The 57,671-nt window shown below is 41.1% G+C and carries 50 protein-coding genes and 1 tRNA gene (1 of these 51 running past the window's edge); 14 read left to right on the top strand and 37 right to left on the bottom strand.

Annotation, left to right across the window (positions count from 1 at the left end; all coding sequences use genetic code 11):
- The 8 genes from rpoB to H5183_RS14660 all read right to left on the bottom strand — a co-directional run.
- On the bottom strand, nt 1–534 hold the 5' portion of the coding sequence (gene rpoB, locus H5183_RS14695; protein ID WP_182732023.1) for a DNA-directed RNA polymerase subunit beta. The gene continues 3,492 nt to the left of window position 1, outside the view; only the first 534 of its 4,026 coding nucleotides appear in the window; its start codon is at nt 532–534; its stop codon lies beyond the left edge, outside the window.
- 271 nt (nt 535–805) lie between these two features.
- A complete protein-coding gene (gene rplL / locus H5183_RS14690; RefSeq protein ID WP_064668694.1) occupies nt 806–1,168 on the bottom strand; it encodes a 50S ribosomal protein L7/L12 in 363 nt (120 codons plus the stop codon).
- Between the two features lie 76 nt (nt 1,169–1,244).
- Nucleotides 1,245–1,739 carry a 50S ribosomal protein L10 gene (rplJ, locus tag H5183_RS14685; protein WP_145238296.1) on the bottom strand — a complete coding sequence of 165 codons (495 nt, stop codon included), beginning with the start codon at nt 1,737–1,739 and terminating at the stop codon, nt 1,245–1,247.
- A 322-nt stretch (nt 1,740–2,061) separates the two neighbouring features.
- Nucleotides 2,062–2,766 (bottom strand): 50S ribosomal protein L1, encoded by a 705-nt coding sequence (gene rplA, locus H5183_RS14680; protein WP_145238292.1) that lies wholly within the window; start codon nt 2,764–2,766, stop codon nt 2,062–2,064.
- Between the two features lie 4 nt (nt 2,767–2,770).
- Nucleotides 2,771–3,199: a 50S ribosomal protein L11 gene (rplK, locus tag H5183_RS14675; protein ID WP_008108462.1), complete on the bottom strand. Its 429-nt coding sequence runs from the start codon at nt 3,197–3,199 to the stop codon at nt 2,771–2,773.
- A 216-nt stretch (nt 3,200–3,415) separates the two neighbouring features.
- Entirely contained in the window at nt 3,416–3,973 is a 558-nt protein-coding gene (nusG, locus tag H5183_RS14670) for a transcription termination/antitermination protein NusG (protein WP_145238289.1), read from the bottom strand.
- A 4-nt stretch (nt 3,974–3,977) separates the two neighbouring features.
- Complete coding sequence (secE, locus tag H5183_RS14665; RefSeq protein WP_182732022.1) at nt 3,978–4,355, bottom strand: preprotein translocase subunit SecE; 378 nt, start codon at nt 4,353–4,355, stop codon at nt 3,978–3,980.
- A gap of 132 nt (nt 4,356–4,487) precedes the next feature.
- Nucleotides 4,488–4,564: transfer RNA gene (locus tag H5183_RS14660), tRNA-Trp, on the bottom strand.
- A gap of 165 nt (nt 4,565–4,729) precedes the next feature.
- Here H5183_RS14660 and H5183_RS14655 point away from each other — a divergent pair.
- Nucleotides 4,730–8,719, top strand: a complete 3,990-nt coding sequence (locus H5183_RS14655; RefSeq protein ID WP_310736586.1) for a two-component regulator propeller domain-containing protein — start codon at nt 4,730–4,732, stop codon at nt 8,717–8,719.
- Nucleotides 8,720–8,839: 120 nt separating this feature from the next.
- Complete coding sequence (locus H5183_RS14650; RefSeq protein WP_182732020.1) at nt 8,840–9,976, top strand: CsgG/HfaB family protein; 1,137 nt, start codon at nt 8,840–8,842, stop codon at nt 9,974–9,976.
- Between the two features lie 58 nt (nt 9,977–10,034).
- On the opposite strand, the gene H5183_RS14645 is transcribed toward H5183_RS14650, so the two are convergent.
- Both H5183_RS14645 and deoC read right to left on the bottom strand, forming a co-directional pair.
- On the bottom strand, nt 10,035–10,535 hold the full coding sequence (locus H5183_RS14645) for a hypothetical protein (RefSeq protein ID WP_145238280.1): 501 nt from the start codon (nt 10,533–10,535) through the stop codon (nt 10,035–10,037).
- Nucleotides 10,522–11,271 (bottom strand): deoxyribose-phosphate aldolase, encoded by a 750-nt coding sequence (gene deoC / locus H5183_RS14640; RefSeq protein WP_182732019.1) that lies wholly within the window; start codon nt 11,269–11,271, stop codon nt 10,522–10,524. The genes H5183_RS14645 and deoC overlap by 14 nt, the downstream gene beginning before the upstream one ends.
- A gap of 276 nt (nt 11,272–11,547) precedes the next feature.
- Between deoC and cysG the strand changes: the two genes are divergently transcribed.
- Genes cysG through cysQ form a run of 6 tightly spaced genes read left to right on the top strand, consistent with a single transcriptional unit; the run spans nt 11,548 to nt 18,519 of the window.
- Nucleotides 11,548–12,969, top strand: a complete 1,422-nt coding sequence (cysG, locus tag H5183_RS14635; RefSeq protein WP_182732018.1) for a siroheme synthase CysG — start codon at nt 11,548–11,550, stop codon at nt 12,967–12,969.
- A 52-nt stretch (nt 12,970–13,021) separates the two neighbouring features.
- Entirely contained in the window at nt 13,022–13,921 is a 900-nt protein-coding gene (cysD, locus tag H5183_RS14630) for a sulfate adenylyltransferase subunit CysD (protein ID WP_145238271.1), read from the top strand.
- Entirely contained in the window at nt 13,921–15,348 is a 1,428-nt protein-coding gene (cysN, locus tag H5183_RS14625) for a sulfate adenylyltransferase subunit CysN (protein WP_182732017.1), read from the top strand. The genes cysD and cysN overlap by 1 nt, the downstream gene beginning before the upstream one ends.
- Nucleotides 15,349–15,378: 30 nt before the next feature.
- On the top strand, nt 15,379–17,103 hold the full coding sequence (locus H5183_RS14620) for an SLC13 family permease (RefSeq protein WP_182719264.1): 1,725 nt from the start codon (nt 15,379–15,381) through the stop codon (nt 17,101–17,103).
- Between the two features lie 30 nt (nt 17,104–17,133).
- Nucleotides 17,134–17,733 (top strand): adenylyl-sulfate kinase, encoded by a 600-nt coding sequence (gene cysC / locus H5183_RS14615; protein WP_145238262.1) that lies wholly within the window; start codon nt 17,134–17,136, stop codon nt 17,731–17,733.
- Between the two features lie 3 nt (nt 17,734–17,736).
- Nucleotides 17,737–18,519: a 3'(2'),5'-bisphosphate nucleotidase CysQ gene (cysQ, locus tag H5183_RS14610; RefSeq protein ID WP_182732016.1), complete on the top strand. Its 783-nt coding sequence runs from the start codon at nt 17,737–17,739 to the stop codon at nt 18,517–18,519.
- 174 nt (nt 18,520–18,693) lie between these two features.
- Here cysQ and H5183_RS14605 read toward each other — a convergent pair whose 3' ends face one another.
- Nucleotides 18,694–19,338 (bottom strand): hypothetical protein, encoded by a 645-nt coding sequence (locus H5183_RS14605; RefSeq protein ID WP_182732015.1) that lies wholly within the window; start codon nt 19,336–19,338, stop codon nt 18,694–18,696.
- Nucleotides 19,339–19,420: 82 nt separating this feature from the next.
- Nucleotides 19,421–22,114, bottom strand: a complete 2,694-nt coding sequence (locus H5183_RS14600; RefSeq protein ID WP_182732014.1) for a P-loop NTPase fold protein — start codon at nt 22,112–22,114, stop codon at nt 19,421–19,423.
- Between the two features lie 382 nt (nt 22,115–22,496).
- On the opposite strand from H5183_RS14600, the gene H5183_RS14595 reads away from it, so the two are divergent.
- Nucleotides 22,497–22,985: a hypothetical protein gene (locus H5183_RS14595; RefSeq protein ID WP_259397322.1), complete on the top strand. Its 489-nt coding sequence runs from the start codon at nt 22,497–22,499 to the stop codon at nt 22,983–22,985.
- 557 nt (nt 22,986–23,542) lie between these two features.
- Here H5183_RS14595 and secF read toward each other — a convergent pair.
- The 5 genes from secF to queA form a co-directional block, all read right to left on the bottom strand.
- Nucleotides 23,543–24,490: a protein translocase subunit SecF gene (secF, locus tag H5183_RS14590; RefSeq protein WP_145238256.1), complete on the bottom strand. Its 948-nt coding sequence runs from the start codon at nt 24,488–24,490 to the stop codon at nt 23,543–23,545.
- Between the two features lie 9 nt (nt 24,491–24,499).
- On the bottom strand, nt 24,500–26,359 hold the full coding sequence (gene secD, locus H5183_RS14585; RefSeq protein ID WP_145238253.1) for a protein translocase subunit SecD: 1,860 nt from the start codon (nt 26,357–26,359) through the stop codon (nt 24,500–24,502).
- A gap of 19 nt (nt 26,360–26,378) precedes the next feature.
- A complete protein-coding gene (yajC, locus tag H5183_RS14580; protein ID WP_182732013.1) occupies nt 26,379–26,717 on the bottom strand; it encodes a preprotein translocase subunit YajC in 339 nt (112 codons plus the stop codon).
- A 25-nt stretch (nt 26,718–26,742) separates the two neighbouring features.
- Nucleotides 26,743–27,870, bottom strand: a complete 1,128-nt coding sequence (tgt, locus tag H5183_RS14575) for a tRNA guanosine(34) transglycosylase Tgt (RefSeq protein ID WP_145238250.1) — start codon at nt 27,868–27,870, stop codon at nt 26,743–26,745.
- A 174-nt stretch (nt 27,871–28,044) separates the two neighbouring features.
- On the bottom strand, nt 28,045–29,076 hold the full coding sequence (gene queA / locus H5183_RS14570; RefSeq protein WP_145238247.1) for a tRNA preQ1(34) S-adenosylmethionine ribosyltransferase-isomerase QueA: 1,032 nt from the start codon (nt 29,074–29,076) through the stop codon (nt 28,045–28,047).
- A 168-nt stretch (nt 29,077–29,244) separates the two neighbouring features.
- Here queA and H5183_RS14565 point away from each other — a divergent pair, with 168 nt between their 5' ends.
- Nucleotides 29,245–31,770, top strand: a complete 2,526-nt coding sequence (locus tag H5183_RS14565; protein ID WP_182732012.1) for an EAL domain-containing protein — start codon at nt 29,245–29,247, stop codon at nt 31,768–31,770.
- 203 nt (nt 31,771–31,973) lie between these two features.
- A complete protein-coding gene (locus H5183_RS14560; protein WP_145238241.1) occupies nt 31,974–32,198 on the top strand; it encodes a hypothetical protein in 225 nt (74 codons plus the stop codon).
- Between the two features lie 63 nt (nt 32,199–32,261).
- On the opposite strand, the gene H5183_RS14555 is transcribed toward H5183_RS14560, so the two are convergent.
- The 10 genes from H5183_RS14555 to H5183_RS14510 form a co-directional block, all read right to left on the bottom strand.
- Nucleotides 32,262–33,173 (bottom strand): hypothetical protein, encoded by a 912-nt coding sequence (locus tag H5183_RS14555; protein WP_182732011.1) that lies wholly within the window; start codon nt 33,171–33,173, stop codon nt 32,262–32,264.
- Between the two features lie 11 nt (nt 33,174–33,184).
- Nucleotides 33,185–33,775: a hypothetical protein gene (locus H5183_RS14550; RefSeq protein WP_145238235.1), complete on the bottom strand. Its 591-nt coding sequence runs from the start codon at nt 33,773–33,775 to the stop codon at nt 33,185–33,187.
- Entirely contained in the window at nt 33,768–34,310 is a 543-nt protein-coding gene (locus H5183_RS14545) for an RNA polymerase sigma factor (protein ID WP_182719203.1), read from the bottom strand. Before H5183_RS14545 ends, H5183_RS14550 begins: the two co-directional genes overlap by 8 nt.
- A gap of 265 nt (nt 34,311–34,575) precedes the next feature.
- Nucleotides 34,576–35,505, bottom strand: coding sequence for a hydrogen peroxide-inducible genes activator (locus H5183_RS14540; protein WP_145238228.1), 930 nt, complete (start codon nt 35,503–35,505; stop codon nt 34,576–34,578).
- A 92-nt stretch (nt 35,506–35,597) separates the two neighbouring features.
- The gene (locus H5183_RS14535; protein WP_145238225.1) at nt 35,598–36,866 is read right to left on the bottom strand and encodes an inorganic phosphate transporter; all 1,269 of its coding nucleotides are present in this window, start codon (nt 36,864–36,866) and stop codon (nt 35,598–35,600) included.
- A 39-nt stretch (nt 36,867–36,905) separates the two neighbouring features.
- Entirely contained in the window at nt 36,906–37,583 is a 678-nt protein-coding gene (locus H5183_RS14530) for a TIGR00153 family protein (protein WP_145238222.1), read from the bottom strand.
- Between the two features lie 171 nt (nt 37,584–37,754).
- On the bottom strand, nt 37,755–38,456 hold the full coding sequence (gene phoU, locus H5183_RS14525; protein WP_064668157.1) for a phosphate signaling complex protein PhoU: 702 nt from the start codon (nt 38,454–38,456) through the stop codon (nt 37,755–37,757).
- A gap of 54 nt (nt 38,457–38,510) precedes the next feature.
- Nucleotides 38,511–39,338 carry a phosphate ABC transporter ATP-binding protein PstB gene (pstB, locus tag H5183_RS14520; RefSeq protein ID WP_145238219.1) on the bottom strand — a complete coding sequence of 276 codons (828 nt, stop codon included), beginning with the start codon at nt 39,336–39,338 and terminating at the stop codon, nt 38,511–38,513.
- A gap of 27 nt (nt 39,339–39,365) precedes the next feature.
- Nucleotides 39,366–41,015 carry a phosphate ABC transporter permease PstA gene (gene pstA / locus H5183_RS14515; protein WP_145238216.1) on the bottom strand — a complete coding sequence of 550 codons (1,650 nt, stop codon included), beginning with the start codon at nt 41,013–41,015 and terminating at the stop codon, nt 39,366–39,368.
- A 14-nt stretch (nt 41,016–41,029) separates the two neighbouring features.
- Nucleotides 41,030–43,264 carry an ABC transporter permease subunit gene (locus H5183_RS14510; protein ID WP_145238213.1) on the bottom strand — a complete coding sequence of 745 codons (2,235 nt, stop codon included), beginning with the start codon at nt 43,262–43,264 and terminating at the stop codon, nt 41,030–41,032.
- A gap of 359 nt (nt 43,265–43,623) precedes the next feature.
- Between H5183_RS14510 and H5183_RS14505 the strand changes: the two genes are divergently transcribed.
- From H5183_RS14505 to H5183_RS14495, 3 genes are all read left to right on the top strand, one after another.
- Complete coding sequence (locus H5183_RS14505) at nt 43,624–44,130, top strand: glycine cleavage system protein R (protein WP_145238210.1); 507 nt, start codon at nt 43,624–43,626, stop codon at nt 44,128–44,130.
- Nucleotides 44,131–44,250: 120 nt separating this feature from the next.
- Nucleotides 44,251–46,338, top strand: a complete 2,088-nt coding sequence (ppk1, locus tag H5183_RS14500; protein ID WP_145238207.1) for a polyphosphate kinase 1 — start codon at nt 44,251–44,253, stop codon at nt 46,336–46,338.
- Entirely contained in the window at nt 46,331–47,818 is a 1,488-nt protein-coding gene (locus H5183_RS14495) for an exopolyphosphatase (protein ID WP_145238204.1), read from the top strand. The genes ppk1 and H5183_RS14495 overlap by 8 nt, the downstream gene beginning before the upstream one ends.
- A 54-nt stretch (nt 47,819–47,872) precedes the next feature.
- On the opposite strand, the gene H5183_RS14490 is transcribed toward H5183_RS14495, so the two are convergent.
- The 10 genes from H5183_RS14490 to H5183_RS14445 all read right to left on the bottom strand — a co-directional run bounded on the left by H5183_RS14490 (nt 47,873) and on the right by H5183_RS14445 (nt 57,605).
- On the bottom strand, nt 47,873–48,328 hold the full coding sequence (locus H5183_RS14490; protein ID WP_145238201.1) for a hypothetical protein: 456 nt from the start codon (nt 48,326–48,328) through the stop codon (nt 47,873–47,875).
- A 218-nt stretch (nt 48,329–48,546) separates the two neighbouring features.
- The gene (locus tag H5183_RS14485) at nt 48,547–48,765 is read right to left on the bottom strand and encodes a hypothetical protein (RefSeq protein WP_145238198.1); all 219 of its coding nucleotides are present in this window, start codon (nt 48,763–48,765) and stop codon (nt 48,547–48,549) included.
- Nucleotides 48,766–49,031: 266 nt separating this feature from the next.
- Nucleotides 49,032–49,490, bottom strand: coding sequence for a hypothetical protein (locus H5183_RS14480; protein ID WP_182732010.1), 459 nt, complete (start codon nt 49,488–49,490; stop codon nt 49,032–49,034).
- The gene (locus H5183_RS14475; protein ID WP_182732009.1) at nt 49,487–49,942 is read right to left on the bottom strand and encodes a hypothetical protein; all 456 of its coding nucleotides are present in this window, start codon (nt 49,940–49,942) and stop codon (nt 49,487–49,489) included. Before H5183_RS14475 ends, H5183_RS14480 begins: the two co-directional genes overlap by 4 nt.
- 59 nt (nt 49,943–50,001) lie before the next feature.
- Complete coding sequence (locus H5183_RS14470; RefSeq protein WP_182732008.1) at nt 50,002–50,451, bottom strand: hypothetical protein; 450 nt, start codon at nt 50,449–50,451, stop codon at nt 50,002–50,004.
- A gap of 152 nt (nt 50,452–50,603) precedes the next feature.
- Nucleotides 50,604–50,831, bottom strand: coding sequence for a hypothetical protein (locus tag H5183_RS14465; protein ID WP_182732007.1), 228 nt, complete (start codon nt 50,829–50,831; stop codon nt 50,604–50,606).
- A 127-nt stretch (nt 50,832–50,958) separates the two neighbouring features.
- Nucleotides 50,959–54,081, bottom strand: a complete 3,123-nt coding sequence (locus tag H5183_RS14460; protein WP_182732006.1) for an efflux RND transporter permease subunit — start codon at nt 54,079–54,081, stop codon at nt 50,959–50,961.
- An 8-nt stretch (nt 54,082–54,089) separates the two neighbouring features.
- On the bottom strand, nt 54,090–55,835 hold the full coding sequence (locus H5183_RS14455) for an efflux RND transporter periplasmic adaptor subunit (RefSeq protein ID WP_182732005.1): 1,746 nt from the start codon (nt 55,833–55,835) through the stop codon (nt 54,090–54,092).
- Nucleotides 55,825–57,150 carry a TolC family protein gene (locus tag H5183_RS14450; protein ID WP_182732004.1) on the bottom strand — a complete coding sequence of 442 codons (1,326 nt, stop codon included), beginning with the start codon at nt 57,148–57,150 and terminating at the stop codon, nt 55,825–55,827. The genes H5183_RS14455 and H5183_RS14450 overlap by 11 nt, the downstream gene beginning before the upstream one ends.
- Nucleotides 57,151–57,236: 86 nt before the next feature.
- Complete coding sequence (locus H5183_RS14445; RefSeq protein WP_182719192.1) at nt 57,237–57,605, bottom strand: hypothetical protein; 369 nt, start codon at nt 57,603–57,605, stop codon at nt 57,237–57,239.
- Between the last annotated feature and the right edge of the window lie 66 nt (nt 57,606–57,671).

The following is a 57,671-nucleotide window of genomic DNA, read 5'->3' as shown; positions in this document are numbered from 1 at the left end:
GTATGGGATAACACGTGCGTTATAAAGCACTTTACCTGATGAGTGAGTTTTACCGCGGTCGTTATCAAAGAATACACCAGGGCTACGGTGTAGCTGAGAAACGATAACACGCTCTGTACCATTGATTACAAAAGTACCGGTATCGGTCATGAGCGGAATTTCGCCCATGTAAACTTCTTGCTCTTTAATGTCTTTAACTGTGCCTGGCGCTTCTTTATCCATCACCACAAGGCGTAGTTTTACGCGAAGTGGAGCAGAATAAGTCACACCGCGAATTTGACATTCTTTTACATCGAAAACTGGCTCACCAATACGATAACTTACGTATTGAAGCTCAGAATTTCCCGAGTAGCTTTTGATTGGGAACACAGAACGGAAGGCAGCTTCCAAACCATGATCGCCATCAGCGTCCGGCACTAAGAATTTTTTAAACGATTCTAACTGCGTTGACAGTAAGAAAGGTATATCCAAAACTTGTGGACGTTTACCAAAATCCTTACGGATACGTTTCTTTTCAGAATAAGAGTAAGCCATGGGGTTCCTCAGCTTGCTGATCTTTGACCCGACCTGTTCTTGTAAGAACAGACTTAACTGGCATCTAAGCCAAGATTGTACAACATTTAATTGTTGTTCCAATTAACTCCCACTTTAACACTAGCAAACTATAAAGCGTTGAAAGTAAAGAGAAAATCAGATTTTATTTGAGCTATAGGAATACATCGCTCTATAGCGCAAAAAGGCCGGTGATTAAATAATCACCAGCCCTTGCCTGATTTCTCAGACAGCGAACTTAGCAAAAGCTAAATTACTTAACCTCAACTTCAGCACCAGCTTCAGTAAGGTCTTTAGCAAGAGCTTCAGCTTCTTCTTTAGATACACCTTCTTTAACAGGTGTAGGAGCAGCTTCAACAAGAGCTTTCGCTTCTTTAAGGCCTAGGCCAGTTGCGCTACGAACAGCTTTGATTGCCGCAACTTTATTAGCGCCAGCGCCAGTAAGGATTACGTCAAATTCTGTTTTCTCTTCAGCAGCTTCAGCAGCAGGACCTGCTACCATAGCAGCTGCAGCAGTTACGCCGAATTTTTCTTCCATTGCTTCAACAAGAGCAACAACGTCCATTACTGACATTTCAGCAATTGCGTCAAGGATTTGGTCTTTAGTTACAGACATTACAAATTTCCTAATAATTAACGGACTCTAGGTCCAAAAAAATTTTACACCGAAAGATTGATTAAACAGCTTAAAATTAAGCAGCTTGCTCTTCTTTCTGTACACGTACTGCTTCAATTGTTTTACACAATTTGCCAGCAGACGCTTCTTTCATAGCGCTCATTAAGCGTGCAACAGCTTCGTCGTATGTAGGTAATGTAGCAAGCATTGCTGCATCAACAACATTTCCTTCAAAAGCGGCCGTTTTAAGCTCAAATTTCTCGTTCTTCTTTGCAAAAGCAGAAAAGATACGCGCAGCAGCACCTGGGTGCTCTGATGAGAAAGCGATTAAGCTTGGACCAACAAATGAATCAGAAAGGCACTCAAACTGTGTTCCTTCAAGAGCACGTTTTGCTAAAGTGTTACGGACAACTTTCATCCAAACACCATTTGCACGAGCTTCTTTACGAAGGGCAGTGATTGCGCCAACTGTTACACCACGAGAATCTGCAACAACTGCAGATAGAGCACCATTGGCTGCTTCGTTGACTTCAGCAACAATTGCTTTTTTGCCTTGAAGATTTAAAGCCATGGGTGTTACTCCTGGTTTAATGGGTTACCGTACATCGGCTTCCCTGTTCTACTCTTCCCTACCAAACAAGATAGAGATGCTTTTTACGGCGAGAGCCAGAAGATTAGGAAAAATCTATCTGGGGATTCACACCGTCTACGTAGGTGAATATTAAGGCCGAAGCCACCTACGGTCTTGGACGGAAGCCCAATTTATCGTTTTGCCCGAAGGCGCACCGAAATTATGGACTTCAACCCGAATTCTTTACTTGTTGAGAAAACAAAATTTCTCAACAAAATGGCGCAAAATTATAGTATAAATTTCACGCCATGTAAACACTCAATTAAACAACAGTTGTTGTTAAAGTGCTTTGGTCAACAGAAACACCTGCGCCCATTGTTGTAGAGATGGTTACTTTCTTAACGTAAACACCTTTTGCTTGTGAAGGCTTAGCCTTCTTAAGCGCAACAATTAGCGACTCAAGGTTTTGTTGAAGTTGCTCAACTGTGAAATCAACCTTACCAATAGTAGTATGGATGATACCATTTTTGTCATTGCGGTAACGCACTTGACCAGCTTTAGCATTTTTAACTGCTTCTGCAACGTTAGGTGTTACAGTACCAGTTTTAGGGTTTGGCATTAGACCACGTGGGCCTAAGATTTGACCTAGTTGACCAACAACACGCATAGCGTCTGGTGATGCAACAACAACGTCAAAGTTCATCTCGCCTTTCTTAACTAGCTCAGCAAGATCTTCCATACCTACTAGTTCAGCACCAGCTTCTTTCGCAGCTTCTGCGTTAGCGCCTTGTGTGAACACTGCAACGCGAACGTCACGACCAGTACCGTTAGGTAGTACAGTTGCACCACGAACGTTTTGGTCAGATTTACGAGCATCGATACCAAGGTTAACAGCAACGTCAACACTTTCTACGAATTTAGCTGTCGCTAACTCTTTTAAAAGAGCAACTGCTTCGGTGATTTCGTAATCTTTAGTCGCTTCCACTTTTTCGCGGATAGTACGCATACGTTTAGTTAATTTAGCCATTATCTTAGTCCTCTACGTTCAAGCCCATCGCACGCGCAGAACCTGCGATAGTGCGAACCGCAGCTTCTAAATCAGAAGCTGTAAGGTCAGGTTTCTTTGTCTCAACGATTTCTTCAAGTTGAGCACGAGTTACTGTGCCTACTTTTTCAGTGTTAGGACGGCCTGAACCAGATTTGATACCTGCAGCTTTCTTAAGTAAGTAAGCAGCCGGTGGCGTTTTCATGTCGAACGTAAATGAACGGTCGCCGTAAACAGAGATCACTACAGGAACTGGAGCGCCTTTTTCGATAGATTCTGTACGTGCGTTGAACGCTTTACAGAATTCCATGATGTTTACACCGTGTTGACCTAGTGCTGGACCTACTGGAGGACTAGGGTTAGCCATACCAGCAGCAACTTGTAGCTTGATTAGAGCTTCAACTTTCTTAGCCATTATAAATACCTCATTAGGTGGGTCTTAGCCTTGTGCGCGCGAGGACGCGTACTCTAGCGGCTTCCCAGTTTAAAAATTGGTTTCTCACTTTTCTGTATACAAACCAAGAAATGCTTACTTTGAATACAAAAAGGCCGCTGATTATAAGTTAATCAGCGGCCTTTTTCAAGCTTTATACCAAACAATATATTTTTTGGTATAAATCAATTAATTTGTTTATCTATCTTGCTCAACTTGACCAAATTCAAGTTCAACAGGAGTAGAACGACCAAAGATAAGTACCGATACTTTTACGCGGCTCTTTTCATAGTCAACAGCTTCAACCACACCACTGAAATCAGCAAATGGGCCGTCAACAACACGTACCACTTCACCTGGTTCAAATAACGTTGCAGGCTTAGGCGCTTCAGCGTTTTCTTGTAAGCGGTTAAGAATGCGATCAGCTTCTTTAGCGCTAATTGGTGCTGGACGATCAGACGTACCACCGATAAAGCCCATAACACGCGCGGTGCTATTTACTAAATGCCAGCTTTTATCGTTCATATCCATTTGGATAAGTACATAACCTGGGAAGAATTTGCGCTCAGATTTACGCTTTTGACCAGCGCGCATCTCAACCACTTCTTCAGTAGGTACTAATACTTCACCAAAGCTATCTTCCAAACCTTCGATCTTGATATGCTCAAGAATAGTTTGTGCAACACGCTTCTCATAACCTGAGAAAGCCTGTACTACGTACCAACGTAGTTTCTTTTCGTTGTTCTCATCCGACATGGGATCAGATCTCCAATCCAGTTAAAAAGCCTACTGCGCGGAATAAAATGCCATCTAATCCCCAAAGGATAAGTGCCATAATCGCAGTTGCAACCATTACAATAAATGTCGTATGGGTAGTTTCTTGGCGCGTAGGCCACACTACTTTACGTACTTCGATGCGTGCTTCTTTTGCAAAAGCAAGGAAGGTACGCCCTTTTTCAGTTTGTGATGCAATCCCCAAACCAGCGGCAACAGCAACAACAACACTAATAGCACGTAATAACACAGACTGATCTGCGTACATATAATTACCAACTACTGCGCCTGCAAGTAGCGCAATTGCCACAAGCCACTTTACTGAATCCATCGCACTTGATGGAGTTTCTACATTCGTGCTCATAATATTATTACCTTAACTACAGACACAACAACCCTACACTATGGCAGGGTTAATCCATTAAAATCCAAACTTAAAAACAGACTTATTTAAACCGATTTTTAACCTCAGACTTTACCCACAAACAGGATAAAATGGCAGGGGCGGAGAGACTCGAACTCCCAACCATCGGTTTTGGAGACCGCTGTTCTACCAATTGGAACTACGCCCCTGCAAAGTGGATGCCTATTATACTTACGCAATTCATTAACACAAGTGTAAAAGATGCCCATAAGTCAAAATCTCATCACTAGATTGAAAAATCCATCTTAACATTGATTAAAAAGCAGTTTATGATTGTTTCAATTCAAGGGATATTACTACGCACGAGGAAGCACGTGCTAACAATAAAAACAACTATCTATGCGGCCATTATTGGTTTTTTATGGCTATTTCATAACGGCGCGCTGGCACTGTCTTTACATTTAGACTCCTTCTCTAATGAACAGGGTTTAACGCAAAACTCTGTCACTTGCAGCATAAATGATCGCCGTGGTTTTCATTGGTTCGCCACCCAAGGTGGGCTCAACCGTTTTGATGGTTATGAATTTAAACGCTTTAAGTCTCATCCAACCCAGCCAAGTCTATCGAGTAATTGGATCACCGACTGTGTTACCACTGACAATAATCTGCTGTGGTTTTCTACAGCTACACAAGGGCTAAACGCCCTAAATACAGACACCGGTACATTCACTCATTTTAACCGTAGCAGTCCATTAGCGATTAAAGATAACCGCATTTGGTCAATGCTTACTGATCAACACAATAATTTATGGTTAGGCCATGAAGATGGTAACTTAACTCGCCTAAATGTAGCCGAGCATGAAACTGCCTACTTTTCCTACTCGCCAAACACCCAAGGTAGTATTATTTTTCAGGATATGGTGATTGATGCTAAGCAAAATTTATGGCTGGCCAGTAATGAAGGATTAATAAAATTTGATACAAAGACAGCTAAATTTAGCCACTTTTCAGCAAGTAAAAAGCAACTATGGCGCCTAAAACTCACGCCACAAGGGCAGCTACTGATTGCCAGTAAAACAGGGCTTAGTGTCTTTGATTTAGAAAGTGAACAGTTTAATGATATAAAACAACTAGATGGTATATGGATAAGCGATATTTTAATCGATAATAACGAGCATCTTTGGCTTAGCAGCTACGGCCAAGGCTTATATTATAATCCCAACTATCAAACAACTCTGACAAGCTTTAGCCAATTTAAACACCTTCCACAGCAACGTCATGGGCTTGTTAATGATTACTTACTGTCTTTATATCAAGACCAGCAAGGTATTCTGTGGATAGGCACTGATGGTTATGGGTTACAACGCTACGATATGCGCCAAAATCAATTTAATCATCAACAACACAGCGATGACCCTAACAGTATTAGCCATGATTTTATCCGGGCCTTACTTAAAGATTCGCAAGGGCAATTATGGGTCGGTACCCGCAACGGGTTAAATAGACAAACAAAAGACGGCTTTGTGCGCTATCACGTCGATACCAGCAACCTTACCAACAACAATATATTCAGCCTTCATGAAGATAGCCAACAGCGTATTTGGATTGGCACCTATGGTGGCGGTTTATTGCGTTATAACCGCGAAAGCGATGACTTTACATCATTCACAGTGCAAAGCCACCAGCTCAGCAGCAATAACATTTATGCGATCACCAGCGATCGGAACGGCAACTTATGGTTGGGAAGCAATCAAGGTTTAAGTCTGTTTAACCCAGATAACTTGACCATTGAGCATTTTAAGCACTCGGAACAACACAATAGTATATCGAACAACACCGTATTTAGCCTCGTTTACGATAACGTTGCTAATGCAATTTGGGCTGGTACTCGAGTTGGCTTAAATAAACTCACACTCAACAACAATGAATTTAGCCATTATCAAGCCGATCAAACAAACCCAAATAGCTTAAGTCATAACATGGTTACCGCCCTTCATCTGCAAGATGACAATACACTGTGGGTGGGTACTTTTGGAGGCTTAAATAAACTGAATAAAACAACGGCAGAGATAACCCGAATCACCGAGCATGATGGCCTGCTAAACGATAATATTTTTGCCATTAAACAGGATGCCAAAGGTTACCTGTGGCTGGCAAGCAACCAAGGTTTAACACGTTATCAGCCCAGCTCTGAAAATATGCAGCATTTTTTACCCCGTGATGGCGTGCAACATAATTCATTTATTCTCGGCGCGGCTTATCAAGCGCAGAACGGTGAACTATTTTTTGGCGGGATCAACGGCTTTAATCAATTTGATCCGCTTAAGCTAAAGCTGGCAGCTACAACTCCAGAGCCTGTGTTAACCGAATTACTAATTAACAATCAAGCGATAGCCACTGCCCCATACACTAAGCACGAGACTCAAGCTGCGAAATTAATTAGCTATATACAAACACTCTCCTTTAACAAAGGTGTCGGCGTGATCGGCTTTAAGTTCTCAGCATTAAATAGCCCGTCGGCACCTCAACAATATCAATATGCATACAAACTCGCTGGTTTTGATAAGCAATTTCTATATACCAACGCACAACAACGACAAATAAACTACCCGCAACTGCCCGCAGGCGACTATCAGCTGCAACTAAAAGTAAAAGATCAGTATGGCCAGTGGAGTAATGCTAAAGCTATGCTCGATTTCACGGTGGTGCCGCCGTGGTGGCAAAGTCGCCTTGCCTATGCCGGTTATGTTCTTCTCACTGGGGTTATTATTTGGCTTATTGCGGCCTCGCTATACCGCGCTAAGCTGGCCGAACAAACAAGTAATCAAGCCCGTGAACTGAATCGCTTAAAAAGTCAATTTTTAGATAATATTAGCCATGAATTAAAAACGCCTCTGAGTTTAATACTCGCGCCACTTGAAAGCTTGCAGCTAAACCATAAAGATCAAGCTAGCCAAAAACAATTATCGATGATCAAACGCAATAGCCTACGTTTGCTGACCTTAATAAATCAACTATTACAGCTAAGCCAACGCCCCAGCTGCGCTATACATTACGTTTCGCCCTATCCTTTAGCACCATTTATAAAGCAGCTGGTTGCTGACTTCACGGTGCTGTTTGAACAAAAAGGTATTCACGTAACAATGACAGATCTCAGCCAAGGCTCTTGCTGCATAGCCCTTGAGCCAGAACATGCAACGTCAATTATTACCAACTTAGTTAGTAATGCCCTCAAATATACCCACTCAGGCGGTCAAGTTGAGATTAGCTTATCAGTGCATAATAACATGGCTCATATCGCGATTGTTGACACCGGTATTGGCATCGAAAAACACCAACAAGGCATTATTTTTGAACGCTTTACGCGTGTTGCAGCACAAAATCAAAACGGCAGTGGAATTGGCCTTGCTTTAGTTAAACAATTGCTAGAGCAATACGGCGGGCAGATTTCACTAACAAGTGAAGTAGGTAAAGGCAGTTGTTTTACTGTATCTCTGCCTTTGACTGAAGCAGAGCATGGCGCAACTTCGCTAGCAGCACCAGTAAATGAAGCAACCCGCCCCAGCAATTCGCAAAAGCTACTGATTGTTGAAGATAACGACGAAATGCGCGAACTACTGCTGACTTTGTTTGCTACTGAGTACCACTGCTTAAGTGCTATTAACGGCGAACAAGGCTTAGCCATCTGCCAAACAGAAATGCCAGATCTAGTGATCAGCGATGTGATGATGCCTTGCATGGACGGTTATCAATTACTTAATGCGCTACGCACAAATAACATTACCAGCCATATACCAGTGTTATTATTGTCAGCAAAAGCCGATACACAAAGCAGACTAAAAGGCCTTGATTTACTAGCAGATGATTTTTTAAGTAAACCATTTGAGCCGCAATTACTGCTCAGTAGAGTACAAGGGTTACTGAGTATTCGTGCAGTCCTTAATCGGCACTTAGCAAAGCAGCTTGCGGCTCATGCTCCGCCGCTGGTACTCGATCAGCAGCTTACACAAAGTAAAGATTACCAATTTACCGAACGCCTGAAAAACATCATCCGTGATAACTATCACAACGAAGCGTTTAGTATTGAAGAATTCGCTGCAGGATTATATTTAAGCCCACGTGCCTTACAACTGAAAATGAAAGCACTCTACAATTTAACTCCCAGTGATTATATTCGTAATACTCGTTTAGAGTATGCTGAAAAGTTACTTAGCGACAGCGATCTGAGCATAGGTTTAATTGCTGAAAAAGTCGGCTTTAGCTCACAAAGTTACTTTGCTCGCTGCTTTAAGGCAAAGCATAACGTTTCGCCCAAACAGTTTAGGGAAAATACCAACCTGAATGCAAAAACTTCGCCTGTGTGACCAAAGTGTTCGCCTCAGTACTATTTTTAACCTTATGATTTCTTTAAATTAACTTTAAAACAATTTGTAGAATAAAAACCTTCACTGTTTCTATTTGGCACATTAATTAAGGAAAATCATATGCTCACAACAACTAAAAAAGTACTGTTGGCAACCCTCGTTGCTAGCAGTCTTAGCGCTTGCCAAAGTACCTCGACCAAGGTCACTTCAAACCAAGATTCACCAAACATTAATGAAATCGCCCAACAACAATATAATGGTCCAAAAGCGCGTATTGCCGTGGCACGCTTTACCGATAAATCGAATGACTCTCATTGGTGGCGAAAAGAAATAGGTGAAGGCATGGCCGACCAACTCACCACAGCTTTGGTAGGCACCAATCGCTTTATCGTACTTGAACGCCAGGCGTTAGATGCAGTGTTATCTGAGCAAGATCTAGCGGCTTCAGGTCGTGTTAGCGCAGCATCAGGGGCAGCTTACGGTGAAATTGAAGGAGCCGAAATAGTTGTGGTAGCAGCGGTAACTGAATTTGATGACGACAGCTCAGGTGCCAGTGTTGGTACTGGCGGTTTTATAGGTGATGTGTTTAGCTCAGTATCGGCAGGTTTTTCAGGCTCGCATATGGCGATTGATTTGCGCCTTATCGATACTCGCACCTCACGTATTTTAGCAGCCACCAGCGTCGAAGGAGGTAGCAAAGATTTTGATTTTACCAGTGCGGCAACTAATTTTGGCGGTGCATTAGTCGGTGGTAATTTAAGTGGCTGGTCAAACACCCCTAAAGAAAAAGCGCTCCGCGAAGTGATAATCAAAGCCGTTGAGTTTTTACAAACTAAAGTCCCAGCCACTTACTATCGCTATAACAGCAATAATACCTTAGCATCAGGATACACAGCACCACCGCCGCTTACTACCACGGCAGCCAAGTCAAAAGCCGTTGCTCCAGTAGCAAAAGTCGATGTTCCTACGCATAGAATGCCGCATTATGAAAAGATGGATTTAGCCATGTCTCGGATGAATCTAGTCTGTTTAGGTTATTTAAAAAACCAACCCAATTATGAAGAATTTGAAACTGAAGATGTTAAATACGACCGTCAAACAGTCATTGCACTGCGTGAATACCAACAAGAGAAACAATTAAAAGTGACTGGACTTGCAGACGAAGCAACCAAAAAGTCACTCGATGAAAGTCAATGTATTGCCAAAACCAATAAGTCAGGGCTTGAGAGCTTAGGTAGTATGTTTAAAATTAACTAACCAAAGATCAGGTTATTTAGCAGCCAGTTTATTCTTGGCTGCTATACCATCTATATACTTAGAACAGCTGTAACAGCTCGCCCTGATAAAAATCACAAAGCAACCAAATTTGTTGAAAAGGATGGGTAAGCGGTATCGTTATATTCTGTAACTCAGCGTCAAAATCCGCTTTATGCCAAATGGTGCTGGCGTTACGAATAAGCAGCCATGTTTGCTCTGATTGATAGTGCTTTTTTCCTTTTTGTTCTAATAACCGCTGCAGTGCACAGTGCAGCCGCTGCTCACTTGGTTGCATTGCCATATCAGCAAGATCGCGTTGCATGCTTATAGATAAAGGCCTGCCGAGTACTGCCATGGCTTCGGTTTCGCTGGCATATAAATGTGCTATTTCAATATCAAGCTTCTGTTCATTACGATAGCAACTGATATCTGGTTTACTCGGCTGATTATGCCAAATATGGCGCATTGGAATACCAAAGCGATGTTCATAGCAACGCAAGAACAACTTGCCTGCATCATGCTCAAGTTGTAATTTTTCTTGCTCACTATGACGCGTCATTAAGTACCGCATATACATTAGCTAACAGGCTTGATGCACCAAATCTAAATGTTGACGGATTCAAATAACTTTCTCCCATAATATCAGTCGCTAGCTGTAAGTAATTACTTGCATCCATAACCGTTTTCACGCCACCTGCAGCTTTAAAACCGACTACACGCGACGACTTTTTAATCGTACTTAACATCACATCGGTTGCTTCAAGAGTGGCATTTGTAGCTACTTTGCCGGTGCTGGTTTTAACAAAGTCAGCACCACCGGCAATTGCTATTTCTGTCGCCAGTGTTATCAACTGCGCTGTTTTTAGTGCGCCGGATTCTATAATTACTTTTAATTGTACGTGTTCAGGACAGCACTCTTTACTGGCACGCACATATTCTAGCGCTGTGGCTTCGTCCCCCGCGATTAAGGCTTGATACGGTAACACCAAATCAATTTCATCTGCGCCACGCTCTATTGCGATTAATGTTTCATTAATTACTTCACTTAGCTCACTGTTGCCTGAGGGAAAGTTAGTTACTGTGGCGACTTTTACATAACTAAGCTCGCGCTCAGCTAAAGCAAGCTTGGCGTCATCAACAAACTCACTATAAACACACACTGCAGCCGGAATACCTAGGTTGGGCTTAATACTAGCCACCAAGGCCTGTATTGTTGCCGCGCTATCATTACTATTTAAACTGGTTAAATCCATTAATTGCACGGCCAATGCCGCATCAGTTAGTTGCGTTGTCATAAATCCACCAAGTAAGTTCATGTATTAGCAATAGTACCAAATTTAACTATTCTCGCTATAGCTAATAACCAAACACTATAAGCTAGATATACACTCACTATTGCCCTTGCAACTCGGCGCAATCCCCTGTTAACTAAGGCTTAAGCCAAATCGAACAACCCTATATAACTTTTAGTTATATTAACTGGGTTTTAATTATTTTTTACTTAGCTTACGCCACTATATTCTGAGTTCCTGAAAAGCATCTTTGCTGTAATTTTTTCCAAGGGTCTACACATGCAATATTTACCTATCTTTACCAAGCTCGACAATAAACCAGTATTGGTTGTTGGCGGTGGAGAGGTTGCGTTACGTAAGTGCCGTGCATTTTTGAAAGCTCGCGCTGATGTCACTTTAGTAGCACCTTGGTTTTGTGATGAATTAAAAGAGCATGCACAAAATAATGATGTCACTCTAATTGATGCTTTTTTTGATGAATCACACCTTGATGGCAAAATGCTGGTCATTGCCGCAACTGACAATGACGGCGTAAATAACAGCGTATTTGAACTCGCAAATGCACGAAATGTATTCGTTAACGTAGTGGATGACCAACCTAAATGCACCTTTATTTTTCCTTCAATTGTTGATCGTGACCCGATCACTATTGCAATTTCAAGTGCTGGAACAGCGCCGGTATTAGCACGGCGCTTACGCGAGAAGTTAGAAACGCTTATTCCACAACACATCGGCCCGCTTGCAAGTTTAGTTGGCAGCTTTCGCGACAAAGTAAAACAGCGCTTTACGAGTTTTGCTGATCGTCGCCAATTTTGGGAAGGCGTATTTGATTCATCTGTCGTCAGCAAAGTACAAACGGGTGATACAGCTGCCGCAAGCGTACAGCTTGAACAATTACTCGATAGCAAACTGGATCCTGAAGGTGAAGTATACGTAATTGGCGCAGGTCCAGGAGATCCAGAGCTATTAACACTGAAAGCACTGCAACTAATGCAACAAGCTGATGTGGTGGTGTATGACTTTCTAGTCTCTGACGAAATTATGGAGCTAGTACGCCGCGATGCTGATTTAATTTGTGTGGGTAAACGCTTAGGCGATCACAGTGTCGTGCAAGAAGATACTAACCAAATGCTAGTTGACCTTGCCAAGCAAGGTAAAAAAGTGTGCCGCATTAAAGGTGGCGACCCGTTTATTTATGGCCGTGGTGGTGAAGAAGTTCAAGTACTGGCAGCTAATAACGTAAATTACCAAATCGTCCCTGGCATAACTGCTGCCGCAGGTTGTAGCGCTTATGCGGGTATTCCGCTAACGCACCGTGACCATGCACAAGCCATACAGTTTGTAACTGGTCACTGTAAAAAAGACGGTCAAGAACTAGATTGGCAATCACTGGCAAAACCAAACCAAACTCTGGCTATTTATATGGGTGTAATTAAGTCTCCCCATATTCAAGCACAATTATTAAAACATGGTCGCGGTGCAGATACACCCGTGGCAATTATTGAAAACGGTACTCGCAAAAATCAACGCGTTGTAACCGGTAAATTAGGTGAGCTGGCCGATTTAATCGAGCGTCACAGCATTATTTCACCGGCATTATTAATTATTGGTGAAGTTGCTTCATTACATGAAGAACTTCATTGGTTTGGCACAAAAGCCCAAACCAGTAGCTTTGCACAACCGCTTACAGACGTGGCATAGCTTTAAACTATTTAGATTTTAACTTTTAATCATTTTAGTAGGACGACTAACAATGGCTTTAACTCACCTTCAGCAATTAGAAGCTGAAAGTATCAAAATCATGCGCGAAGTTGCTGCTGAGTTTGAGAACCCAGTTATGCTTTACTCAATCGGTAAAGATTCATCGGTACTTTTACATTTAGCGCGTAAAGCGTTTTACCCAGGTAAAATTCCGTTTCCACTGCTTCACGTTGATACCAACTGGAAGTTTAAAGAAATGATCGAATTTCGTGATCGCTTAGCAAAAGAGTACGGTTTTGACTTACTCGTCCACAAAAATCCGGAAGGCTTAGCGATTGATATCAGCCCATTTACTCATGGCTCTGGTAAGCATACCGATATCATGAAAACCCAAGGCTTAAAACAGGCGCTTGATAAATACGGTTTTGATGCCGCGTTTGGTGGTGCACGCCGCGACGAAGAAAAATCTCGCGCTAAAGAGCGTGTTTATTCATTCCGTGATAAACACCACAGATGGGATCCAAAAAACCAACGTCCAGAGCTTTGGAATACCTATAACAGTCAAGTTAACCCTGGCGAAAGCATCCGTGTATTCCCACTTTCTAACTGGACTGAACTTGATATTTGGCAATATATCTATCAAGAAAACATCGATATGGTTCCCCTTTACTTAGCCAAAGAGCGCCCTGTTGTAGAGCGTGATGGTACTTTGATCATGGTTGATGATGAGCGTATGCCGCTTAAAGAAGGCGAAGTACCCATGATGAAATCTGTTCGTTTTCGTACTTTAGGTTGTTACCCACTTACCGGTGCAGTGGAATCAACAGCCAGTACACTGACTGAGATTATCGAAGAAATGCTGCTATCTACGTCATCTGAACGTGAAGGTCGGGTAATTGACCACGATTCAGCAGGTTCAATGGAGAAGAAAAAACGTGAGGGCTATTTCTAATGTCTATTAATACTAGCGATACAATTAACGAAGTAAAAGCAATTGGCATCGACGCCTATCTTGCTCGCCAACAAGACAAAAGCCTATTGCGTATGCTGACCTGTGGTAGTGTGGATGACGGTAAATCAACCCTAATTGGCCGCCTACTACACGACAGCCACCAAATTTATGAAGATCAGTTAGCAGCACTGCATAAAGATAACGAAAAAGTCGGTAATGCCGGTGAAGAGCTCGATTTAGCACTACTGGTTGACGGCTTACAAGCTGAGCGTGAGCAAGGCATAACTATTGATGTAGCGTACCGTTATTTTTCAACGGCTAAACGTAAATTCATTATTGCTGATACTCCAGGGCATGAGCAATACACGCGCAACATGGTAACCGGTGCATCAACCAGTGATGTAGCGATTATTCTTGTTGATGCGCGCTACGGTGTGCAAGTACAAACTAAGCGTCACAGCTTTATCTGTGATTCATTGGGTATTAAACAGTTTGTTGTTGCCGTGAATAAAATGGATATTGTTGATTTTGACGAAACCGTTTATGAGCGCATTAAAGCCGATTATTTAAAATTTGCCGAGCAACTTAACGTATCTAACATCAAGTTTGTGCCTATGTCGGCACTTAAAGGCGATAACGTAGTAACACGCTCAGAGCACACACCATATTACACAGACAAACCACTGCTTGAGTTATTAGAAGACTCACCAGCAGCTGAAACAGACACTGGCTTTGAAGCGCGTTTCCCTGTGCAGTATGTAGTACGCCCTAACCTAAACTTCCGTGGTTTCCAAGGTACTTTGACCTCAGGAAAATTACGCGTTGGTGATGCTATTAAAGTATTGCCATCAGGTAAAACCTCAAGCATTAAAGAGATTGTCACCTTTGACGGCAACTTAGACACAGCCGAAGCTGGCCAAGCAATTACTTTAACGCTTAACACTGAAATTGATATTAGCCGAGGGGACGTGATCGTTCCTGCTGATTCAACAGCGACTGTAACTAACCAAGTACAAGCAAAGCTTGTGTGGATGCACGAAGCGCCGCTGGTACTGGGTAAAAGCTATAACTTTAAGCTAGGCAGTAAAAATACTTCGGCTATCGTGAAAAAGATTGATCACACCATTGATGTGAACACCCTTGAACACGGCAGCGCAGACAGCCTGCAGTTAAACGAAATCGCGATTGTTACCCTAGAATTGACCGAAACCATTTTGGCCGATGCTTATCACAACAATCACGAAACCGGTGCGTTTATTTTAATCGATCGTTTATCTAACTTAACTGTTGCGGCGGGTATGATTGAAAACGTGCTTGCTAAGCAAGAACAAACGGGTAACTTTAGTGAGTTTGAAGTTGAATTTAATGCGTTAGTACGCAAGCACTTCCCACATTGGCAAGCGCTTGATATATCAAAGCTTAAATAACCAACTTTGCCTGTTAAGGACATATAAAGCATGTATCAACAGCTAGTATTAACAGGCATTATGCTAACTTTAGTCGGGTGCCTGTTTGGCACGCGGCTAAAGCCAGCATGGCTTTTTGTTGGCGCCATTGGCACCGCATATCTAGGCGGGTTAATCGACCTTGAAGATATGCTGATCAACTACGCCAATCCATCACTGATCACCTTAGTGTTATTAGTACTGGTTTCGATTGCGGTTGAAAAAACTACACTCGTACAAAAGCTTGCCCAGTCATTATCAAAAGGAAGTTTAACCAGCTCAGTCACTAAGCTCGGACTTTCTACAGCGTTTTTATCCTCATTTACCAATAATACAGCGGTTGTCGCATCGCTCATTACTGCCATAAAAGACAATCCAAACCATTCACCTTCAAAGCTACTATTACCGCTGTCGTATACTGCTATTTTAGGTGGCACAATTACCTTAATTGGTACTTCAACAAATTTAATCGTCAATGGTTTTGCCGTTGATGCAGGCATGGCACCGCTAGGCTTTTTCGACTTTACCATAGTCGGGTTAGGCGCATTAAGTGTGGGCCTGATCACTATTTTAGTGATGCTAAAATATTTGCCAGACAACGGCAAAAACGATCAAGAAGTGGTGCCTTTTTATCTCGAAGGTAAAATAGAAGAAGGCTCAAAACTAATTGGTAAAAGCGTAGAAGAAAATGGCCTGCGCGAACTTAAAGACTTATTCCTAGCGGAAATTATTCGCGGCGATAAACGCATTTGTGCAGTGACCCCGCAACAAGTGATTAAAGCGGGCGATGTATTGCTGTTTGTCGGTGACATCAAATCAGTGCCATTGCTAACACGCTTTGACGGGCTAAAAATAGTTCACGATAAACATCAAAAAGATGTTGAGCACCTCGTTGAAGTTGTTGTCAGCCAATCATCTAAATTTATAGGAAAAACAGTTAAAGAAGCGCGTTTTCGTGAACAGTTTCATGCCGCTGTTATCGCTATTCGTCGCGGCCATGACCGCTTGCAAGGTGGCCTTGGTAAAGTGCAGCTGCAAGCGGGAGACTCACTGATCCTCGCACCAGGTAAAGACTTTTATAGTCTGCCTAATTTAAAACGCGAATTTGTGTATATTTCCGGGCTTGATTTACAAACTCACTTAGCGCCCAAGCAATCTAACTTAGTATTAGCGAGCTTTGCAACGGTACTTGGGCTGAGCATTATTGGCTATGTACCACTGGTAAAAGGCTTATTAGTATTGCTGATTGGCTTAATGCTCACGGGAACGATAAAGCTGAGCGAAGTAAAACGCCGTTTTCCTATTGAGTTACTCGCTGTAGTTGGTAGCGCCATTGGCCTTGCAAAACTGATGATAGGCACCGGCCTAGCTGGACAAATATCTGCAGCATTGTTTTATGTACTCGGTGATTTTGGCCCCTATGGTGCGTTTATCGCGATTTTTGTAATGACAGTAATGTTCACCGAACTTATCACCAATAACGCCGCAGCGGCACTATCATTCCCTGTCGCTTATGCATTAGCAATGGGCTTTAATGTTGACCCGCTGCCGTTTATTATGGCGGTCGCCTTTGGTGCATCTGCAAGCTTTATATCACCATTTGGTTATCAAACTAACCTGATGGTTTATAGCGCCGGCAATTATCGTTTAAAAGACTATGTATTAATGGGCTTACCGCTTTCTATTATTTATTCAATAACGGTATTAACCCTGATCCCGCTGGTATTTCCATTTTAAGCCAGCGCTTACTCATAAGAGAGTTTTATAATGGATGAGAACATTGTTTGGCATAACTATGCCATTACTAAAGCACAACGTAGCGAACACAAAAGCCATAAACCGGCTATTTTATGGTTCACTGGTTTTTCCGGCTCAGGTAAAAGCACCGTAGCAAACGCCCTTGAAAGCGCACTCAATCAACAAGGTATTCACACCTACCTGCTTGATGGCGACAACGTACGCCACGGCTTGTGTAAAGATTTAGGCTTTAGCGACGAAGACCGTATCGAAAATATTCGCCGCGTTGGTGAAACCGCCAAACTAATGGTCGATGCTGGATTATTGGTACTCACCGCATTTATTTCCCCATTTCGCGCTGAACGCGATATGGTCAGAAACTTAGTCGATGACGGTGAATTTATCGAAGTGTTTTTAGACACACCTCTGGACGTATGCGAGAGCCGCGATCCAAAAGGCTTATACAAAAAAGCCCGCGCAGGTGAAATAAAACACTTCACAGGTATTGATTCAGACTACCAAATACCCCATTCACCGGAAATAATCTTAGATACCAGTAAAAACACCCTAGACCAATCGGTGCAAGAGCTGATAGCGTATCTAAAACAACAGCAAATTATTAAAGGTTAAGTCATGAACCAAACGGAACTGCTCGAAGAAATACTGATCCTTGCCCGCCAAGCTGGCAGCGCTATTATGGGGATTTACGAAAAGGATTTTAACGTTGAGTACAAAGCTGATGAAAGCCCTGTAACCGACGCCGATCTTGCAGCTCACAAAGTGATTGCCAATGGCCTAGCCCACTTAACCCCAGAGATCCCAGTATTAAGTGAAGAAAGTGCCGATATCAGCTGGGATATCCGTCAAACGTGGACCCGCTATTGGCTGGTTGACCCAATCGACGGCACTAAAGAGTTTATTAAAAAGAACGGTGAGTTTACCGTTAACATCGCCTTGATTGAAAACGGCAAGCCTATCTTAGCGGTAGTAGATGCGCCTGCGCTAGGCGTGTCTTATCTGGCAGCAGAGGCAATCGGCGCATTTAAGGACCGCGGTGATGAGCGCATTGAGCTTAAAGTCACCACCAAAGCAAACAAAGGCCTAATTCGCGTAGTCGGCAGCCGCTCGCATCCATCACCGGATTTAGCCGAGTTTGTAAAACGCTTTGATGAGGTTGAAATGGTCTCAAAAGGCAGTTCACTAAAACTGTGCTTAGTCGCCGAAGGCAGCGCCGATATTTACCCACGCCTAGGCCCAACCTGCGAATGGGACACCGGCGCAGGCCACGCTATAGCCGAAATCGCCGGCGCAAAAGTCACTAAGCTTGATGGCAGCCCGCTTGTTTATAACACCAAAGATGAATACTTAAATCCGTATTTTATTGTAAGTGCGATAGAAGAAGAAACCAAGCTATAAGCTGTAAGTTTTAAGTGGTAAGTTTAAGGCCGACTCTTCACTCGTAGGAGTTGGCTTCAGCCACGAAAAAACTCGCTCGGTGTCTAATTTAAAGAGAATTTCACCACAGAGCTCACCGAGGCGCTTCGCTACACAGAGAAAGTTACAGACACACCTTCGAATTTCTGTAAAGGTTCATCGAACATCGTCTATTCTAAATTGTTTCAAAATACTTTTATAATCTCTAAAACTGGTTCCATCTATTTTATGACCCATCGAGATTGCTTTTGACTGTTGCGCCAATGAATACTTAGCTCCTTTTGAACAAGGCAGAGTGGAGCTATAGTAGCTATATAACCTTTCACTTTCACTTAGCTCTAACTTTTGCACTGTATTTTTAATAATACAATAAACTTTATCACCAAAATCTATAGCTTCTGCTTCTGTAGGTATATACCCTTTATGAATCACCTTATTTCTAAAACCAACAGCATTACTATCAAGTGTTTGGGCCTTCTCATTATATTTTGCTAAAAATAAAAAAGTGAAAGCACCTAGTTGTCTTTCTGATTGATTAGAAACTTCCTTCCATGTATTGAGTAAAATACTTTCATCAATTCCTAATGAATGAATATGATATTTAATAAAGAATTCATAGAAGCGCTCGAGTGATGCTGCAAATGAAGCAACTGCTTCTCTCATATATCCATCACCAATTGCATTAACAGCTATATCAAAAAGCATTTCAAACTTTTGAGCTCTTAATTCAACTGTATATTTATGCCCTCTATCGCAAACAACTTTATGAATACCATCATCAATTAACTGCTGTGACTGCATTATAAAAGCCGTATAAGTACCAGCTTCACTTATACACTGCGGGCAAGTAGTTTGTATCCTCATATATCCCCATATCAACCAACTAAAAATCTCGCCCTGAAAGCTGTTTGGTTTCCAAATTTAAATGGCTTACATTCTTAAACTCTGTCAGGTTGGTAGTATCAATAGTTGGCAGTTTATCTAATGGCCTGATTAAAATTTTATCCAGTGTTTGACTTCCAAATTTAATTTTATTTAACTTTTCTAGAATTTCATCATTTGTAAGCTCGTCAGACATTGACACCCTATGTGATAACAACAATAAACAAAACAAACAATAGGCCGACTTGTTTGAAGGGTTAGCCAAAAACCTAACTGCTCCTTTTATTGAACTAGGGCTAAAGACGCCTGTTTTCCCTGAAGTAACTCCTAGAAAGGTTAAAAAGTCATATAGAAACTCTACTCGCTTCGAGCTTTCATTATTAGCACCTAATGACCCTTTATCCAAAAGGCTACTAAATAAATATTGTAAATTATGTATTGTTAAACTTTCTGCCAGCAATTTTTTAAGTACCTCTTCTACACCACAATTAACTCCATAATCAGCCAAAGGAGGCCGTTTCATAATACTTTTACCAATACTTTCTATAGCGCTAAACTTATCATCGACTACACCAAAGAACCGTTCAAAATTTATAACTTCTTTATCGCTAAAGCCAAGATAACGGTTTATAAATAAAAGTATGCCTTTTGCATCATTTAGCTTTAATTCATAAAGTTCAATTACATTTGCAATGGCATTTTGATCTGATACCTGCTCTTGCGGTATGCGCTCAGCTAAAACTCTTACTAAATAATCCGAGTAACCATTATTAAATCCAACACCTTGATTTTTGAAACTTCCATCTTGCTGCCACTTAGCATCTGGGTTATCTAGTACATGATTTTTCGCTGGATTAAGAACTCTATCAGCTGTTATATCAAGCATTTCGATATAAAAACGAGTTAGATAGTCATCTTCTTTTCCTACACTTGCACACTCTAAAATAAATGGCTTTAGATCATACTCATGATGTGATCTCAGAGCTTTAATATTGTAAGGTTCTAACTTTGTGTATAACTCAAATGATTTGAGATTAACTTCTCGTAAAGTAATAACCATCAATAAGTTAATAAAATTAATTTCTCCCATTAACCTATCTTTTTGCCAAATCTGATTAACTCTACGAAGAATCTTTTTAAGTTGTCGAATTGAATAGATTTGGTTTTCCACTTCAATTAATTTTTGCTCTAAAAAGTACCAATCATGTCCCCCACGCAAAATGCGCATTAATTTGTCAGCGGTTAAAATTTCCCCCTCAAAAATAACAAAGCAGCCTTCTGCAATCGCATAATTGATACTTAATTCAATGAATTTACGTAATACCACTAGAACATTCTGTTTATGAATATCCTCCCTATAATCAGTCGCTTTTGATATTACTTCTGCCGCAACTTCATTTTCATTACCCATAGCGATGATAAAGTTTATGTTACTTAAATCTCTATTCTTTAATCTATCTAAAAGCGCAGCTATATCATTTAAGCGCTTTTCATTTTCATCGCCTGTTCCGCGATCTACATCTTGCAGGGTGATCAGTAATTTATAGTTGGTTACTTTAAGAACATTGTTAAGCTTTTGAAAGCTTTGCTCGATATCAACTGGGCCTGCGAGTAGTGTAGATGCAAATTGAAAAAAGCTGCCGCCTGATTTTAGGGCTTCAGTGTAATGTTTTGGTAGCGCACGAAAGGCGCACATATCAATGTGCTGGCTGATATCATCAATAATATTGCTAAGTATCACATGCGCGACACTGCCACTGGCTGCGCCCCATGTTGATATATCACTGTGTATCCAGACACTATCTTGCTTAGGGCTTTTTGCTAAATCATTTGCAATGCAATCAACTATGCTGCTTTTTCCACATCCAAATGGCCCACACAGCGCGATATGTTGCGCTCCCTTTAGCTCATCCCCTCCCTGATCACCTCTTTTTAGCAGTCGATCTGCAATACGATTAGCATAAACCCGTAAATCAGGTTCTAATTGCTCTGTGTTTTTAATGGTTGAATCATCTTTAAACCATTTTCGAAAATCTTCTAAGCTCTCAAGCTTTAATTCTACTTCTTGTTTTGATTCGACTCTTGACTCTGCGCTAGATGCTTTTAACTGCTCCCATAACAAATATACCGACATACCCAAATAAGCAATTGCTATACAGAAAAACACGCAGAATGCATGTTCTATCTCAACTAAGTTTATTGCTGAAAATAAATAAAATGCTGATACCGAACACAGTACAACCGAAAATATGGGATTTTTTGTATACAGTTTAGTTTGATAGATAATAGTCGCTGCAACAGCTAAAAAGCTCAGTGACAGAAACTTAAAACTTATAAAGGCATGAGCTGTCAGTTGTTCTACTATTTCATTGTTAGTTACATACACGTAACCAACAATGAAAAATAATCCAAACAATACACTCATTGTCACTGGCGGATATCGCCAGTTAAATCCAATACTGCGTTTGGCGTGGGAGATATAAAACTTATCCAGCATCAGCTTGATGCCAATGCCGGAAAGAAAAGCAAAACTATAGTGCAGTACAGAATTGGCGTATAAAATACTACCCCAGCTTGCATAGGCTTGCCGTACAAAACTGACGTTACTTAAAAATACTGTAATCGCGGCCGCTGTAATTGCACACAATAAAAGTGATAACCAACGCTGGGCTGGAATAGGAAGAGACTGCGACAATTTAATATCCTTATAAGTAAACAAGTTAAAGCAACTAGCCCAGTCTATACTTAATTACTTGAAATTAGAAACAACTAGCACTACATACCTTAAATAGAAATTTAACCCTCTGTGTAGCGTGCAGAGCCTCCAAACCTTGGTGGTTCCATACATTTACTTTGGCTTGTCGTTTTCAGTTTTAGCCTTCGTCTATAAGTGACTTTAAGCATGAAATATCTGACACCGAAGTACTTGGTATTGGTGTTCTTTTGTAAGTCGGGATTCATCCCATCACATTTTTCAGGCTGAAGCTTAACCTACAAAGGTAATTACAATAAACGGGTGCAAAGAGTTGTCTTAGTTTGCTACTCTGCTCTTCTCTAAAACGGACTTGTGAGAATTTATGAAAACTAGCTATATACTGCCCTTATTATGCTGCTTTTACCCTGCATCTGCCATATCACAGAGCCCAAACATCACTAATTACTTAACTATCGAATACCATAATTCAATAAAAGCATATGATACGAAACTTGAAAAATGTCAGCAAACAGTAATAGTTATAACTCCAGATGACGTTAAACATATTTCAGATGACTGGAATGTGCTTAGTAGTGTTTTATCTTATCATTATGCAAAGACGCAAGATTTATGCACACATGATGAGTTACAGCGTTTCACATTGCTTTCAGCAAAATTGCAGGCCTTAAAAGATAGCGATAAAACCATGCTTGATAAGTACAACCAATTAATTATGGCAATCCCTTTAACTTTTGAGCGAACTAAAGCTGATTACTTTATTTTGCCTGAAGATATACGTGAACAATTTTCTAGCTTAGAAAAATTAAATAAGCCATTTAATTTAATGAAGACAATGGAAAATTTCGAGTAGTCAAAAATTAATAAATAATTACATTTTTCATTGTGGCTGGGCTAAGCGAAGCCCAACCAGGCTGAGCAATAAGGAAGTTAAGCTGTATAGCTTTAAGTGGTAAGTTTAAGGCCGACTCTTCACTCGTAGGAGTTGGCTTCAGCCACGAAAAATCTGCTCTGTATTCTATCTTAAAAATAAATTTCACCACAGAGAACACCGAGTCGCTAGGCTACACAAAGAAGTGAAAGGCATTAGGTTAAAGACTGAGACTAGCTCCACCTGAAATCTAACCCCTCAATACAACTTACTAGGCATAAAGTCGCGCCTACGCATATTAAAACACCGATGCCAACCCGTAGGCTAGAGTTTACCTCGCGCAATTTTATGCTCACGAGCGCACAGAGGCGCTTCGCTACACACAAAAGTGAAATGCAAGAGATTGAAGGCTGGAGACTAGCTCTACCTGAAATCTGACACCTATAATCTGATCCCTAATACAGCTTGCGCGGCATCAATACCTAAAAGCAAAAAACCGCTCAATGAGCGGTTTTTTAAACGTAAAATTAGAATCATACCTATGGCATAGCGTCTAAATCTGCGCCTTCTTTTTCGATAACTTCTGGTATTAAGTCTTCTTTACTTACGCCCATTGCAAGCGCAACGGCACTAGCAACATAAATCGAAGAGTAAGTACCAATAAACACACCAAATAACAGCGCTGTAGCAAAACCATGAATAGTTTGACCACCCCAAGCAAACAAGGCGATTAATACTAAAATAGTGGTAATTGAAGTTACTAGAGTACGGTTAAGTGTTTGCGTTAATGAAATATCAATTATCTCAACAGTATCGTCGATACGCACTTTGCGGAAGTTCTCACGAATACGGTCAGATACAACGATAGTATCATTAAGAGAGTAACCTATTACCGCCAGTATTGCCGCCAATATGGTTAAGTCGAACTCTAACCCTAATACTGAAAACAAACCTAAAGTAATGATTACATCGTGTAAAAGTGCCGACACCGCGCCTACCGCAAAACGCCACTCAAAGCGAAATGCCACATAGATCAAGATACAAATAAGCGCAGTTAACATGGCAAGGCCACCCTGCTCTTTTAAGTCTTCACCTACACTTGGGCCAACAAACTCAATTCGACGCATTACTACGCTATCATCGGCTTTTTTAAGTGCATCAATTACTTGGTTACCAATTACTTCGGCTTTAACATCATCACCTCGCGGTGCTAAGCGAACCAATATCTCTTGGCTTGAACCAAATAATTGTACTGATGCATCTGCAAAACCATTTTCAGCTAACACTGAACGTACTTTCTTTAAGTCTGCTGGTTGTGCAAAACCGACTTCTACAGCAGTACCGCCCGTAAAATCTAAGCCAAAGTTTAAACCTTTAACGAAGAACGATGCGAACGATGCCAAAATAAGTAGCGTTGAGATGCTCATAGCAACTTTGCGCAGCGACATAAACCCTAAAGTTCTGCCGCCTAATTTTAAAATTTGCATATCTGCTCCTTAAATTGACAGCTTATCAATGCGCTTACCACCAATACATAAGTTGATTACCGCACGGGTACCAACAATGGCTGTAAACATTGAGGTGATAATACCTATCGCAAGTGTCACTGCGAAACCAGCAATTGGGCCTGTACCCACTGCGAACAAGATAATCGCAGCAATTAAGGTGGTAATATTGGCATCAAAAATTGTACTAAAAGCACTATCATAACCATGATGAACAGCCTGTTGCGGACTACGTCCATCGGCCAGCTCTTCGCGAATACGCTCAAATATTAGTACGTTGGCATCAACTGCCATACCTACCGTTAGTACGATACCAGCAATACCTGGCAGTGTTAGTGCAGCGCCTGGGATCAACGACATAACACCCACAATCAATACTAAGTTAGCTGCTAAGGCAATATTAGCGACTAAGCCAAAACCTTTGTAATAAACTAACATAAAGATCAGTACAAACAAGAAACCTAAAGCAACCGCTGTCATACCTGCTTCGATATTTTCTTGACCTAAGCTTGGCCCTACCGTGCGCTCTTCAACAATTTGAATTGGCGCAACAAGTGCTCCAGCACGTAGTAATAAACTTAAGTTATGTGCTTCTGCAGGGTTATCAATGCCGGTGATGCGAAACGAACGATCAAGACGCGCTTGTATAGTTGCAACGTTGATCACTTCTTCCACCTTAATTGGTGGTAGCGCTTTACCGTTTTCGTCTGTTTTACCAGAAGGCTTATACTCTATAAATACCGTCGCCATACGCTTGCCAATAGCACGCTTAGTGAAAGCATTCATTTTCGCGCCGCCTTTGCTATCAAGGCTAATACTTACTTGCGGACGTTGGTATTCATCGGCACCCGATTGCGCACCAGTAATGTGACTACCTTCGAGAATAATGCGTTTTTTAAGTACCACTGGGTAGCCATCACGGCTCATGATCATTTCAGTACCAGGCGGAATACGCCCTTGCGCTGCTGCCGTTGGATCGGCATTTTCGTCTACTTCACGAAACTCAAGGGTTGCTGTAGCACCCAAAATCTCTTTCGCACGCGCAGTATCTTGAACACCTGGTAGCTGCACAATAATACGCTCTGCACCTTGACGTTGTACGTTAGGCTCAGCAACACCGATTTGGTTAATACGGTTACGGATAATGGTTTCGTTTTGCTTGATAGCATAGTCACGAATTTCTTTGAGTTTTTGCTCGCTGATGGTGGCATAAAACGCGTTATCGTTAGAGCTATCATCAATGTAGTTGTGTAATGGGTAGCGTGACTGTAAAAAACGCTCTGCCGCATCTTTATCTTCTGCGCTGCGCATCTCCACACGAATACGTTCAGTACCAGCTACACGACGTACCGTGCGATAGCGTAGTTTTTCTTCACGTAAATCACTTTTATAGTCTTGATCCATTTGTTCCAGCGCGTTATCAACCGCTGTCACCATATCAATTTCCATCGTAAAGTGAACACCGCCACTTAAATCCAAGCCCAATTTCATTGGATTGCCGCCAAGGGCTTTTAACCAATGAGGTTGCGCCGGGGCCATGTTAATGGCTGAGATGTAATCGTCGCTCAATGAATCACGCAATAAATCTTGCGCTTTAAGCTGCTCTTCAACATTTTTAAAGCGGATCAACACTTGACCGTTTTCGAACTTAACTGATTTTACGGTAACATTGTGCTCTTTGAGGGTCGCATTTACTTTGTCTACTACAGCTAGATCTGCATCAGTTCCTTTAGTACCTGAAATTTGTATGGCCGGATCACGACCATACAAATTAGGAGAGGCATATAAAAGACCTACCGCAATCACAGCTAGAACAAGTAAATACTTCCATAATGGAAACTTGTTTAACACGTGGGCGTCCTTATTATTATTATAGCGACTTCATTGTGCCTTTAGGCAATACTGCTGACACTGCTGATTTTTGTACAGTTACTTCAGCTTGATCGTTAAGTGAAATAACAATGAAATCTTTATCGTCAGAGATTTTAGCGATTTTACCCACTAAACCACCTTGAGTAAGAACTTCATCGCCTTTTGCCATCGCATTCATCAGCGCTTTATGTTCTTTTACACGCTTAGCTTGTGGACGGTAAATCAAGAAGTAAAATACTAAGCCAAAGATAGCTAGCATGATCAACATCTCATAACCACCACCGGCTGGCGCTGCACCTGCCGCACTTGCGTGGGCGTTTGAAATAAATAAACTCATAACACTTCCTCTTTAATTTTTAAATTTAATTTGTGGTATCTGCAAGCTCTGGCACTTCTTGGCCGCGGCGTGCATAAAAATCATTTACGAATTCATCTAACTTACCGTCACCGATCGCATTACGTAAACCTTCCATAACGCGCTGATAGTAACGTAAGTTATGAATTGTGTTTAGTCGTGCACCTAAAATTTCGTTACATTTATCAAGATGATGTAGGTACGCGCGCGAATAATTCTTACAAGTATGGCAATCACACTCAGGATCAAGTGGGCCGGTATCTGTTTTGTGCACAGCATTACGAATTTTCACAATGCCACCGGTTATAAATAAATGACCATTACGCGCATTACGAGTTGGCATTACACAGTCAAACATATCGATACCGCGACGAACGGCTTCAACTAAGTCTTCAGGTTTACCTACACCCATAAGGTAACGGGGTTTGTTCTCTGGCATTTTATAAGCACAGTGATCAAGAATGTTAATCATCTCATTTTTTGGCTCACCGACCGATAAACCACCGAGTGCGTAGCCATCAAAACCAATTTCTTCAAGACCTTGTTGTGACTGAGCACGCAACTCCGGATACATACCACCTTGGATAATACCAAATAAAGCTGATGGATTGTCACCGTGACCTTCTTTTGAACGCTTAGCCCAACGAAGTGATAACTCCATTGAATCTTTAGCTTCTTTTTCGGTGGCAGGATAAGGCGTACATTCGTCAAAAATCATTACGATGTCTGAACCTAAATCACGCTGCACTTGCATGGCTTTTTCTGGTGAAAGCATAATTTTTTCACCGTTAACAGGCGAGCTAAACAATACACCTTCTTCGGTAATTTTACGCATTGCGCCTAAGCTAAACACTTGAAAACCGCCTGAGTCGGTTAAAATTGGTTTATCCCAATTCATAAAACCATGTAATCCACCATGCTGCTTGATGATTTCAGTACCAGGGCGAAGCATTAAATGGAAGGTGTTACCTAGGCAAATATGCGCACCAGTGTCTTTGACTTCATCTGGGGTCATACCTTTGACAGTACCGTAAGTACCTACTGGCATAAATGCTGGCGTTTCGACTACGCCTCTATCAAAAATCAAGCGGCCGCGGCGGGCTTTACCGTCTGTACGGTCTAATTCAAACTTCATATCATCCTCAAATGTCAGAAAAACAGTCCAACAAGCTATAATTTAACCGCTCGATTCTACCCTTTTTGTAAAACCATTACTATTAATTGGGCTCAAAGCTGAAATTAAAAGTGCAAAAATCAAAACTAAAAAGCCCAACGCAAGGCTGGGCTTTAAGTGCTTTTATAGAAAAAACTATTTACGGGTTAAAAACATCGCATCGCCGTAGCTAAAAAAGCGGTATTTTTGTGCAATTGCAGTTTGATATGCACTCATAATATTATCTTGCCCAGCAAATGCACTAACCAACATGATCAATGTCGATTCTGACAAGTGAAAATTAGTGACCATGGCATCAACTACGTTAAATTGATAACCTGGGTAAATAAAAATATCGGTGTCACCAAAGTAACTGGCTAATTGGCCGCCATGTATCTTAGCTGCTGATTCCAATGAACGTACCGAAGTTGTGCCTACCGCAATCACTCTGCCGCCGTTAGCTTTGGTTGCAGCGACTGCTGCAACAACATCATCAGGCACTTCAATGTATTCGGAGTGCATTATATGATCATCAACCGAGTCTACGCGTACCGGCTGAAATGTGCCCGCGCCAACATGCAGAGTAACAAATGCCATGTTTACGCCCTTAGCTTTTATTGCTGCCATGAGCGTATCGTCAAAATGTAGGCCAGCAGTTGGCGCTGCAACCGCGCCAGGTTTTTCACCGTAAACTGTTTGATAGCGTTTGCGGTCTTCGTCAGTATCTGGACGGTCAATATAAGGTGGCAGTGGCATATGGCCAATATCGTTTAAAATTTCCAGTACATTTTGACTATCGCTAAACTCTAGTTCAAACAATTCGCCATGACGACCCACCATAGTCGCCTGCGCTTTACCTTCGAGAATAAGTTCTGTACCTGGTTTTGGTGATTTACTGGCGCGTACATGAGCCAGCACGCGGTGCTCATCAAGCACTCGCTCTACTAAGACTTCAACTTTGCCACCTGACGCTTTTTGGCCATACATACGAGCAGGGATCACTTTGGTATTGTTAAATACCAACAAGTCATTTTCATTTACTAAATCAATAATATCGCTAAATATTTTATGTTCTACAGCGCCACTTGGGCCATCTAAGGTTAATAAGCGACTGCTGGTTCGATCCTGTTTAGGAAAACGAGCAATTAATTCATCAGGTAAGTCAAAGCTAAAATCAGCCACGCGCATAGGATATATCCAGATCAAAAAAGTCGCGCCAAGTTTAACTGCATCGCGCTATTAGCTCAACCAACGGCTTTAATTAAAATACAATGGAATGTTCTCTTGTGGTTCGAGACAAATGGCATTATTCTACTCAACTTAATTAGATCTAGGTTTATAAGAGGTGTGACATAAATGGCTAAGCAGCTAACTTTGCTGATCTTAAACGCCAGTGTCGCTGAGCGTCAGGCTGTTAAGTCAACCTTAAATCGGCTCAATGTATTTACTTTCCTTGAAGTAGCCGATAGCCAGCAAGCCCTCGAAATTCTTAAATCTCAAGCGGTCGATGTCATTATTACCGGTCTTAATGTTGGTAAAATAGATGGTTGGCGATTTTCTCGGATGATCCGTTCAGGGTTATTAAAAACCCCAAAAAATACACCAATTGTACTAACTCCGCCTATCTATTGTGAGCGAATAGCCGAAACGACAGCACGCAGTTATGGCATAGATGCAGTATTGCCATTTGAACGCCAAGATATGCTGCCACAGGTACTGGCAAATGTGTTATCAACGCATTTAGAAAAAAGTAGTCGTTTAGACTTGTTGCTGCTCGAAACCGACAGTGACAAAGCAGCTGAAATAGCGCAACAATTACAGCTAAACTTTGCCTGCACCCATGTTTCTAGTAATAAACAAGCATTATCAATCTATTTGCAGCAAAAGTTTGCCATTGTGTTACTTGATGCAACCGCAGCACACGCAGGAGCTGCCAGTCAATTAGTTGAAGAGATTTTACAACACAACCCAAAACAAGCCATTGTAACCATTATAGACACGAAAGATGCCGATCATGCTGAACAACTATTGCTTTCAGGGGTCACTGATTTTATTCGTGCACCATATGAACAAACCTTGTTAAGTAAAGTATGCGACCATGCTGCGCGCCGTGAAGATTTTATGGTCAGTTATGCAGAGTTTGCACAAAAAGTAGAACAGCTAAGTCAAAGTCAAAGCCGCTATAAGGAGCTATTTTCAGCCCATCAGCGGATACTATTACATCTTAATACTGTGGTGCTTGAATTTGATGAACAAGGCCGCATTCGTTTTATCAACCCTGCGTGGGAAGCACTCAGTGGGTTTGGCATAAAACAAACCTTGAGCAAAGCACTCTCTGACTTTTGTATCAATGATTGCAAAAATAAACTACTGCAAACAATTAGCAGTATTTTGCATGGCGGTGCCTTGCAACAGCAGGTTGAAGTGCAAATTATTCATAAAGATGGTCAAGCTATTTGGGTTGAGTGCCGCTTACAACTAATCAAAAACAGCAGTAATGCTGCCACGATCACCGCCACAATAGATAATATTCATGAGCGCAAACAAGCTGAATTACAGCTGCGCCATTTAGCACTACATGACACCTTAACCGGCTTACATAACCGCTATTATTTTGATCAACAACTCAATCGAATTTGCCAGCCGCAACGCACTAATGGCGACATAGAGCACGCTTTAATTTATATTGACCTCGATCATTTTAAAATAATTAATGACAGTAAAGGCCATCAACAAGGCGATATAGTTCTTAAAGAAGTTGCGCAACTATTTAACGCCAATATCAGTGATGAACACTTAGTGTGTCGCATTGGTGGTGATGAATTTGCGGTGATCTTAAATAATATGAATCTGCTTGATGCACACTTGATAGCTGAAAGTATTTGCATGGCTATTGAAGGTCATCAGTTTAAATCTGAAGAACAAGTTTATTCAATTAGCTGCTCAATTGGCTTAACGCAAATAACAGCAGCGAACCATGATCCGAGTGAATGCTTAAAACAAGCTGATATTGCCTTGTACGTTGCTAAAAGCTTAGGCCGTAATTTGGTTCATTGTTACTCTAAAGAAGATGCCAGCCATAACACCTTGCAAGCTGGATTAGAGTGGGGACACAGCATTCGCCAAGCATTGCAACAAAACCAAATTGAATTACATTACCAGCCTATTTGGGACTTTAAACATGGTGGTGTCGCTTATTTTGAAGCACTGTTACGCTTAAAACTCGACGGTGAACTGGTTTATCCAAACCAATTTATTCCGTCACTTGAATTATTGAACGACACTTACTTAATGGATCAATGTGTGATCAGCAATGCAATTTCTGCCATTGCCGCTAACCCTGAGCTAAATCAAGTTGCAATAAACCTATCTGCGCAATCGTTTTTAGATGAACGCCTATTACCGCATATCGAATCGACCCTTGAAAAGTGCGATATCAGCCCTACCCGGGTTATTTTTGAGATCACCGAGTCCGCCAGTATCAATAATTTAACTGCCACTCGTGCGATGATCGAAAAGCTCAATCGCTTGGGCTGTCATTTCTCAATTGATGACTTTGGCACTGGCTTTAGCACCTTTAATTATCTTAAGCAACTGCCAGCTCAACACGTAAAAATAGACGGTTCGTTTGTTCGCGATATGCTTAATGATCCAATCGACTTGGCGTTAGTTAAAGCAATAAACGATATTAGTCGCTCGCTCAATAAGCGTTCAGTTGCTGAATATGTTGAAAATGAAGAGATCTTTTTAGCACTAAAAGAAATAGGTGTTGATTATGGCCAAGGCTACTTTATTTCACGCCCGGTGCCCGTAGAAAAAATCAAACATCAGTTACAAAAAATTTATCAAAACAAAACTTTTTACGAACAACCACCTAGCTAAAATAGCGAACTTTTCATACAAATCTACGCATTTTTTTACTTCCATCTTGTGATAACTCATCTATACTTTGCTCATCGGGCGATAAATGTCTTGTGATTATGATGATAATCGAAATTTCACATGACATCGTTAAATCATAGCAACATGCCACTTACAAACTAACATGTTGTTATTAGTATCATTGTCAATTTATGGAGTGAATTATGATGCAATTAATAGTGTTACTATTAGCGGTAAACTTAGGGATAACTTACCAATGCTATCGATATGCCAGTATCAAAGGTTACCCGGTTGTAACTTTTACCTGCTTAGGTTTGATCCCCTACTTTAACTTAGTGGTGTGGGTTTATTTGTTATTTTTACCAGATATTACGCCATTCAATAAACAGTTTGAATATGAAGGGCATAACGAAAAGCAGCCTTTATAATACGGCTGCTTGTTGGTCAGGGATAAGTTATTAATTGAGCTGAGTTAATATCAGCTCGGCTAATTAAAATTGGTAGCTAATAGCTTTTTTAGTCAGTTCGCTGGCTTTGATATCGCCGGCGACACACTTTTTAATATCTGATTTATTAAATACTTTTATTAAACTCGTATTTTTATCGCCGAGCCCTTTAAGAACAAAACTCACATGCTCGTCGTTTGGCAAACTACGTAAACCACTACCGTAATCACATAACGTAAGACTGATACTTGTACTTACTTGCTCCAGTAACTGTTGTTGCTCTGCGGCTTGTTGTTGCTCACGCTCTGCATGCTTTGCATTAATATTTTGGCGTAGCTGTTGCTGCTGTTTAGTGAGTGTAGTTTGTTGTTTTTCCAGCTTCGCGATATCTTTTTCTAACGCTTTTTTGCGTTGTTCAAGCTGTTTCTCTTCGGCGCTATTATCATGGCGGCTGGCAAACTCTAAATCGCGCTTTTCACGCTCTAAATCCCGCAACTTTCGGCCCACATCACGCTCTTGCTCTGCAATTTCGCGCACTTGTTCTGCGCCTTCACGCATTAGTTCCATCGCTTGTTGATAAGCTTCTCGTGATGATTCAACAACATCTTCGGTAATAAACTCTACTTGATCACTGATAATTTCAATATCCATATTAGCAAAATCAATTTCAGGCAGCGGTGGTAACGGCGCATTAGGTGCGTTACTAAAAATAGTCTGCCAGCGGCTAGAGCCTCTTACGTCCAGCTCAAATACCACTCCCTGCTTAACAAAATAGTTGGCTTGAATCGCACGGATCCTTTTATTGGTATCTTGCTTTAACGCGCTGCTTAAAATGTTTTCCATTATTGCTACTTCACGCTGTATTGATGCCAACTCCGCAGGGTCTTGCGCAGATACATTAGCACTTAAGCACCCAAGTATGGCCATTATGGCGCTGCTGATAAGTTTTTTATTCATGCTCTATACTCCTAATTTTTCGCAATCGCGGCTGTTGGCTGCTCTTGTACTTGTTCGGCTAAATCATTTAATTGCATCCGTAGATACGCTTGATCTTGAGCTCGCTGGGTTTTGATGTAAGTGATTAAACTGGCAATATCTTCTTGGCGTTCAACTCGTCCTGTTGCAATGGCCTCTTTTGCTAATTGATACATCTGCTGTTGTTGCAATTGATTTTGCGCAGTAATAATTCTTTGCATTTGGTCAATTTGCTTTTGTTGAGACTGCAATAAATGTGTTTGTTTCGTTACTTGTGCAAGTAACCCCTGCGCATCTGATTGCGGTATAACTAAAAAGATTAACGAACAAACCAATACTGATGCTGCAACAGCCCACGCTCCAGCGACGCTAAACACACGCACAGCAGAGAACTGCGATATTGTTGATTGGCGATCCCAGATTGGTACAGGTACAGCCTTATAGTCACGGCTATGCTGTTGCCATACTTGCGCTTGGCTCATCAACGCTGCATATTCGGGATCATTTTCGAGCTGCTGCAATTGTTTATCGCTCAAAACTTTACCATCTAACCATTGCTCAAAAAGCGACTCTAAACTAGCCATCTACGGCCTCCAAATGAACTTTTAATTTTCCTAATGCACTGTATAACCGCGACTTAGCAGTATTAGTTGAAATATCTAATTGCTCAGCAATCTCTTCAAAGGTGCAATGCTGGAAAAATTTCAACTCCACCACTAAACGCTGCTCCCACGGTAACTTATTCAACATACTTTTTAATTGCTGATGCTGGGCCTGAGCTACACTATTGCCTTCTAATTCACTGTGTTCACAGGCCTGTTCTGGCACATCATCTAAGCTCTGATAATGCTTGCGACGGCGGTAGTATTCAACGCTACGCCGATGCACAATTTGAAATACCCAAGTATTAAAACTCGACTCACCACGAAAGTTCGGCAGACTTTTATACACCGAAATAAACACCTCTTGCATTAAGTCCATGGCATCATCTGGGTTACTTAGCATCCGCAAACAATAGTTATAAACTTGGCTTTCATGCTGCTTAACCAGCTTAAGCCAGGCGCGCTTATTTCCTTGTTGTGCTTTGGCGATTAATGTTTCTATTGATTGAAAAAACACGATTCTCGATGCTTAGTTATTTTACTTATGAGGTTAGTCGATAGAGTGAAGCAGATAGTTTGGAAAAGATAAAAATAAATGAAAATAAATAAAAAAGCTCACCTAAATGAGCTATTCCTGTGTCGTTATACCAATCGTGTTAAGTTACTGACCATTTATAGCGACAGATAAATGGAGTGATAACAAGGCATAAATTTTGACATATAGTTGTTCTACATGAAAAATTTATAACGCAGTTAGCGCTTTATTTAGCTCGCTAGAATGGTTAAATATTTAAGTCGATTGGCATTAAGCGACATTGCTGCTTTAAAAAGCTTTCTAGCATTTGGCTAAATAAACGAAAATCTCGAATACGACCAGTTGTTTTGCGCCATAAAATGCCAATATCGCGGTATGCGTCACTTTGTGAGGGAGTGGCAAGCATGTTTTTGTTCGCTAAAATACCCGCGTTAATCGCCATTTGCGGTAAAAAAGTCACACCGAACTGGTGCTCAACCATGCTAAGTAAGGTGTGTAAGCTCGCCGCTTCAAACGGATTGATACAGCTTGAACGATTTAAATGACAAGCACTTAATGCGTGCCCTGTCATACAATGCTCTCGCTCTAATAAGAACACGCTGGCTTCCGGTAACAAGTTAAAATCTTCTATATTCTTAGCAGGTAAATAGTCTTTATGATGTACTAAGCAAAAGTGATCTTGCGCGAGTACTTGAGTATGAAATTTATCAGTATCGTAAGGTAGTGCCAATAGCGCCATATCGATATGGCCATGCTCGAGTTTATCTAACAAGCTATCACTGGTGTCTTCAACCAGTACCAACTCTAAATCAGCAAACTGTTGCTGACAAAGGTGATATAGAGGTGCCGCAATAAAACTAGCAATCGTTGGAATAACTCCGAGGGTGAGCGTACCGCTTAGCGGTGTTAAATGGCTTTTAGTCAGCTCTCTAACACTTAGCGTATCGTCAATAATTTTGCGTGCCCGCTCTACCACTTCTTCGCCGATGGCTGTGAACATCAAACTACGATTTTCACGCTCTATGAGTTGGCAACCGAGTGTTTCTTCAAGGGTTTGAATTGCACTGCTGAGTGTTGATTGACCAATAAAACACGCACTTGCGGCGCGGCCAAAATGTTGATGCTGATGAACTGCCAATAAATACTGCAGCTGTTTAATACTTGGTAAGTTCGTCATACTTTTTGTACCCACAAATAAAAAGACCCCAACACCAAGGGCGTTGAGATCTTTTCAAGCTAAAAGTCTGTAATACTTAAAGACTGCTGGATTTAAACTCCAAAGGCAGTTCTCAGTATGTAGAAAATAACAATAGCAAGGGCAGCGCCAACTGGCAATGTAATTACCCAAGAAACTACAATGTTTCTGATCACACCCATATTAAGTGCAGCAATTCCACGTGCCATACCTACCCCTAATACCGCGCCAACTAAGGTTTGTGTAGTAGAAATTGGTAAGCCTGTTCCCGATGCAATTACAACTGTAGAAGCAGCAGCTAATTCAGCAGCAAAACCACGACTTGGTGTTAAATGCGTAATGCCTTCACCAATCGTTTTAATTACTTTTTTGCCTAAAATTGCAAGGCCTGCAACAATACCGAAACCACCTAGTGGTAAAATCCACCATGCGATTGTCGCTTGCTTAGCTATCTCACCGTTATTTTCAACAATGTTTACAACTGCAGCCAACGGACCAATCGCGTTAGCCACGTCATTAGAACCATGAGCAAATGCCATACAACATGCGGTTAATACCATTAAGATAGCAAATACTTTCTCAACGTTATTAAATTGCATTTTCTTATCGGCTTTTGGATCAATCTTTAACCGAGAAATAACGATTTTACCAATAATACCAACAATAACAGCAATACCGATTGCTAATGCATAACCTTCAACAGCACCTAAATTAATACCAATGTGCTTTAAACCTTTCTTGATGGTTACTAAAGACATGATAAAACCGGCTAAACCCATGTAAATAGGCACATAGCGTTTGGCATTATTAAGTGGCGCATCGGTGTCAAAAATTAACTTTTGCGCACTCATAAATATTAAGTAGGCAATAAACCCTGAAATCGCCGGGGTAACAATCCAACTCCCTACAATACCTGCAACTTTGTCCCATTGAATCGCTTCGCTGCCAACTGCAACTAAGGCAAATCCGATGATAGCGCCAATAATTGAATGCGTGGTTGATACCGGCCAACCTAAGAATGAAGCTATTAGCAACCAACTACCCGCTGCAAATAATGCCGAGATCATCCCTAATACCATAAGTTCTGGCAGGTCTAAAAACGGCGTAGAATCGATAATGCCTTTACGAATTGTCGATGTTACTTCGCCGCCAGCTAAGTAGGCGCCTGCAAATTCAAAAATCATCGCTATAAAAATAGCTTGTTTAATAGTTAATGCTTTTGAACCTACCGATGTGCCCATCGCATTAGCAACGTCATTCGCGCCAATACCATAAGCCATAAAAAAACCGACTGCTGCGGCAATTAAAATTAATACCGTGCCATAAGATGCAATGATATCCATTGTGTAACCCTAATCTTTCGTTATTGAACTGAGTGTAAATTACCGAGCTAACATCAGCTCAAGACGCGAACCAACGCGTTCTGCGATATCCGCAAGCTCGCCGACCCATTCGATGATTTTATATAAAAACATTACATCTACAGGATTGAGTTCATCTTCGACGTCGCGTAATTGGCGACGTATTATGATTTGCATATCATCCGTGTCTTGTTCAATTGCATCCAATTCAACGAGCATTTTTTCTACTAAGGTCACTTCACGACCTTTAAAACCAGTTTCTAGTAACTCATCTAACTCATTGATTGCGTTTGATGCTTGTTTAGTTGCATCAACACAGCGAGTTACATAGGCTAAAAAGTTAACTTGAATTTCTTTTGGAATGGTCATCTCACGACCAATTACACGACCAGCAATGTCTTTTGCTTTATTAGCAATTTTATCTTGCTGGGTGACGAGTTCGAGCAAATCTGTACGCTCTACCGGCATAAATAAACCGCGCGGTAATTGTAAACGTATATTTCTTTTCATGTCGTCGGCTTCACGTTCTAAAGTACGAATGTTCAAGCGAATCTCTTCTGCTTGTTGCCACTCTTCTTTAAATACATGATTGAAAAAAGGGATCAAAGCTTTACTTGCTTGATGTACCTTCTTGATGTGATCTTCCATTGGCTTTATAGGAGATTTTGCGAATACCCCTAAAAATGCGTTTGTAGGCATAACTGACCCTTAAATCAAATTAGTATGCTTTGCGGCGTGAATTTTACAGCATTCACCGCGATTGTGAATGCTTTTATTACATCACAGCTGCCGCTACAGCATTATAATTATAACGAAAACATGAAAAGCGACCATTGGCCGCTTTAATAAAACAAGACGGTATCAAAAAATCTATAACGATTTTTCTATATCCTCTTGAGATGTATGACGAATATCTTTGCCATTAACAAAGTAAATAATATATTCAGAGATGTTTTGACAACGGTCGCCAATACGTTCCAATGAACGTACCGACCAAACTAAATCCATAATTTTTGGAATTGAACGTGGATCTTCCATCATATAGGTCATAATTTGACGAGTAATTGCTTCATACTCACGGTCAACCTTGGCATCTTCTTTGTGTACTTCAAATGCTTTTTGTACATCCATACGTGCAAAAGCATCGAGTACATCATGCAGCATTTTTGAAACTTGGCGACCCATATTTTCGATGTTAACTAATAAATCTTGCTGATCTTTAGTAAATGAATCTAGCGCAACTTTAGCAATACGCTCAGCCTCATCGCCAATACGCTCTAAATCGGCAATGGTTTTAGCAATCGCGACCACTAAGCGTAAATCACTTGCAGCTGGCTGACGACGAGCAATGATACGGGTACATTCCTCATCAATATTTACTTCCATGGCGTTTACTTTATAGTCGTTTTCACGCACTTTACGCGCTAACTCAGCATCGCCATTACTTACCGCATCAAGCGCGCTATTAAGTTGCTGCTCAACTAAGCCACCCATGCTTAATACATGGTTACGAACGTTTTCTAGCTCTTGGTTAAAGCGGCCAGAAATATGCTTATTAATATTGTGTTCCATTGTTTACCTTCTTATCAAAATCGCTAACGTAACCCAAAAACAGTTTGACTCAGCCTAGCCGTAACGACCGGTGATATAATCTTCCGTTTTCTTTTTCGTTGGGGTAGTAAATAACGTATTGGTATCTGAGTACTCTATTAATTCACCCATGTACATAAAGGCCGTTTGATCAGAAACCCGCGCTGCTTGTTGCATGTTGTGGGTTACGATAACAACGGTAAACTTATTTTTTAAATCGTTGATAAGCTCTTCAATTACCAGTGTTGAAATAGGATCCAATGCTGATGTTGGCTCATCGAGTAATAATACTTCAGGCTCAATGGCGATAGAGCGTGCAATCACTAAACGTTGCTGCTGACCACCTGACAAACCAAATGCGCTATCGTGAAGCCGATCTTTTACTTCATCCCACAGTGCCGCGCCTCGCAGTGACTGTTCAACCACCTCGTCTAATTTACGTTTTTCTTTGATACCTTGTAAGCGTAGGCCATAAACCACATTTTCGTAGATTGATTTAGGAAACGGGTTCGGACGCTGAAATACCATACCAACATTGCGACGCAGCGCTGCAACATCTACCTTTTTGTCATAGATGTTTTGTCCGTGTAGTAAAATTTCACCTTCAATACGGCAAATATCAACCAGATCATTCATACGGTTAATACAGCGCAATAACGTAGATTTACCACACCCTGATGGTCCGATAAATGCGGTTACTTGGCCTTTTGGAATATTCATATTCACTGAGCTAAGCGCTTGTTTTTCACCATAGTAAAGATCTAAGTTTTTGATCTCGAGTGCCGTTTGCTCGGTGCTTAAATTGTCTAAGTCCAATTTCAAACTCGTGCTTGATTGGTTTACTTGTGGAGCGACTGTAATCATGTTTGTTACCTATAGAATCTTTACTAATTATTGATCAAGCGATCTAAATTTTTCACGTAAATGGTTACGTATGCCTATCGCGGTGATATTCAGTGTAATAATTACTGATACCAATAAGAATGCGGTGGCATACACTAGCGGACGCGCCGCTTCAACATTTGGGCTTTGGAAGCCAACATCGTATATATGAAAACCTAAATGCATGAACTTTCGATCTAGATGAAAATACGGGAAGTTACCATCGAGCGGTAATGTCGGTGCCATTTTCACCACACCCACTAGCATCAATGGTGCAACTTCGCCGGCAGCACGCGCTACCGCTAATATTAAACCGGTCATAATCGCAGGACTGGCCATTGGCACGATAATACGCCATAACGTTTCAGCTTGCGTTGCGCCCAGTGCTAAAGAGCCATGACGAACCGTACTTGGGATACGTGATAAGCCTTCTTCGGTTGATACAATCACCACAGGCAGCGTTAAAATAGCAAGCGTTAAAGCAGACCAAAGTACCCCTGGAGTACCAAATACTGGACTAGGTGCGGCTTCTGGATAAAACAATTGATCCAAACTGCCACCTAATACATAAACAAAGAATCCTAAGCCGAATACACCGTAAACAATTGAAGGAACACCAGCCAAGTTAATGACCGCGATACGGATCATCTTGGTAACCGCATTTTTAGCCGCATATTCATGTAAGTATATAGCTGCTACAACCCCAAACGGCGTTACGATTACAGCCATCAACATTACCATAAAAACAGTACCAAAGATTGCCGGGAATACACCACCTTCGGTATTAGCTTCACGCGGATCATCTGAAACAAATTTACCTAGTTGAACAAAATAGTGACCTAGCTTTGCAACAAAGCTCATGTCATTAGGAAACCAAAAATCCAAAACCTGATATAAAGGCAAAGTAACAATTTCACCGCGCATATCTTTTACGGTTACCTGATCACGCTTAGCTTGTTTGCGCAGTGCAAATAATTGCTTTTCAAGTACGCCATACTCGGCTCTTAGATCTGCACGCTGTTGCGCAAGCTCAGCCACTCGTTCATCGGTCAATGCATCATCAAGTAAATACGATTTCTCTTGTAAACGTAAACGCTCTAATTGATAGTTAATATGACCAATGTCACCGTTTTGCAAATCAAGAGCTTGCTCATTAAGCTCAACGGCACGTTCAACTAATTCTTCTAATACTTCAGTTTTATTATCGGTAATCACTTGGCCGTCTTTTATTACCTGTTCAACGTAGCCATAGAAGTTACCGTTTTTACTGCGCTCAAATACAGCTAGGGTCGCAGGCATGGTATTTGATTTTATGTCGGTTTCTAACACCCAACGAAAATCTAAATCAACGTATTCACGGTTACCGGTTTTAATTAAATAACGCTCTAGTTGCTCTTTATCATAACCAGATAAATCAACACCGGTTGCCTCAAGACGAGACTTAGGCACCATTTCACGGTCGTATATTTCACCAATTACGGTTTGCTGCGCAACCGAGCCTTGTAGCTCTAATTGCACTACTTGTGATGGCCAGAAAAAGCTTAACCCTTTCCAAGCAATCATTGCTAATAACCCTAAGACAGAAATCAAACTGATACTTACTGCACCACCTGTCATCCATATCCAAGGAGAACCTGACTTAAACCACTGCTTTAACATGTCGTGTCTCCCACTTACATCGAGCTGTATTTATCACGCAACTGCTGACGCACAAACTCAGCAATTGTGTTGAAAATAAAGGTGAATATGAACAATACAAAAGCGGCTAAGAATAAGATCCGATAGTGTGAACTTCCCACTTCCGATTCTGGCATTTCTACTGCAATATTCGCGGCCAAAGTACGCATACCTTGGAAAATACTCCAATCCATTATTGGCGTATTACCCGTTGCCATTAGTACAATCATCGTTTCACCTACGGCGCGGCCTAAGCCCATCATGACCGCAGAGAAAATACCAGGGCTGGCGGTTAATAACACCACACTAACCAAGGTTTGCCATTGTGTTGCGCCTAGCGCCAATGAACCGTTTGATAAATGCTTAGGCACACTAAATACAGCATCTTCTGCGATAGAGAAAATAGTCGGAATAACCGCAAAACCCATCGCAATACCGACTACCAGTGAATTACGTTGATCGAAAGTCAGACCCAATTCGTTAGTCAAATACTGGCGAACATTACCGTCAAACATCCACAACTCAACCACCCCGCTCATCGCAAAGGCTAACCAACCAATCAGTAACAATACTGGTATTAGTAAGATTGAGTGAGCCCCTTCAGGAACACGGTGACGAAAGCTTTCTGGTAATTTAGTCCACGCAAATGCGGTCGCTAAAATCCCCAGCGGCAGCATAAATAACAGGCCAACAATCGCAGGTAAATGCTCTTCTATCAACGGCGCAAGCCATAAGCCTGCTAAAAAACCTAAAATTACGGTTGGTAATGCTTCCATTATTTCAACCGTTGGTTTGACTACTTTACGCAATGGACCTGACATAAAATAAGCGGTATAAATTGCTGCAGAGAGCGCAATCGGCACTGCGAATAGCATCGCATATAAAGCAGCTTTTATAGTACCAAATGAAATTGGCACTAAAGAAAACTTAGCTTCAAAGTCATCACCGGCAGACGTTGATTGCCAAATATAACCCGGCTCTGGATAACCCTCATACCACACTTCTTGCCACAAGGCTGACCAAGTCACCTCAGGGTGTTCATTGTGAATTTCAACCACGGTTAATTTGTCATCAGCTAGAATAAGTGCCGCATTTGAGCGTGGTGCAATAGCAAAGTTTTCAATCGGACCTTCACTGATTTTACCTTGCCATAGTTTTGCTTCACTGGTGGTGTAATACACGCCTAACTCACCATTAGAACTGGTGGTAAAGAACGTACGGCGATAAAACTCAGTGAATATATCTAGCTTAGGCTGCTTTGAGGTTTCAAACGCGCGTATTTTTTGATATTCACGGCCATCGTCAGTATTAATTTCAAACCACTGCGAAACTTCACCATTGTCATTCGCTAGCATCAGCGAGTTAGCTCCGGCTAATAATTGCGCCGAAACCAAGTTGGCATTTTCTTCATTCGCCGCAAGCATTTGGATCAGCTCAACCTCGCTTGGATTGCGAGTATCGTAAACATAAATTTGATTTGCTGAGCGAACAAAAGTACGGGTGGTATCTGGCGACATTAGGAGTTGGTCTACGCGCCCTTCAACATCAAGTTCAGTGCGTTCTACAACCCATTCAACTTCACCGCTGAACATGTTTTCTTCAGCAACAAAGCTGCTAAAAATCACACGTTTGTCAGCCGTTTGTGCCACAACAGCGGTTTTATCTTCATAATGACTAAATGCAAATTGTTTAATGGCAGCACCATTGTCGTCAACCTGCAATGTTTTTTCACCAAGTGGATAACCCAAACGTGGGGTTAATTTACGTTCGTTATTAGGAAAGGTAACTAAGAATTTAGGTGACACTATCATCACCGAACCATTTTCTAGTCCGTATGCGTAATGCCCTTGAAATGGCGCGCTGGTTGCAAAACTACTCACTTCGCTGTCAAGTGGCACAACTAAGCTAGCAAGCTTTTTACCAAAGCCCTTTTTCTCAACACTGTAATAATCAACCTTACCTTGTTTGCTCAGTAAAAAAGCAATTTCTGTTTGCTCTTCAACACCTAAGCCAACAATTTGTTCAGCATCGCTAAGCGCAAAACTATCGCGCGTTTCTACCTTCGCTGATTCAAAAATAGGTTGCACAACATACAATAAATAGAAGAATATCAATAGCAAAGCTATTAATACCATAATACCGCCAGCGGTAATGCTAAATTTGGCAAACCGATCTTTAAATAGACGGCTTCTATCCGTATTAAAAGACGGTTTATTCGGATTGGAAGTCATCAAAACACCTATAAATCTTAACGTTGGATAGATTATATTTCACCAAGATGACAGTATTGTTACAAACGTCATAATTGCTAAGACTTTGTTGTGGTATTCATCATAAAAAAACAAACAATGTTTATATTCAATAACTTGAAAAACTTTCAACTTAGTGCTTTATTATTGATAAACAAAAGTTTAGATAATTCAGACTGTAAACTCACACTATTTTACTGTTTTTAAATTGAACTATTGGCAAAAAAATTGGACAAATTTGGGGACTGAGTCAATACTCAATCCGGTTCTTTTTAATATAACAATAATTTCATGCCTGGGCATTTATTATTTAATTACGGCACTCTTTAGGAATTATCTATATGAAGCAATTGGTTATAACTATTTTGGGACAAGATCGTCCAGGACTTGTAGAAGACATCTCATCTGCAATTTTAAATCATAATGGTAACTGGTTAACCAGTAACTTAAGCCATTTAGCCGGTCACTTTGCTGGCATCATTGAAGTAGCTGTGCCAGCAGAGCATCTGCAAGAATTACAAGACGCATTGCATGGCTTACCACAATTAGAAGTACGGATTGAAACAGGCGCGCATGAACTACCAGACACACCTGCTGAACAGCTTAATTTTGTGATAACTGGTAATGACCGACCAGGTATTATTCAAGAACTTGCAGGAGTATTGCGTCACAAAGGGGCTAATATCACTCACTTAAACTCTAAGCAGCAAAGCGCACCAAACTGGGGACTACCAATTTTCAGCGCCGTAGCAACTGTTGCCTTGCCTTCAGGCATGAATAAAGACGAAGTTGTTGCTGCACTCGAAGCAATTACATCCGACTTAATTGTTGATATTGAAGACGCTTAAGCCACAGCTAAAATTCATCTCTTATAGCTAGATAAACATGTCACAAAAGTGACATGTTTGTCATTTTTATGTCATCTAATTACTTTATATTTTGTTCAGTTGCTATCCAAGGAATAGAATATGAACGCCTGCGCTGATGCGTCTCAAACGATTAATTATTTTGCCCCAGAGTTAAGTTGGCTGTCTTTTAACGATCGCGTTTTACAAGAAGCTAAAGATAAAAATAACCCAATTATTGAACGTATTCGTTTTTTGGGGATCTTCTCAAACAATTTAGATGAATTTTTCAGAGTCCGTGTTGCCGATGTAAAACGACGTATTCTATTAAATAAACTACCAGATACTAATTTTGATGAAGATGAAATTTTACTGACCCAAATTCAGCAAAAGGTTTTGCAGCTTGGTAAAAAATTTAACGTTATTCATCAGCAAATTCTCGATGATTTAAATACCCACAACATTCATGTTGACCGTCCCGAGCAGCTTAGTGAATTTCATATTAACTGGCTAAAAATATTTTTTCATGACAATGTATTACAGCATATATCGCCTATAATGCTAGATGAAAATAAAGACTTCTCAGATCATATTAACGATACAATGACGTACTTGTTTGTCGAAATGTTTAACGACAAAAGTCATTATGCGATGTTAGAAGTCCCTACCGATCGCGTACCACGCTTTGTAATTTTACCACCCGAAAAAACCCGTCGTCATAAAACCATTGTGATGTTAGATGACATTATTTTGTTTTTTTTAAGTGACGTATTTAGCAGTTTTTTTAGCTTTACTGAGATCCAAGGCTACGCAATCAAGCTGACCCGTGATGCAGAATACAACCTAGATGACGAACTAGAAGAAGGCATTTTAGATAAGATGTCTAAGGGCCTAAAACAGCGTATTTATGCCGAGCCGGTGCGCTTAGTATACGACCAAGCGATGCCCGAGCCAATGCTCAAAGTAATGAAAAAACGCTTAGGTGTTACTCATCACGATGCGTTGATCCCCGGTGGTCGCTATCGTAACTTTAGAGACTTTATTGGTTTTCCCAATGTTGGTCGGCAATATTTAGAAAACAAATCATTACCGGCTTTGCAAAGCACAGCATTTAATAATCATGCCAGTGTGTTTGCTGCAATTAGTCAGCAAGATATTCTACTTTATTATCCATATCATACATTTAATCATCTACTGGAATATGTTCGCCAAGCAGCATTTGACCCTCGAGTAACACAAATTAAAGTAAACATTTATCGTGTTGCGAGTAAATCTCGATTAATTTCATCACTGATCAACGCGGCAAAAAATGGCAAAAAAGTCACCGTTATGGTGGAGCTAAAAGCACGCTTTGATGAACAAAATAATATTGAGTGGGCAAAAGTACTCAGTGGCGCAGGTATTAAAGTTATTTTTGGTATACCAGCTCTTAAAGTACACAGTAAGTTATGTATTATTCATCGTCGTGAAAAAGGTCAAATAGTAAAGTACGCGCACATTGGCACTGGTAATTTTCACGAAAAAACCGCCAAAATTTATACAGACTTTAGTTTATTTACTAAACATCAAGGTATTTGTGACGAAAGTGATAGCGTATTTAAGTTTATTGAAAGCAGTTATAAACCGTTTATGTTCGAACATTTGATGATTTCGCCAGTGAACGCTCGACAGCTGTTGCTTGGTTTAATTCACCAAGAAATAACCCATGTTGAAAATGGCCACACCGGTAAAATAACATTAAAAATAAATAACTTAGTAGATAAAGAACTGGTTGATTGTTTGTACTTGGCCGCTCGTAGCGGTGTTAAAATTCGCATTATTGTCCGTGGTATGTGTTCCTTAGTGCCAGGACTCAATAATTTTAGCGACAACATTCGGGTAATTAGTATCGTCGATCGCTTTTTAGAGCACCCGCGAGTTATGATCTTTGGTAATAATGGGGATGAAAAAGTCTATATTTCATCTGCAGATTGGATGACACGTAATCTTGATCATCGAGTTGAAGTTGGCGTGCCTATTTATGATGAAAAACTAAAACAACTCATTGTTGACGTACTTGAACTGCAATTTAAAGATCGTACCAAAGCGAGAATCATTGATAGCGAACAGAAAAATCATTATGTTAGACGCGGTAATCGTAAAAAAATACGTTCGCAAATAGCTATTTATGATCACTTAAAAAAATGGGAAGGCAATTACAATAATGAATGATTATCCCTCAATAGCTGCGGTTGACTTAGGCTCAAACAGCTTTCATTTAGTGGTCGCAAGAGAAGTGGATGGCTCTTTGCAAATTCTCCACAAAGAAAAACAACGCGTTTACTTAGCCGATGGCTTAGATGAAAAAAACCAATTAAGTCAAATGGCTATCGATAGAGCATTAACGATATTAAAGCAGTTTGCTACTACGCTACAAGACTTCCCTGCGAGCAATGTAAAAATTGCTGCAACTTATACATTACGAAGAGCTAAAAATATTAATTCATTTTTAACTCAGGCAAATAGAGTTTTTCCTTATCATATTGATGTGATCTCAGGTCAAGAAGAAGCCCGCTTAATCTATCAAGGTGTTGCTCATTATGTTCATCACGATGAAAACCGTTTAGTTATTGATATTGGCGGCGGTAGTACCGAGCTAATTATTGGCAAGCATTTTAAACATAAGCTGCTCTCTAGCCGTAATATGGGCTGCGTAAGCTATACCAAGCAATTTTTTGCCGATGGTATTATTAACGATAAGCGCTTTAGCAAAGCACAAATAAAAGCAGAGCAAGAACTTGAGGTTATTTTTGCCAATTACGTCAGCGCAGGCTGGCAATCGGTAGTGGGGACGTCAGGCACCATTAAATCAATATTAGCCATGATCAACGCTAATGACCCTGAACAAAAAAATATCACACAGGAGCGATTGCTCGAACTTAAAACTCAGTTTATAGCCGCTAAAACTATCGATAACTTACTTATTGAAGGTTTAAGCCCGGAGCGTCAAGTAAGTATTTGCGGTGGCTTAGCTATTTTACTCGCGATTTTTCAGCTGTTTAATATTACCGAAATGGATTACAGCGACTTTTCACTACGTGAAGGTTTACTGCATGAAATGCAGCAAAAGTTAGCGCTTAAAGATATACGCACCAATACCATAGCTAATTTAAGCGAAAGAAACACAATAGATAAAGTACATGCACAACGTGTTGCAAATACTGCCGATTGGTTATTCCTACAAGTACAAAAAGAATGGCAGCTCGACTCATTAGATAATCATCAATTATTAGTGTGGGCAGCGCAATTACACGAAGTGGGTTTAGGTATTAACTCATCAGGCTTACACAAACATAGTGCTTATGTTGTTGAAAATAGTCAGCTGCCAGGATTTACTCAACAACAGCAAACATTATTAAGCTGTATGATACGGTTTTACCGTAAAAAAATTCGTTTAGAAGAATTTCCAACTTTACTCTCGGTGCCCCACTTTCAAATATTACAATTAATTGTATTACTCAGACTAGCTATATTATTAAATCAAAAACGCCTTAACGATCAACATCAAGAGTTAGCAGTGTCAGTAAAAGGCAATAGTATGCTATTGCAGTTCCCAGCTGATTGGCTCAATGAACAAACCTTGCTTCATGCTGATTTACAACAAGAGCAAAAATATTTGAAGAAAGTAGGCTTTTTAATCGACTTTGTGTGATTTACAGACATGGCTGAATTTGGATAGCATGCGCTATCCAAATTAGATCTTCTATTACATATCCATATGACGATTAGCACTTTGCATCATTTGCTTTAATCCTTGATGTTCAAGCTCCAGCAATTGAGATAGTTTCTCTTTACCTGTTGGCGTTTCTGCACGACTAAGTAAGTATTGATAAAGATTGATCACCTTTTGATGCTGATCTGATATATAACCTTGCATGGCTTGCTCATCAACACGCGTATCACGGTTTAAATCTGTAAAATTAATCAGTTCAGAGTTTTCAGCAAAGTACTCGTAACAATAAGTATCTAAGGTATTGATCTCCGTGATGGCTTTAAAACCAACTAAATCCTCAGCCAACTTTTTTTCGTACTTAACAAAATAGTCTGCCAGCATTTGGTTATGCTCTGCTAAATCGTCTCTGAGACTAAAAAAATTTGCCGCCATTTGGGTATGAAATAGTACAGTCCAGTCGTACACTTCTTGTATTGTTTTAACTTGCATGTGCGTTCCTTAATTAACCCTAGTAACCATACTCCTGCGTAAAACGTGCCAATAAAAAGTTAAATTAAAACAGAGAGATATTGAAAGTAAATCACCCAAACTCGTATAAGTTACAAGTCATAGGGTAATTTTTATAGGGTGAAACTCTAGGACAGGCTAAAAGCTAATGCTTTAGGGGCGTTTAGGCTATATTTTTATTTTGGATAAATTCGCACTTTTCATTTTAACCCATTCACAAAAACAATACCTATATCATTAGCGCTCTTACGATCAATCAAGCCTTTGCTACCATTAAAATCAACAAAAAAGTAGAATTCACCATCATGACCTGAAAATAACTTACGAATGAAGCTATTTTCCAAATGGAGAAGGCGCCCAGTAAATGAGAGTTTGCCACTTACCTCCTCATCACCAAGCAGAACTAAAATAAATGACAACTTATAATCCTTTGCAAATTCATAGAGGTAAGAATTTCTTAGCTCGAAAGTAGCAAGCTGTTCACCTTTAAATTCATAATCAAACGGTTCGAAACAGTGATTAAATAAATTGTAAAATCATAAAAAAAATAAAGAAGATAAAACAACAAAACCTACGATAATATAAGCCTTCATAAATACTCCATACCATGCATAAAAATACAAATCGACTTTCGTGATTAAACAATATCCTTCGGCTCTTTTATATCGCAAGTTGAAATCCACAACTAGACTAACAATGCTTTTTCATCAAAGCCTTGCTCATGCAACTTGGCAACTAGCTGTTCAAGCACGTCATCTTTTTGAGGCGCTACAGGCGCCGTTAATAGTAAAGCAGTAACATTGCCAAAACCAGGGTGCTCAAAATCAGGATTATCAAGGCCATGTTGTGCTCTTAGCGTTAACAGCATAAGTGCAGCATAAGGTGTAAATTGCCAATTCATATTGTCAAACTCAAAAAACATCTTACTCGGTGGTGATGCTACCTGAGCGACTTGATCGTCACATAACTGATTAAGATAAGTGGTGATTTTTGTTAAGTCAGTACTATCCCAGTTCTCTAAAATAGCTTGGTAAGCAAAGTCATCTACGATCGGTTTTAACGTATTGCTCCCCTTGACCCTATCAAACAACAAGATAATAAAATCACCAATATGACTTTTCGATCTATTAACCCAATGCTTCATGTAACCAGCTTATAAAAGTGGCTGGCATAATCATTGTTATATAATATTACAGCGACGCTGAGGTGGAATACGCTAGTAGGCGAAACTAAACCGACAGGCTCGCGAGAAAAACGAAGTAAAAAACGTTTTTTCCGAGAATACGTTATTATGTTTCCATAATAGCCATACTGTAAAAAAAACGCTAATTTATCAAAATCTAACTTACGCTTCTCTACAAAACTAGCTTGCGCATCCATTTCGTAATAATTACACGGAATTGACAATTCTGAATCTAACATCTCCCAATCAGAGATTGGTAATATTTCATTTTTTAAAGTACCGCGTTGAGTATGCCCATATTGAATAAAAAAATATAATTCTTCAATATTATTCAAATAAATATCTTTATATTTTCTTGGATTATTAATTGCCTGATTACGTTTTCGTAAAAACTTTTCTAAATTCTTATTCACTCTACAGTCGTCCTTAATTAACCTCGTAGCTCCCGCAATAACACGTTTAAATTGCTACGTTATTGATCCAAAGGGTTAAACTCTTGCAGCAATGTAAAATCAGCGTCATCTGTATAGGTTGAGTGACTAAATAATAGTTTACGTAACTTAATTTGCAGCTCTCGTTGTTCACCTTGATCGTTGTTGAACTCTGTGTCATTCGCCTTTAAATGCACTACGCCATTAGCTAATTCGTTCACTTCTAACCAAGGCACACCGTTTAAAACAGACTTTTCAAGATTAACCGCTTTAAAAAATGCATCCCCTAGCCACATTTGCGCGGCTACCCCTTCTATATAACCGTGTTTAAATCGCCAATGACCTGGGTTTACTCGGGTATCAATAATTGTTTCATCTAATGGCGGTGGCAGCCCATTGCTTATTTTAGGTAAATGCTCATGAGGCCAACCGCTTAACTCATAACCCCATACTGAATCATCATTTTGTTTCGCGTCATAATCTTGGTCCATCAAACGCGCCATTAAAAAATTAGGATGATTTAACAATGGCTCCCACCAAATGTCTCGAGCTTGAATTAAATTATCAAACCCCGTTATGATTAATTGATCTATGTGCCAATCTGAAAGGTGTCCAAAATTGATATAATGCGTTGCTTGTATATTTATATCTGGCTCAGGATGTGTAATTGAAAAATATCAGATTTTTTTATATCTTTTGCTTTGCTCTTAATAAAGTTTTCAACTTTTATGGTTGTGCCTTTGTTAATATTAACTAACTTAGTTAACTGCTCATGCTGAATTAAGCCGTTACTAAAATCAGCCAACTCCCAAAGCGCTAACGCTTTGGGAAAGCTATGGGGCAAAAAGTTGATATTTAAATATAAACTCATTTACCTGTGTACTCCTTAATGACTCTATTGACCTACAAAAATTGTGAGGTAGTCGCAGTACCTGTTTTACGAGATTCTGCGACTATGGTCAAACAAAGTTTGATGGACTCTGTATTTTTAATTCAACTTACGAATTTAGGCCCCGCTTTCGCCATAACAAATACACTGCGGGTAATACGAGCAAGGTTAATACAATCGCACTAAACATACCGCCGACCATCGGCGCGGCGATGCGGCTCATTACTTCACTGCCGGTGCCTGTGCCGTAAAGTACAGGGAGCAAACCGATTATAATAGTGGCGACTGTCATCATCACTGGGCGTACTCGCAGGCCTGCGCCTTCGACTATGGCTTGTTTAAGCTCCGCAAAACTAAGCGTTGTACCTGCTAGCTTGGCTTGAGCACACTTTTCTTGGTAGGCTTGATTTAAGTACACCAGCATAATCACGCCAATTTCCACCGCGACCCCAGCAAGGGCAATAAAGCCCACCCCCACGGCGACTGAGAAGTTAAAGCCCTCTAAGTACATTAACCAGATGCCTCCGATCATCGCCAGCGGTAAGGTTGCTATTATAATTGCCACTTCTACAAAGCTTCTAAAGTTGAGGTATAACAACACAATTATAATCGCTAAGGTCAGTGGTAATACATAGGCGAGCTTTTCTTTCGCACGTTCCATGTATTCATATTGCCCTGCCCAGGTTATTGAATAACCTGCTGGTAGCACTAGCTTTTCGTCAAGCACTTTGCGCGCATTGTCGACATAACTACCAATATCAATGCCATCAATATCAATAAAGCTCCAGCCGTTTAAGCGGGCATTTTCGCTTTTTATGCCCGGCGGACCATCTTCAATAAATACGTCAGCCACATCGGCAAGAGCAATGCGTTGCCCTGCAGGGGTGACTATTGGCAATAGCATCAGTTCTTCGGGCGAATCCCGGTAGTCTTGCGGATAACGTAAGTTTACCGGGTAACGCTCTTGCCCTTCGACCGTTTCGGTTACATTCATGCCGCCAATTGCGGTGGCAACCACTTGCTGCACATCGGCAATATTTAAGCTGTAACGGGCGGCTTTTTCACGGTTGATATCGACCTTGATATAACGCCCACCCGCTACTCGCTCAGAGTAAACGGAAGCCGTGCCGGGTACATCTTTAAGTAACACTTCAATCTGCTGGCCAATTTTTTGAATCTCGCTCAAATTTGGTCCCGCAACTTTAATGCCCACAGGGGTTTTAATCCCAGTTGCCAGCATATCAATACGAGTTTTGATCGGCATCACCCATGCATTAGTCAGGCCTGGAAACTTCACTAAGCCGTCGAGTTCTTTTTTCAACTTGTCTAAGGTCATGCCTTCGCGCCACTGATCTTTTGGCTTGAGCTGAATAAAGGTTTCAATCATGGTCAGTGGCGCAGGATCGGTTGCTGTTTCTGCCCGGCCGACTTTACCAAACACGGTTAACACCTCTGGCACTGTGGCGATGAGCTTATCGGTTTGTTGTAAAATCTCGCGCGCTTTCCCAATCGATAAACCAGGATAAGTCGTCGGCATATACATTAAATCGCCTTCATCCAGCGGCGGAATAAACTCACTGCCAATTTTATTGACCGGATAAAAGCCAATAACAGCGACCACCACAGCCAGTACTAAAGTCATTTTAGGGAACCGCAAAACCGTGTTCAGCAGCGGCTTGTAAGCATTCACTAGCAAGCGGTTTACTGGGTTGTTTTGCTCAGAAATAACTTTGCCGCGTATAAAGTAACCCATTAATACCGGTACTAAAGTGATTGCCAAGCCCGCAGATGCGGCCATGGCATAGGTTTTAGTGTACGCTAACGGAGCAAACATCCGGCCTTCTTGGGCTTCTAAAATAAACACTGGCATAAAGCTCACGGTAATAATCATTAAGCTAAAAAACAGCGCTGGACCGACTTCAATGGCAGCATCGGTGACAACTTGCCAGCGGTTTTCATCGGTTAGTGGCGTTTTTTCCATGTGTTTATGCATGTTTTCGATCATTACAATCGCGCCGTCGGTCATCGCGCCAATGGCGATAGCAATACCACCGAGCGACATTATATTGGCGTTTATGCCTTGCCAATACATGATGATAAATGCCGTTAATATTCCCAGCGGTAAAGTGATAATTGCCACCAAGGACGAGCGTACATGGAACAAAAATACGATGCAGATAAGCGCCACTACCACTAGCTCTTCAAATAGTTTGCTGGTGAGGTTATCCACTGCATTTTTGATCAGATTAGAGCGGTCATACACAGGCACAATTTCTACCCCATCAGGTAAGCCTTTCTTGAGTGATTCAAGTTTTGCTTTCACAAGCTCTATGGTTTTTTGTGCGTTTTCGCCATAGCGCATAACTACTACGCCACCAGCTACTTCGCCCTCGCCGTTTAGCTCAGCAATACCACGGCGCATTTGTGGCCCAAGGCGAATATCGGCTACATCGCGTAATTGCAGCGGTGTGCCGTTGGCATTCACCCCAAGTGGAATTGCCTCTAAATCAGCGACGCTTTTTATATAACCGGTGCTGGTTACCATGTATTCGGCTTCGGCCATTTCCACCACCGAAGCGCCCATTTCTTGGTTACCTTGCTTAATTGCGGTTTGAATTAAACTCAGTGGTATACCATAAGCACGCAGTTTATCTGGCTCTACATTGACTTGATATTGCTTCACCATACCGCCCACTGAGGCCACTTCTGACACCCCTGGTACGGTTTGCAATTCAAACTTTAAAAACCAATCTTGCAAGCTGCGTAACTGGCTAATGTCGTGCTGATTGGTTTTATCCACCAGCGCGTATAAATAAATCCAACCTACACCGGTGGCATCTGGGCCCAGCTCTGCGGTTGCGCTGTCGGGCAAGCGGCTTGCTACTTGACTTAAATACTCTTGCACTCGACTTCTAGCCCAGTAAAGATCGGTGTTTTCATCAAAGATGACATATACGTAGGAATCACCAAAAAATGAAAAACCACGTACTGTTTGCGCCCCGGGTACTGAGAGCATCGCGGTGGTAAGTGGGAAAGTAACCTGATCTTGCACCACCTGTGGCGCTTGCCCTGGGTATGAGGTTTTTACAATCACCTGCACATCGGATAAATCAGGTAAGGCATCAACTGGGGTATTTTTTACCGCAAATAAACCACTGCCAATGAGTATTGCTGTTAGCAATAATACAAAAAAGCGATTGGTAACGGACCAACGAATAACTGCTGCTATCATAAAGCCTCCTAATGTCCGTTATGCGATGACATGGCGCTATTGTCACTAGTTCGCATGCTTGATTCAGTATCGATACGCTGGATCACGAACTCACCATCTTGCACACTAAAAGTAAATGTCAGCTGTTGCTTCGGCTCAAGGCTACTTAAATCAATATGTTCAGCAAACATAAAGTCCATAGTGGCCGGATCTCGGTGCCATTTCTCAATTGCACCACGGCTAATATTGGCAGTGCGCTGGGCTTTATCAATGCTGTTGATAGTACCTGTTACGGTCGCCATATTTTGTGCTTCGCTCATCATATGGGTGGAATCCATAATATGAATGCCACTAATCATGTAACTGCTATCGGCTTTTTTAGTCAACTCAAAATGCAGTGTTTGCCCAGCTTGTAGCGCTTGAAAATCAACGCTATCGGCAACCGTAAAGTCCATTTTCATACTAGGCCAATCGAGCTCTTCAATTGGGTCATGGCTGATATTCACCATACGGTGACCTGCCATTACACTATTAACGACTCCTTTGCCCCACACGCTAGTGGTAGCTTCTGGTGTTTGCATGCGCTTAAAATCAGAGCTTTTGCTGGATTCTGAATCTAACAAGAATTGCGCTGACGTCACCACTTCATCATCGGCTTTAACGCCCGCTAAAATAACGGCGTTATGGCTATCACTGCGGCCCAGTTCGACGGCCACCGATTTAAAGCGTCCTTCGCCTAAAGCGATAACAACACGGTCTTGGGAACCGGTGCGGATCACCGCTTCTTTAGGTACTATAAGTTGTTGCTCAGCAGCTTTAGCATGGATGCTTACTTGCGCAAACATATTCGGTTTTAGTTGGTGATCTTGATTATTAAAGCGTAAACGCACCCGCAAAGTACGGTTTTTGGCATCCAATGTTGGGTAAATATAATCGACCTTACCGCGCCAGCTTTGTCCGGCAATATAATCTAGAGTCATAGTCACCGGTAAACCGACTTCAATAAGCTGCGCTTGCCGCTCGAATACTTCGGCTTCTACCCAAACTTCATCAAGTTGAGCAATACTCATCATTGAGGTGCCTGGCTTGACATAAAAACCTTCGCGCACATTAAGTTCATCAACCACACCACTTTGGCGAGCATAGAAGGTAATATTTTGCATCACCTTTTTATTAACTTGTAGGCGATCGACAAAACCATCCGACACATTCAATGCTTTTAAGCGCGCTTTGGCTGCACGAATAAGCACGGTGTTATTACGATCAACAGCCAGTACAAATTCTTCTTGAGCATTTACCAGTTGCGGAGAGTATAAGGTATACAGCGGTTCCCCTTGTTTTACCTGATCGCCAGCGGCTTTAACGTACAGCGTTTCTATCCAGCCTTCTACACGCGGGTGAATATGCACTAACTGATCTTGATTGTATTGTACGTAGCCCACCGTTTTTACTTCACTTTGCAGTGCCTTGAGCTGTACTTTAGCCGTTCTAACCCCTAAATTATTAACAACAGCAGGGGAAATTGTCACTGCACCGGGACCATCTTGATTGTTGTCAGCTACTTCACTATACACAGGTACTAAGTCCATCCCCATTGGTGAAAGCCCTGGTGCATCACGGCGATAATTACTATCCATAGGCGCAACCCAATATAATGGTTTTTTCTCTGCGCTGATCACCTCGGGTTCTGTACTACTACCAAAAAAATACAAGCCACTAGCAGATATTCCTGCACCTATAAGTACTGCGATAAGCAATTTTAAATTAGTGTTCACGGTGCTCTCCTGCTAATTGCTCAACCATCACAGCAGCATCTTTGCTACTAGCGTAATAATTCAGGCGAGCAATAATAATTTGTTGATCAATCTCTATATTTAACGCATCAATTTTGGCATTCAGTTCGCTGATACGGGCGCGCATTACTTCTGAAAAGTCACCATCATCACGGGTATAAGCATTTAATGTAGCTTGTGCTTGCTCTGCCATTTGTGGCAATAATTTAGTTTGATAAAGTGCATCACGCTTTGCTAATTGGGGCAACTGACTAAACTCTTTAAAATACATCCCTTGTAGCTTTTGTAATGCAATTAGTTTTTGAGTTTTCACCGCCTCAGCCATAGCTATCGCCGCATTAACTTGTTGGTCTTGGCGGTTATCAGTAAATAGTGGTAAATCAACACTCACACCAACTGAAAACAGATCCGCTCGGGAATCCCCCATTGGCGTATCATCGCGATAACCATAGCCCATATTTACCCCAAACTGCGGTTTATAGCCTTGTTTTGCCACCTCAACTTCTGTTTGTTTAGCCGCTACTGTTTTATCAAGCGCGACAATCGCTGGATGCGCCATTAATAATGGCATCAACTGTGCAAATTCAAGCTGCGCAAAATCAACTAAAGGCGCTATATCATGACGTTTTGCGCTGACAGGCTGAGTTAACATGTTGATTGGTAACCATTGCGATAAACGCTTTTTCGCGCTTTCGAACTGCTGCTCTAACATCACTAATTTATCTTCAAGGCGGGTTAACTCTAGCTGCGCTCGAATAATATCTTGTTGGCGGGTGTTACCTACTGAGCTGGCATAACTCGATTCAGTAATATCAATAAGTTGCGAGAACAATGCTTTATCTTGCTCAATTAACGCAATACTTTGCTGGGCACGATATGCATTGAGCCAAGATTCAATAACAATGGTTTTTACTTGAGCGAGTCTGTCGGCTCGTAGCCAAGGATATTGCTGCGCTGACTGCGCTAACGCATGCTGCTTAAGCGCTAAGCTATCGCCACGGCTAAACATTTGGCTCACGCCAACTTTTAATTGGGTCATGCCTTCTTGGTCAAAAGCAAAACCGTCGGTGGGTAAATTCATTAAGCCCACCGTTAATACTGGATCCGGCAGTGTGCCTGCCGCTAAACTTTGTGCTTGTATAGCAGCTTGTTGATATTTGCTGGCGGTTAGCCATGGCTCATTATCAAGTGCATAGCTGAGCGCTTCATCAAGGCTTAATTCATTACTGTGTGCTGGAATTGCAGTTGTTAGCATAAGCGCTAAAAAACTGACTTTAAATACTGCGAAGTGATTCATCACTTACTCCACTAAAATTAAAAGACAACTAAATTTAGGGGCAGAAAAGGTGATTTAGGTAAATTTTAGACGCACCTATCCTGCAATTAAGCAGGCATAGGAGGGCGATACAGTGAACTGGCTATACGATGTTGATTTTGCGGGATATAAAGTTGTACTTTTTCAGACGTCGTCAGTATAACGGTAACTAACACACTCATGTTTAACATTGAGTGAGTACTGCAGGCGCTCATTGGACAACCACACTCTTGATTAGCGGTTGCGTCATCGTCACAACAATCCATGTTCATCATACCCGCAGACATGTCGTGATGCATATCACTACTATCAGCCATAGTTGCTTGCGGTTGACTCATGTGTGGCATATCACAACTCATAGTTACAGACGCAACCGCTTGACCCACTAAAGTGAGCAATAAAACGACTGTGAATAAACTAATATAAATGCGTTGCAAAAAAGTGCCTTTTATAAATTAGGTTCTAGGTTCTAGGTTCTAGGTTCTAGGTTCTAGGTTCTAGGT

The organism is Pseudoalteromonas sp. SR44-8 (assembly GCF_014163635.1).
GTDB classification, from domain to species: Bacteria; Pseudomonadota; Gammaproteobacteria; order Enterobacterales; family Alteromonadaceae; genus Pseudoalteromonas; species Pseudoalteromonas rhizosphaerae.
Note: the sequence above shows the minus strand (reverse complement) of the source record. Positions and strands in the feature narration are given on the sequence as shown.

Bases quoted from the DNA above. Each gene is read 5' to 3' on its own strand.
- rplL (WP_064668694.1), bottom strand. From the start codon at position 1,168: ATGTCTGTAACTAAAGACCAAATCCTTGACGCAATTGCTGAAATGTCA.
- rplJ (WP_145238296.1), bottom strand. From the start codon at position 1,739: ATGGCTTTAAATCTTCAAGGCAAAAAAGCAATTGTTGCTGAAGTCAAC.
- rplA (WP_145238292.1), bottom strand. From the start codon at position 2,766: ATGGCTAAATTAACTAAACGTATGCGTACTATCCGCGAAAAAGTGGAA.
- rplK (WP_008108462.1), bottom strand. From the start codon at position 3,199: ATGGCTAAGAAAGTTGAAGCTCTAATCAAGCTACAAGTTGCTGCTGGT.
- nusG (WP_145238289.1), bottom strand. From the start codon at position 3,973: ATGTCGGATGAGAACAACGAAAAGAAACTACGTTGGTACGTAGTACAG.
- secE (WP_182732022.1), bottom strand. From the start codon at position 4,355: ATGAGCACGAATGTAGAAACTCCATCAAGTGCGATGGATTCAGTAAAG.
- H5183_RS14650 (WP_182732020.1), top strand. From the start codon at position 8,840: ATGCTCACAACAACTAAAAAAGTACTGTTGGCAACCCTCGTTGCTAGC.
- H5183_RS14645 (WP_145238280.1), bottom strand. From the start codon at position 10,535: ATGACGCGTCATAGTGAGCAAGAAAAATTACAACTTGAGCATGATGCA.
- deoC (WP_182732019.1), bottom strand. From the start codon at position 11,271: ATGACAACGCAACTAACTGATGCGGCATTGGCCGTGCAATTAATGGAT.
- cysG (WP_182732018.1), top strand. From the start codon at position 11,548: ATGCAATATTTACCTATCTTTACCAAGCTCGACAATAAACCAGTATTG.
- cysD (WP_145238271.1), top strand. From the start codon at position 13,022: ATGGCTTTAACTCACCTTCAGCAATTAGAAGCTGAAAGTATCAAAATC.
- cysN (WP_182732017.1), top strand. From the start codon at position 13,921: ATGTCTATTAATACTAGCGATACAATTAACGAAGTAAAAGCAATTGGC.
- H5183_RS14620 (WP_182719264.1), top strand. From the start codon at position 15,379: ATGTATCAACAGCTAGTATTAACAGGCATTATGCTAACTTTAGTCGGG.
- cysC (WP_145238262.1), top strand. From the start codon at position 17,134: ATGGATGAGAACATTGTTTGGCATAACTATGCCATTACTAAAGCACAA.
- cysQ (WP_182732016.1), top strand. From the start codon at position 17,737: ATGAACCAAACGGAACTGCTCGAAGAAATACTGATCCTTGCCCGCCAA.
- H5183_RS14605 (WP_182732015.1), bottom strand. From the start codon at position 19,338: ATGCAGTCACAGCAGTTAATTGATGATGGTATTCATAAAGTTGTTTGC.
- H5183_RS14595 (WP_259397322.1), top strand. From the start codon at position 22,497: ATGAAAACTAGCTATATACTGCCCTTATTATGCTGCTTTTACCCTGCA.
- secF (WP_145238256.1), bottom strand. From the start codon at position 24,490: ATGCAAATTTTAAAATTAGGCGGCAGAACTTTAGGGTTTATGTCGCTG.
- yajC (WP_182732013.1), bottom strand. From the start codon at position 26,717: ATGAGTTTATTTATTTCAAACGCCCACGCAAGTGCGGCAGGTGCAGCG.
- tgt (WP_145238250.1), bottom strand. From the start codon at position 27,870: ATGAAGTTTGAATTAGACCGTACAGACGGTAAAGCCCGCCGCGGCCGC.
- queA (WP_145238247.1), bottom strand. From the start codon at position 29,076: ATGCGCGTGGCTGATTTTAGCTTTGACTTACCTGATGAATTAATTGCT.
- H5183_RS14565 (WP_182732012.1), top strand. From the start codon at position 29,245: ATGGCTAAGCAGCTAACTTTGCTGATCTTAAACGCCAGTGTCGCTGAG.
- H5183_RS14560 (WP_145238241.1), top strand. From the start codon at position 31,974: ATGATGCAATTAATAGTGTTACTATTAGCGGTAAACTTAGGGATAACT.
- H5183_RS14555 (WP_182732011.1), bottom strand. From the start codon at position 33,173: ATGAATAAAAAACTTATCAGCAGCGCCATAATGGCCATACTTGGGTGC.
- H5183_RS14550 (WP_145238235.1), bottom strand. From the start codon at position 33,775: ATGGCTAGTTTAGAGTCGCTTTTTGAGCAATGGTTAGATGGTAAAGTT.
- H5183_RS14540 (WP_145238228.1), bottom strand. From the start codon at position 35,505: ATGACGAACTTACCAAGTATTAAACAGCTGCAGTATTTATTGGCAGTT.
- H5183_RS14535 (WP_145238225.1), bottom strand. From the start codon at position 36,866: ATGGATATCATTGCATCTTATGGCACGGTATTAATTTTAATTGCCGCA.
- H5183_RS14530 (WP_145238222.1), bottom strand. From the start codon at position 37,583: ATGCCTACAAACGCATTTTTAGGGGTATTCGCAAAATCTCCTATAAAG.
- phoU (WP_064668157.1), bottom strand. From the start codon at position 38,456: ATGGAACACAATATTAATAAGCATATTTCTGGCCGCTTTAACCAAGAG.
- pstB (WP_145238219.1), bottom strand. From the start codon at position 39,338: ATGATTACAGTCGCTCCACAAGTAAACCAATCAAGCACGAGTTTGAAA.
- pstA (WP_145238216.1), bottom strand. From the start codon at position 41,015: ATGTTAAAGCAGTGGTTTAAGTCAGGTTCTCCTTGGATATGGATGACA.
- H5183_RS14510 (WP_145238213.1), bottom strand. From the start codon at position 43,264: ATGACTTCCAATCCGAATAAACCGTCTTTTAATACGGATAGAAGCCGT.
- H5183_RS14505 (WP_145238210.1), top strand. From the start codon at position 43,624: ATGAAGCAATTGGTTATAACTATTTTGGGACAAGATCGTCCAGGACTT.
- ppk1 (WP_145238207.1), top strand. From the start codon at position 44,251: ATGAACGCCTGCGCTGATGCGTCTCAAACGATTAATTATTTTGCCCCA.
- H5183_RS14495 (WP_145238204.1), top strand. From the start codon at position 46,331: ATGAATGATTATCCCTCAATAGCTGCGGTTGACTTAGGCTCAAACAGC.
- H5183_RS14490 (WP_145238201.1), bottom strand. From the start codon at position 48,328: ATGCAAGTTAAAACAATACAAGAAGTGTACGACTGGACTGTACTATTT.
- H5183_RS14480 (WP_182732010.1), bottom strand. From the start codon at position 49,490: ATGAAGCATTGGGTTAATAGATCGAAAAGTCATATTGGTGATTTTATT.
- H5183_RS14470 (WP_182732008.1), bottom strand. From the start codon at position 50,451: ATGGACCAAGATTATGACGCGAAACAAAATGATGATTCAGTATGGGGT.
- H5183_RS14465 (WP_182732007.1), bottom strand. From the start codon at position 50,831: ATGAGTTTATATTTAAATATCAACTTTTTGCCCCATAGCTTTCCCAAA.
- H5183_RS14460 (WP_182732006.1), bottom strand. From the start codon at position 54,081: ATGATAGCAGCAGTTATTCGTTGGTCCGTTACCAATCGCTTTTTTGTA.
- H5183_RS14450 (WP_182732004.1), bottom strand. From the start codon at position 57,150: ATGAATCACTTCGCAGTATTTAAAGTCAGTTTTTTAGCGCTTATGCTA.